This window comes from Metabacillus rhizolycopersici, assembly GCF_020075705.1.
In genome coordinates, this window is sequence record NZ_JAIQUM010000036.1 from 1 (window position 1) to 54401 (window position 54401).

48 protein-coding genes and 1 other annotated feature are annotated in these 54401 nt (G+C 35.5%); of the genes, 36 read left to right on the forward strand and 12 right to left on the reverse strand.

From position 1 onward, the window contains the following. A partial coding sequence (locus tag K9V48_RS15505) for a DUF3900 domain-containing protein (RefSeq protein WP_224139939.1) occupies positions 1–662 on the reverse strand: 662 nt, incomplete at its 3' end. A 189-nt stretch (positions 663–851) separates the two neighbouring features. Here K9V48_RS15505 and K9V48_RS15510 point away from each other — a divergent pair. The 12 genes from K9V48_RS15510 (at position 852) to K9V48_RS15565 (ending at position 14935) form a co-directional block, all read left to right on the forward strand. Continuing rightward, on the forward strand, positions 852–2030 hold the full coding sequence (locus K9V48_RS15510) for an LL-diaminopimelate aminotransferase (protein ID WP_224139940.1): 1179 nt from the start codon (positions 852–854) through the stop codon (positions 2028–2030). A gap of 306 nt (positions 2031–2336) precedes the next feature. Next, positions 2337–2549 carry a heavy-metal-associated domain-containing protein gene (locus K9V48_RS15515; RefSeq protein WP_111614453.1) on the forward strand — a complete coding sequence of 71 codons (213 nt, stop codon included), beginning with the start codon at positions 2337–2339 and terminating at the stop codon, positions 2547–2549. 330 nt (positions 2550–2879) lie between these two features. Beyond that, a complete protein-coding gene (locus K9V48_RS15520) occupies positions 2880–3953 on the forward strand; it encodes a branched-chain amino acid aminotransferase (RefSeq protein ID WP_224139941.1) in 1074 nt (357 codons plus the stop codon). Between the two features lie 411 nt (positions 3954–4364). Continuing rightward, on the forward strand, positions 4365–5306 hold the full coding sequence (locus tag K9V48_RS15525; protein WP_224139942.1) for a VanW family protein: 942 nt from the start codon (positions 4365–4367) through the stop codon (positions 5304–5306). Between the two features lie 124 nt (positions 5307–5430). Beyond that, entirely contained in the window at positions 5431–6156 is a 726-nt protein-coding gene (locus K9V48_RS15530) for a YqcI/YcgG family protein (protein WP_224139943.1), read from the forward strand. A gap of 111 nt (positions 6157–6267) precedes the next feature. After that, positions 6268–7089, forward strand: coding sequence for a Cof-type HAD-IIB family hydrolase (locus K9V48_RS15535; RefSeq protein ID WP_224139944.1), 822 nt, complete (start codon positions 6268–6270; stop codon positions 7087–7089). Positions 7090–8096: 1007 nt separating this feature from the next. After that, the gene (locus K9V48_RS15540; protein ID WP_224139945.1) at positions 8097–9428 is read left to right on the forward strand and encodes a 5'-deoxyadenosine deaminase; all 1332 of its coding nucleotides are present in this window, start codon (positions 8097–8099) and stop codon (positions 9426–9428) included. A gap of 66 nt (positions 9429–9494) precedes the next feature. Further along, on the forward strand, positions 9495–10508 hold the full coding sequence (locus K9V48_RS15545) for an XdhC family protein (protein WP_224139946.1): 1014 nt from the start codon (positions 9495–9497) through the stop codon (positions 10506–10508). Continuing rightward, a complete protein-coding gene (locus tag K9V48_RS15550) occupies positions 10505–11137 on the forward strand; it encodes a nucleotidyltransferase family protein (RefSeq protein WP_224139947.1) in 633 nt (210 codons plus the stop codon). Before K9V48_RS15545 ends, K9V48_RS15550 begins: the two co-directional genes overlap by 4 nt. Positions 11138–11234: 97 nt before the next feature. Continuing rightward, positions 11235–12134: an FAD binding domain-containing protein gene (locus tag K9V48_RS15555; protein ID WP_224139948.1), complete on the forward strand. Its 900-nt coding sequence runs from the start codon at positions 11235–11237 to the stop codon at positions 12132–12134. Beyond that, positions 12131–14419, forward strand: a complete 2289-nt coding sequence (gene pucD / locus K9V48_RS15560; RefSeq protein WP_224139949.1) for a xanthine dehydrogenase subunit D — start codon at positions 12131–12133, stop codon at positions 14417–14419. Before K9V48_RS15555 ends, pucD begins: the two co-directional genes overlap by 4 nt. After that, a complete protein-coding gene (locus tag K9V48_RS15565; protein WP_224139950.1) occupies positions 14420–14935 on the forward strand; it encodes a (2Fe-2S)-binding protein in 516 nt (171 codons plus the stop codon). Positions 14936–14947: 12 nt separating this feature from the next. On the opposite strand, the gene K9V48_RS15570 is transcribed toward K9V48_RS15565, so the two are convergent. Continuing rightward, positions 14948–16612, reverse strand: coding sequence for a PucR family transcriptional regulator (locus K9V48_RS15570; RefSeq protein ID WP_224139951.1), 1665 nt, complete (start codon positions 16610–16612; stop codon positions 14948–14950). Positions 16613–16828: 216 nt separating this feature from the next. Between K9V48_RS15570 and uraD the strand changes: the two genes are divergently transcribed. The 6 genes from uraD to K9V48_RS15595 all read left to right on the forward strand — a co-directional run bounded on the left by uraD (position 16829) and on the right by K9V48_RS15595 (position 22598). After that, positions 16829–17338: a 2-oxo-4-hydroxy-4-carboxy-5-ureidoimidazoline decarboxylase gene (gene uraD, locus K9V48_RS29435; RefSeq protein ID WP_308012587.1), complete on the forward strand. Its 510-nt coding sequence runs from the start codon at positions 16829–16831 to the stop codon at positions 17336–17338. Position 17339: 1 nt separating this feature from the next. Continuing rightward, a complete protein-coding gene (gene pucL / locus K9V48_RS15575) occupies positions 17340–18311 on the forward strand; it encodes a factor-independent urate hydroxylase (RefSeq protein ID WP_308012588.1) in 972 nt (323 codons plus the stop codon). After that, positions 18308–18652: a hydroxyisourate hydrolase gene (uraH, locus tag K9V48_RS15580; protein ID WP_224139952.1), complete on the forward strand. Its 345-nt coding sequence runs from the start codon at positions 18308–18310 to the stop codon at positions 18650–18652. The genes pucL and uraH overlap by 4 nt, the downstream gene beginning before the upstream one ends. Positions 18653–18693: 41 nt before the next feature. Further along, positions 18694–20022, forward strand: a complete 1329-nt coding sequence (gene allB, locus K9V48_RS15585; RefSeq protein ID WP_224139953.1) for an allantoinase AllB — start codon at positions 18694–18696, stop codon at positions 20020–20022. A gap of 84 nt (positions 20023–20106) precedes the next feature. After that, the gene (locus K9V48_RS15590; RefSeq protein ID WP_224139954.1) at positions 20107–21339 is read left to right on the forward strand and encodes an allantoate amidohydrolase; all 1233 of its coding nucleotides are present in this window, start codon (positions 20107–20109) and stop codon (positions 21337–21339) included. Positions 21340–21344: 5 nt separating this feature from the next. Then, positions 21345–22598, forward strand: coding sequence for an ArgE/DapE family deacylase (locus K9V48_RS15595; RefSeq protein WP_224139955.1), 1254 nt, complete (start codon positions 21345–21347; stop codon positions 22596–22598). 480 nt (positions 22599–23078) lie between these two features. Here the strand turns inward: K9V48_RS15595 and K9V48_RS15600 are convergent, their stop codons facing one another. The 3 genes from K9V48_RS15600 to K9V48_RS15610 are packed head-to-tail and all read right to left on the reverse strand — an operon-like array spanning position 23079 to position 24096. Continuing rightward, the gene (locus K9V48_RS15600; protein WP_224139956.1) at positions 23079–23369 is read right to left on the reverse strand and encodes a hypothetical protein; all 291 of its coding nucleotides are present in this window, start codon (positions 23367–23369) and stop codon (positions 23079–23081) included. Between the two features lie 9 nt (positions 23370–23378). Further along, on the reverse strand, positions 23379–23936 hold the full coding sequence (locus tag K9V48_RS15605) for an MFS transporter (protein ID WP_224139957.1): 558 nt from the start codon (positions 23934–23936) through the stop codon (positions 23379–23381). Next, positions 23899–24096: a hypothetical protein gene (locus K9V48_RS15610; protein ID WP_224139958.1), complete on the reverse strand. Its 198-nt coding sequence runs from the start codon at positions 24094–24096 to the stop codon at positions 23899–23901. Before K9V48_RS15610 ends, K9V48_RS15605 begins: the two co-directional genes overlap by 38 nt. Before the next feature lie 367 nt (positions 24097–24463). Here K9V48_RS15610 and K9V48_RS15615 point away from each other — a divergent pair, with 367 nt between their 5' ends. The 5 genes from K9V48_RS15615 (at position 24464) to K9V48_RS15635 (ending at position 32564) form a co-directional block, all read left to right on the forward strand. Then, a complete protein-coding gene (locus tag K9V48_RS15615) occupies positions 24464–25255 on the forward strand; it encodes an HAD family hydrolase (RefSeq protein WP_224139959.1) in 792 nt (263 codons plus the stop codon). Positions 25256–25455: 200 nt separating this feature from the next. After that, entirely contained in the window at positions 25456–27690 is a 2235-nt protein-coding gene (locus K9V48_RS15620) for an AAA domain-containing protein (protein ID WP_224139960.1), read from the forward strand. A gap of 315 nt (positions 27691–28005) precedes the next feature. Then, positions 28006–28299, forward strand: a complete 294-nt coding sequence (locus K9V48_RS15625) for an ArsR/SmtB family transcription factor (protein WP_224139978.1) — start codon at positions 28006–28008, stop codon at positions 28297–28299. A gap of 23 nt (positions 28300–28322) precedes the next feature. Beyond that, entirely contained in the window at positions 28323–30389 is a 2067-nt protein-coding gene (locus K9V48_RS15630; RefSeq protein ID WP_224139961.1) for a heavy metal translocating P-type ATPase, read from the forward strand. A gap of 978 nt (positions 30390–31367) precedes the next feature. Continuing rightward, positions 31368–32564, forward strand: a complete 1197-nt coding sequence (locus K9V48_RS15635) for an acetyl-CoA C-acetyltransferase (protein ID WP_224139962.1) — start codon at positions 31368–31370, stop codon at positions 32562–32564. A 249-nt stretch (positions 32565–32813) separates the two neighbouring features. Here the strand turns inward: K9V48_RS15635 and fabG are convergent, their stop codons facing one another. The 3 genes from fabG to phaQ form a co-directional block, all read right to left on the reverse strand. Then, entirely contained in the window at positions 32814–33548 is a 735-nt protein-coding gene (gene fabG / locus K9V48_RS15640; protein WP_224139963.1) for a 3-oxoacyl-ACP reductase FabG, read from the reverse strand. Between the two features lie 159 nt (positions 33549–33707). Beyond that, positions 33708–34244, reverse strand: a complete 537-nt coding sequence (gene phaP, locus K9V48_RS15645; protein ID WP_224139964.1) for a polyhydroxyalkanoic acid inclusion protein PhaP — start codon at positions 34242–34244, stop codon at positions 33708–33710. 81 nt (positions 34245–34325) lie between these two features. Further along, positions 34326–34748 carry a poly-beta-hydroxybutyrate-responsive repressor gene (phaQ, locus tag K9V48_RS15650; protein ID WP_224139965.1) on the reverse strand — a complete coding sequence of 141 codons (423 nt, stop codon included), beginning with the start codon at positions 34746–34748 and terminating at the stop codon, positions 34326–34328. A 175-nt stretch (positions 34749–34923) separates the two neighbouring features. Here phaQ and K9V48_RS15655 point away from each other — a divergent pair, with 175 nt between their 5' ends. The 3 genes from K9V48_RS15655 (at position 34924) to phaC (ending at position 37354) form a co-directional block, all read left to right on the forward strand. Continuing rightward, a complete protein-coding gene (locus K9V48_RS15655) occupies positions 34924–35382 on the forward strand; it encodes a polyhydroxyalkanoic acid synthase subunit PhaR (protein ID WP_224139966.1) in 459 nt (152 codons plus the stop codon). Between the two features lie 68 nt (positions 35383–35450). Beyond that, the gene (gene phbB / locus K9V48_RS15660; RefSeq protein ID WP_224139967.1) at positions 35451–36194 is read left to right on the forward strand and encodes an acetoacetyl-CoA reductase; all 744 of its coding nucleotides are present in this window, start codon (positions 35451–35453) and stop codon (positions 36192–36194) included. Positions 36195–36310: 116 nt separating this feature from the next. After that, a complete protein-coding gene (gene phaC, locus K9V48_RS15665) occupies positions 36311–37354 on the forward strand; it encodes a class III poly(R)-hydroxyalkanoic acid synthase subunit PhaC (RefSeq protein ID WP_410429604.1) in 1044 nt (347 codons plus the stop codon). A 146-nt stretch (positions 37355–37500) separates the two neighbouring features. On the opposite strand, the gene K9V48_RS15670 is transcribed toward phaC, so the two are convergent. After that, a complete protein-coding gene (locus K9V48_RS15670) occupies positions 37501–38232 on the reverse strand; it encodes an alpha/beta fold hydrolase (protein ID WP_224139968.1) in 732 nt (243 codons plus the stop codon). A gap of 507 nt (positions 38233–38739) precedes the next feature. On the opposite strand from K9V48_RS15670, the gene K9V48_RS15675 reads away from it, so the two are divergent. The 4 genes from K9V48_RS15675 to K9V48_RS15690 all read left to right on the forward strand — a co-directional run bounded on the left by K9V48_RS15675 (position 38740) and on the right by K9V48_RS15690 (position 43596). Then, positions 38740–39204: a hypothetical protein gene (locus K9V48_RS15675; RefSeq protein WP_224139969.1), complete on the forward strand. Its 465-nt coding sequence runs from the start codon at positions 38740–38742 to the stop codon at positions 39202–39204. A 690-nt stretch (positions 39205–39894) separates the two neighbouring features. Beyond that, positions 39895–41487 (forward strand): malate synthase A, encoded by a 1593-nt coding sequence (gene aceB / locus K9V48_RS15680; RefSeq protein ID WP_224139970.1) that lies wholly within the window; start codon positions 39895–39897, stop codon positions 41485–41487. 59 nt (positions 41488–41546) lie between these two features. After that, complete coding sequence (gene aceA / locus K9V48_RS15685; protein WP_224139971.1) at positions 41547–42833, forward strand: isocitrate lyase; 1287 nt, start codon at positions 41547–41549, stop codon at positions 42831–42833. 151 nt (positions 42834–42984) lie between these two features. Further along, complete coding sequence (locus K9V48_RS15690) at positions 42985–43596, forward strand: RraA family protein (protein ID WP_224139972.1); 612 nt, start codon at positions 42985–42987, stop codon at positions 43594–43596. 104 nt (positions 43597–43700) lie between these two features. On the opposite strand, the gene yhfH is transcribed toward K9V48_RS15690, so the two are convergent. Continuing rightward, a complete protein-coding gene (gene yhfH / locus K9V48_RS15695; protein WP_224139973.1) occupies positions 43701–43838 on the reverse strand; it encodes a protein YhfH in 138 nt (45 codons plus the stop codon). Positions 43839–44479: 641 nt separating this feature from the next. Here yhfH and K9V48_RS29100 point away from each other — a divergent pair. Then, entirely contained in the window at positions 44480–44608 is a 129-nt protein-coding gene (locus K9V48_RS29100) for a hypothetical protein (protein ID WP_263432849.1), read from the forward strand. A gap of 392 nt (positions 44609–45000) precedes the next feature. On the opposite strand, the gene K9V48_RS15700 is transcribed toward K9V48_RS29100, so the two are convergent. Then, positions 45001–46011 carry a hypothetical protein gene (locus K9V48_RS15700; protein ID WP_224139974.1) on the reverse strand — a complete coding sequence of 337 codons (1011 nt, stop codon included), beginning with the start codon at positions 46009–46011 and terminating at the stop codon, positions 45001–45003. Positions 46012–46262: 251 nt separating this feature from the next. Between K9V48_RS15700 and K9V48_RS15705 the strand changes: the two genes are divergently transcribed. The 3 genes from K9V48_RS15705 to K9V48_RS15715 all read left to right on the forward strand — a co-directional run bounded on the left by K9V48_RS15705 (position 46263) and on the right by K9V48_RS15715 (position 49887). After that, on the forward strand, positions 46263–46517 hold the full coding sequence (locus tag K9V48_RS15705; protein ID WP_224139975.1) for a hypothetical protein: 255 nt from the start codon (positions 46263–46265) through the stop codon (positions 46515–46517). Between the two features lie 429 nt (positions 46518–46946). Continuing rightward, positions 46947–47597 (forward strand): peptidylprolyl isomerase, encoded by a 651-nt coding sequence (locus K9V48_RS15710; RefSeq protein ID WP_308012589.1) that lies wholly within the window; start codon positions 46947–46949, stop codon positions 47595–47597. A gap of 126 nt (positions 47598–47723) precedes the next feature. Further along, positions 47724–47981, forward strand: a binding site (T-box leader). A gap of 229 nt (positions 47982–48210) precedes the next feature. Further along, a complete protein-coding gene (locus K9V48_RS15715; protein ID WP_224139976.1) occupies positions 48211–49887 on the forward strand; it encodes a 2-isopropylmalate synthase in 1677 nt (558 codons plus the stop codon). Between the two features lie 137 nt (positions 49888–50024). On the opposite strand, the gene K9V48_RS15720 is transcribed toward K9V48_RS15715, so the two are convergent. Next, positions 50025–50303: a hypothetical protein gene (locus K9V48_RS15720; protein ID WP_224139981.1), complete on the reverse strand. Its 279-nt coding sequence runs from the start codon at positions 50301–50303 to the stop codon at positions 50025–50027. A gap of 660 nt (positions 50304–50963) precedes the next feature. Here K9V48_RS15720 and ltaS point away from each other — a divergent pair. Beyond that, on the forward strand, positions 50964–52913 hold the full coding sequence (gene ltaS / locus K9V48_RS15725) for a lipoteichoic acid synthase (RefSeq protein WP_224139977.1): 1950 nt from the start codon (positions 50964–50966) through the stop codon (positions 52911–52913). 267 nt (positions 52914–53180) lie between these two features. After that, the gene (locus tag K9V48_RS15730; protein WP_224139982.1) at positions 53181–54158 is read left to right on the forward strand and encodes a ring-cleaving dioxygenase; all 978 of its coding nucleotides are present in this window, start codon (positions 53181–53183) and stop codon (positions 54156–54158) included. Positions 54159–54401: the final 243 nt, after the last annotated feature.

Sequence of the window (54401 nt, forward strand, 5' to 3'; positions counted from 1 at the left end):
AATATCTCAGGCATCGATTCTCCGTATTCGACAAACTTTAAGAAATCCTCAAAGTAGCGAGCATGTGAGGATTGGTGGATTTTTAATTCGCCTGTTTCCACCATTCCTTCTTCAGGCATGTAGGGGTACTGGATTGATTTCATATTTTTCGTTGTGATTGCATTCTCGACTTTTCGAATGAGTGTTGATTCATCAGCTATTGAAGCAACCTTAGGTTCAAAGTCACATTTCATGATAAATAAAAATTTGTGATCAAAGTATTTTCTTGGGACAGCTGCTGCCACTAAGAAGGCACCGCCACGTACTGCGCTCGTGTCAAGGTATGCACGGACGAATTGTTCACTCATTTCAATGAATTCTTCCTTTGTAGGTGCAATTAAAGCACGATGGAACTGATTATAGTTTGGGTTGGAATCTAATTCATGACCTGGTTCAACGATAAAATGGCCAAGCTTTGTTGGCACTTGTTCAGATTTTGGATGTTTTTCAACTTTCCGTTTTACAATTTTCTTTAATTCACCATCAAGGAAATCTTTTAATTCACTGTTTTCATATTCTTCTTCATTTAACGTTTGAAAATGTTTGTAATGCTTAGTAGAATCTTCTTCTTTTCCTTCGACGTGAATGACGAAAAAAGATAAAAAGTTTATTTGAAATTCCATATATTCAACACCTAACTTTACAAATGTTCAATCCGTTCATTATAAAGAAACGATAATCATCCGTCAATTTAACTAGAAATAATATTTCGTTCTACCTGGTTAACCACTAAATATGGTAAACTTGTTTTCAGAAAAATAAAATTATTCGAATATACTATATGGTGGTTATGTATTGTGGAGGTAGTTAAGATGAAGATAATATTGTCAAATAGAATGGATGCTTTTCAGCCGTCGATTTTTAGTGAACTAGCGCAATATAAAAAGAAAAAGCTTGCTGAAGGTTACCCAATTATTGATTTAAGCATTGGAAGTCCAGATTTAGCACCACCTTCTTTTATCACGAAAACATTAGCTGAGGAAGTATTGAAGGACGATCAGTATGGTTACTCACTTACAGGAACGAACCATTTTAATCATGCGGTTTCATCTTTTTATAAAAGAAATTATCATGTTGACTTAGAGAATGATCAAGAGGTGCTATTGCTAATGGGGTCCCAAGATGGACTTGTCCATTTTCCGATGGCTTTTGCCAATCCAGGCGATATCATTCTAGTGCCTGATCCTGGTTATACGGCATATGCAGCTGGAATTGCGATGGCTGGTGCAAAGTCTTATTTTATGCCATTAAAAAAGGAAAATCAATTTTTACCAGATCTTTCGCTTATTCCAGATGAAATCGCTGAAAAGGCAAAGATGATGATCTTGAATTTTCCGGGTAATCCTGTTCCAGCATTAGCTAGTAAAGAGTATTTTGCTCAAGTTGTCCAATTTGCTAAAAAGCATAATATTTTAGTCCTTCATGACTTTGCTTATTCAGAGCTTTATTTTGAGGGGAATAAACCAGTTAGTTTTTTATCGGTAAATGGTGCGAAGGATATCGGTGTTGAAATGTCTTCTTTTTCTAAAAACTATCATATGGCAGGCAGTCGTATTGGCTACTTAGCAGGAAATAAGGAAATTGTTGGGGCGATGAATCAGCTGAAAAGTAATTTAGATTATGGAGTTTTCTTACCAATTCAAAAAGCCGCCATTCGAGCATTAGAAGAAGGGGAGGAATTTTGCAGGAATAGTAGGGCTATTTATCAAGAGAGAAGAGATGTATTAATAAGCGGATTGAAAGAGATTGGCTGGGATATTATGAAGCCTGATGCCGGTATGTTTATATGGGCTGAGATTCCAAAGGGGTGGACATCGCTTGAATTTACATATGCTTTAATCAATGAGGCGAACGTAGTTGTAACACCAGGTCATGCGTTTGGCCCTAATGGTGAAGGGTATGTCAGAATTGCGTTAGTACAAGACGCAAATATACTTAAAGAAGTTATTTCTGCAATTAAGCGGGCAAATATTATTAAAAAGAGAATGTAAGCAATTTTTTAGGTTTCTTAACTATTTTATCCCGCATTAACGGGCAGTAATACCCTACCTCTAAGCTTGAGTGGATCACAAAGAGACGAAGGTGGGGGATAACTGCCTGTAAAAGCCCGATAAGTTTCGCTATCCATCAGTGGGTATAAGGAACCCCCCGCTGATGGAAGTCTCGCTTTATAAAAGTGACTTATCCATTTTTTCTTCCATTATTGTCTATTAGATTCCTTTTAATTGGGGAATATAAAATATGGATTGTTATTCGAGGAATTTTCATGATTTGATAGGATTGGAAGGTGGACTAGGATGAAAACTGTTACGTTTACAATAACAGATGGAAATCACATGTCTTATCGGGACATTGAAGTGTTACTTGCAAAAATGAATGGGGTTGAGCGGGCGTTAATAGATGTGAATGATGGGGACCTAAAGGTTGAATTCAATGAAGATGCGATCGAAACGGTTAAAATAAAACAGGAAATAGAAAGACGAGGATTTCATATAGATATTAAAGAATAATTGAGAACCTTTTACCAATTACAAATCATCAAAGTTTAAGAATCTTGTCAAAATGAATACGAATGGATTGCGATAAATCTCTATATAAAAGATGTGAAAAAGATCAATTTTATTAATTGTTATATAAATATAATAATAATTTTAGGTGATTATATTATTTTTATAGATAATTTCGAATCTTTTGTCGGAAAACAGTTGTTATCCATAGTTGAAAAGATATAAAATAGGTTAATAAAGATTGTAGAATTTTTTTAGTATTATAAAAACTTTCGAAAGCTGTTAAACCGATAATGGCTTCTTTTAAAGAATTTTGAATTGGGAGAGTTAGCTATGACAACAAAAATTGACATTACTTTAAGTGAGACTAAAAAGGAAAAACCCAATGTAGATCAATTAGAATTCGGTAGAGTTTTTACTGATCATATGTTTGTAATGGATTATAGCGCAACAAAAGGATGGTATGATCCCAGAATCGTACCTTATGGACCAATTTCTTTAAGTCCTTCGACGATGGCCTTTCATTATGGGCAAACTGTATTTGAAGGTTTAAAAGCATATCGAACAAAAGATGACAAAGTTCTGTTGTTTAGACCAAATAAGAATATAGAAAGATTGAACTTATCAAATGATCGCCTTTGTATACCGCAAATTGATGAAGAATTAGTAATCGAGGCTTTAAAACAATTAGTTTCAATCGATAAGGAATGGATCCCAACAGCCGAAGGAACATCATTATATATTCGCCCATTTATTATCCCTACTGAATATTACTTAGGGGTTGCGCCATCTAAACATTATCGTTTCATGATTATTCTTTCACCTGTAGGTTCTTATTACAAGGAAGGTATTCATCCAGTTAAAATATTTGTTGAAAATGAATATGTTCGTGCGGTGGCTGGGGGAACAGGTACAGCAAAAACGGGTGGTAACTATGCATCAAGTTTAAAAGCGCAGGATGAAGCGGAAAAAAGAGGTTACTCTCAAGTACTTTGGTTAGATGGATTAGAAAAGAAATATGTTGAAGAAGTTGGTAGCATGAATGTTTTCTTCAAGATTAATGGTGAAGTTGTTACACCAGCTTTAAACGGAAGTATTCTTGAAGGTGTTACAAGAAATTCAATTATTCACCTGTTAAAACATTGGGGAGTACCTGTATCAGAACGAAGATTGTCAATGGAAGACTTATATAAAGCATACAAAGAAGGACAGTTAGAGGAAGCGTTTGGTACTGGGACAGCTGCTGTTATTTCTCCAATTGGTGAATTATTCTATAACGAAGAGCGAATGGTCATTAATAACGGAGAAACAGGAGACATCTCTATGAAGTTATATGATACATTAACTGGAATTCAAACAGGAGCTCTAGAAGACATATTTAATTGGGTTGTTAATGTGAACGAATAATCTCTTTTGCTATTTAAAGGGGGCCATATGATGTGGTCTTCTTTTTTTATGGGGAAAACTAATTTTAAATCATGCTAGAAAAAATGAAACAAAAGTTGATCTTCAAACGTCTTATAAGTAAGTTGAAAAATGAAGCGATTTTCTTCAGTAAACTTGGTTTATTATAATTGGAAGTGTAATAGAATAAGTTAATATAACGAATAAAGTTTATACTAATCGAAGGGAATATTTTACATTTCTTAGGATATTTTATAAAATAAGAAATATATATATTAATTGGTTAGTAAGTTTCGATTGTTTTACACTTTTTTAGTTTAATCTATCTAGATAGTGAGTTTAAAAGTGACGCTGAAGTGTAGTTCTTTATTTTCAGATGAAGAAGAAAATCTTAGTGGGAAATGTGGGGAGAAAATGGTAAAAAAATATGTTACTCCAATTGTATTATTATTTATGGTTGCAGGTTGTAGTTCAAGTATGACAAGTGGTAATCAAAATGAGGAAGCTTTAGCAGTTGGACGTTTGACAACACACGCTTCCAAGCTAGTTGAGAAAGCTGCGGTTAACGTATCGATCGATCTCATTCATCCTACTACGAAAGATGTCGTCAGTTCATTTAAACCGATGCTGACTAAGAATTCTGAGGAATATGCACAAGAGTTGAGCAAACTTGCTGATGATTTAGCAAACCAATTAGACCAACCAATGGTTCCAGTAAAGTTAAATAATGGTCAAATTACAGGCGGGAAGAGTCGAGTTGTACTTGATGAAACTAAGTTAGTTGGTGAGTTAAAGAATGTCCGACCGCTTGCGAAAACACTTGAATTACCACTCCAAGAGAGCGCACCGAATGTTTCACAAGAGGCGATCAAAGGAATCGATGATGTTGTGATAGGTAGTTACAAAACAAATTTTAATCCTACTGTTAAGGGGCGAGTAGAAAATATCGCTATATCTTCAAATGAAATTAATCAAATCGTATTAGGACCCGGGGATCGTTTTTATTTTAATTTAGTTGTTGGAGAACGAACTGTTGAGAGAGGGTATCAAGAAGCGTTAGAAATCGTTAATAAGGAGTTTGTGATGGGGATTGGTGGAGGTATCTGTCAAACATCATCAACTTTATACAATGCTGTAGCAAATGCTGGATTAGAAATCCTAGAAGTGCACTCACACTCTAGATCAGTAGGTTATGTTCCTGCTGGAAAAGATGCAACCGTTTCATGGGGAGGCCCTGATTTTAAATTTATGAATAACAAGGACTATCCAGTCATCATTAAAACAATCGTAGACAGAAACTCTGGTACTCTTGAAGTTCAAGTTTTAGCTTCACAGCAAACGGCAGCTAAAATATAAATACGGGCTGGTAAAAACCTTTATGGGGGTTCTCGTGCCAACCTATTTTTGTCAATTATGCTTACTCGTCGTATCGAAAATAGGATAAGAGGTTTCTCTTATAAAATGTGGAGGATTCATGAATATGAAAAATACGTCTACATATTTATTAGAAAAAGAAGATATGATTAATCCATCTATAGTTCCAAATTGGGTAATTGAAGAATACAACACCTTTCATCGGATCGTGACTAATCAAACATTTCCTTGTTATTTTGGAATGTCGGCTGAAAAGAAAGGTGAATTAAGATATTCGTTCATTACTCATGATGATTGGTCAGCCTTACCTAAGACGATTGAGGCGTTTATTAAGCTATTTGAAGCACCAAAGCTTGTACGTCACGGATTATTTGTATTTGTAGAACCGGAAAAAGAAGAGAAATCAATAACCTACTATCGAGAATACTTTTGGAATATTTTAAAATACCTCCATGAAAATGATCATCAACCATGGCCTGAGAAAATTCCTCAAGATCCTGATCATCATTTATGGGCATTTTCATTTGCAAACGAGCCATTTTTTGTGTTTGGGAATGCGCCAGCGTATAAACAAAGAAAAACACGAGATTTAGGTAACAGTCCTGTTCTTGGTTTTCAGCCAAGAAGGATATTCGAGGGGCTAGAAGGGACATCAAAAGGTGGAATGATGTCTAGGGAAAAAGTAAGAGAGCGTGTTGAAAGATGGGACCAGCTTCCAAAGCATCCGAATATTAGCCACTATGGAGATCCTAAGCATAGAGAATGGAAGCAATATTTTATCGGAGATGATGTAAAGCCGATCGAAGGGAAATGTCCATTTCATCAAAAGTAAGAATGGGGCATTTCAAAAATCTAGCACGAGAAATTTTAGCTTTTCCCCCCCTTTTCCTTTCAGTTTGTAGTAGGATAAAAGATATTACTCAACAAGAAAGGGAAGATCTTAATGTCTTATAAAATGATAGTACTAGATTTAGATGATACTTTACTACGCGATGACCATTCAATCTCTGATCGCACAAAACAAGCGCTTATGGAAGCACAGGAATTGGGTGTAAAGGTTGTTCTTGCCTCAGGCCGTCCTACATATGGAATGAAGCATATTGCTGAAGAACTTTCCTTGGCCAAATATGGAAGTTATATTCTTTCCTTTAATGGTGGGAAAATATTGAACTGCCAAACATATGAAGAAATGTTTAGTAGCACATTGTCCCCTGAAGCTGTTCATCATCTATATGAATTAAGTCGCCGTGAAGGTGTTTATATCCATACGTATGTAGGAGATGAAATTATTACAGAAGAAGAAAATCCATATACAACGATTGAAGCAACTATTACAGGCTTACCAATTCGTGTTGCTGAAACGTTTGTTAATGCAGTAACAGAGCCTGTTGTAAAAGTTTTAATGGTTGATGTACCTGAAAAAATAAAAGAGGTCGAAACGAAATTACAAGCTGAATTAGAGGCAGAATTCAGTGTGATGCGTTCAAAGCCATTCTTTTTGGAGTTCACAGAAAAAGGTGTGACAAAAGGTACGAGCTTAAATCAGTTAATTAAAGCCTGCGGAATTAAGCGGGAAGAGGTCATTGCTATGGGTGATAGCTATAATGATCTAGCCATGATTGAATTCGCTGGTCTCGGGGTTGCGATGGGAAATGCCCCTGATGATATTAAAGAAATTGCTGATTTTGTTACGGATACAAATATGAATGATGGTGTAGCAAAAGTTGTGGAAGAGTTTGTGTTAAATAAAGTAGTATCTGTTTAAAAATAAGAAGTCGATCTTTTAAGGGAACTAAGAGATCGACTTCTTAAAAATTCAATTATTGCTTTTAGTATTCCATCCCAAAGGAAGACTCTCCTTTTTATTTAAAAGAAAACGGCAGTCCTACTCTTCAACAAATCAAGTACGTATACTATCCATTTTCACTGATCTATATGTACGATCAAGAGGGCATCGTCTCCACGATGAAAATCAATAAGTGCTGTGATAACGTGTGATACTCATAGATATGATTGTTATTATCTATTTTTCCTTTTTTAAATTAATATTCTATATCCGCTCCAGTTTAAATGAAAGAGTCCTTTATAGTTACTTCATAATAATCTCCAGAATTACGCCTTAGTATTCTTTGGTGAGTCATCATCAAATGCAAATACCTCATAAATCTGCAAATCTCCCTGTTTGCTAAATGCACATATAATTCAAAAAACTACATTCGTCCCCTAAATTAAAATTTGATCGTAATAATTTAGTTTGGTATTACCTAAATAGTAATCATTTTTATAATTATCTGAAATTAATAAGTTTCCAAACTCTAGATTACAACCACATTTGTTACACCGAATTGGATTAGTTCTAACTTCACCTTCAATTATTCCCTCCTTCGTTTCTTTTCAGTTGCAAATTACTTCTAAAATATTTTGTTAATTTAAATTAAAAGTAGCAGCTGTTTTTATTGACTGTTAATTTTCATTCTGCATTTTACTCTTCTTTTAAGTTAGTCATTTTTTAAGCTGGAAAATAATAAACTAAAAAAAGCAAACAATATGTGATAAGAATTTACTTCAAAAAGAACGTAAGGGAATGTAGTGTTAATATTTCGTATTTACCTATTTTTGTATAAAATAACTAATTTCCATAAGTGAAATTATTGATAATGCACAATGACAAATCCTGATTTTGGTAATAAAATGAATTAAACTAACATTTAATGTTATACTAATTAACATTTAAACAAAGAGATGTTGAGTTGTTTAGAGGGAGCGGGAGTTATGCAAATCCTAATTAAAAATGCAGAAATAATAACAATGAATGAAAAAAACGAGATTTTTAATGGGGACTTACTGATCAAAGCTGATCGTATTGTCGAGATTTCTAAAAATATAGAAGGAATATATCCCGATAAAATCATTGATGCAACAGGTAAAACCGTTATTCCGGGATTAATTCAAAGTCATATCCACCTTTGTCAAACGTTATTTCGAGGTCAAGGTGACGATCTAGAACTTTTAGATTGGTTATCGAAAAAAATATGGCCTCTTGAGGCAGTGCATGACGAGGAATCAATCTATTATTCTGCGATGTTAGGGATTGGTGAACTTATTCAAAGTGGGACAACAGCAATTATTGATATGGAGACAGTTCGTCACACAGAGTATGCATTTCGAGCCATTGCTGAGAGTGGTATCCGTGCTTTAGCAGGTAAGGTGATGATGGACCAAGGGGAGGGTGTTCCTCTTAGTCTTTTAGAAGAAACGAATGAATCGATTCAAGAAAGTGTTGATCTGTTAGAAAAATGGAATAACTACGATAATGGGCGAATCAAATATGCCTTTTCACCAAGATTTGTTATTTCGTGCTCGGAAGATTTACTATCAGAGGTTAGGGATTTATCAAATCACTATCAAGTGATGGTTCATACTCACGCTTCAGAAAATTTGAAGGAAATAGAAATTGTTGAAAACGAACGAGGAATGAGAAATATTGTTTATTTAGATCATATTGGGTTAGCGAATCAGCGCCTTATTTTAGCGCATTGCGTATGGTTGGATGACGAAGAAAAGCGGATTATTCGAGAAAAGGGTGTAAAGGTAAGTCATTGTCCAGGATCCAATTTAAAGCTAGCCTCAGGTATTGCAGAAACACCTGACCTGCTTGATAAAGGAATCTTTCTAAGTCTTGGCGCAGATGGTGCTCCGTGTAACAATAATTTGGATATGTTTAATGAAATGAGATTAACAGCTCTTATTCAAAAACCAGCACATGGCCCAACAGCAATGGACGCGCAGAAAGTTTTCCGCATGGCGACAATCGGCGGAGCAACAGCAATGGGGTTAGAAAACGAGATTGGTAGTTTAGAGGTAGGGAAAAAAGCGGATGTTGTTATTTTGGATTTAAATGATTTCCATACATATCCCTCAATGGATGTGGATCCTATTTCGAGGATCGTCTATTCTGCAACGAGAGGTGATGTTGAAACTACGATCATTGATGGCAAGTTCGTGATGGAAAATCGAATTATGAATACGATTAACAAGTCAATCGTATTAAAAGAATCGAATAAATCGATTAAACGCTTATTGGACAGATTGCCTAAAGGCTAATCAATGATCGTGTAAGATCTTACTAGGGGAGAGTCGTAGTTGAGTGGAAGTGAAAGGGGGAACGACATGCGTACGGACATATATGAAATACTCGATACGGTTTGTGATTCTCCATGCAAAAGTGTTTTAGCTACAATAATTGATGTTCAAGGCTCCGCGTATAAAAAAGAAGGTTCAACGATGCTGTTTCAAAAGGATGGTCAACAAGTAGGGCTTTTAAGTGGAGGGTGCCTAGAGCAAGACTTATTTGCACGAGTAAATGATTTCTTAAATGAGTTGACTTCGATGATTGTCACATACGATCTCTCGGCTGAAGATGATCTATCATGGGGGCAAGGGGTAGGTTGTAATGGCATCATTAAGGTAGTGGTTGAATCTATCACACCAATGTTTCGAGAAGACTTAAGAAAGGTAAGGAATCTTGTTAATAGAGGTGTTGATGTAACCCATATAAAGAAAATCTCGACAAAAGACAAAGTAATAGGTTACCTTTTTTGTACTGAAGAAGGTGGATTTTTTGGTCAATGGAAAGGTGATTTGCCTGCTAATCATCAATTAGAGGAAAAAACACTCCTATTACAAAGTGATCAAGAGGTGAGTTTGTTTAAGCAAACGATTGTGGCAAGACCAAGACTTATAATTTATGGAGCTGGAGCGGATGCGATTCCTCTAGCAAACCTAGCACATCATACAGGATTTCAAGTGATTGTGGCTGATTGGAGACCAGCCTATTGTAATGAAAAACATTTTCCATATGCTTATAAAACGTATATTGCATCACCTAACGAATTTGTTCAATCCTTTTCCTTCTCTCCTTCAGATTCCACTATAATAATGACTCATAATTATGAAAAAGACAATCAACTCATTCAATCGCTACTTGCCAAGAAAATAAGTTATTTGGGACTTTTAGGCTCTAAAGCCCGGGCTGAAAAGCTTTTAAAAGGTGTTAGTATTCCTGAATGGTTTCATTTTCCTGTTGGGTTATCGATCGGAGCAGAAGGGCCACAAGAGATCGCAGTAAGTATTATTGCTGAGCTTATTCAAAATAAAACTAGGAGGGTGGCTTTTGTTAGATGAAGGAAATAATTGGAATCTATCTTGCTGCAGGTAAAAGTAGGCGCATGGGTAAATGTAAATTATCTTTACCATTAGCTGTAAAACCTCTTGGCACGATTGCTTTAAAAGAGATTATGCAATCAAATATTGATCATTTGTTAGTTGTGACAAATGATATCCGTGCTGATTGGCTTAATTCTGCTGATGTTCTTCGTGCTTATTTAAATAAATGGGAAAATATCGTTTGTTTGCAGGCTCATTTAGGGCAATCTTATTCTCTTCGCACAGGTATACGCCGTGCAGAGCAATTGGGTGCTAAGTCAGTAATTGTTTTTCTAGCCGATCAGCCGTTTGTGACATCTAAAATGATTAACCTTGTAATAAATGAAGCAAGGAATGATCATGTTTATGTAGCATCCTCTGATGGTAAAGTATTAAAGCCACCGATTTTATTTAACGAAAAAGCGTTCGATGAACTCATGATAATTAATGGTGATCAAGGGGCTCGGAGTTTGTTAAGAAAGGGTACTTTTTCAGGAACAAGCATCCAAATGAGTCCGGATTATCTTTTTGATATTGATACAGTAGAAGAGTATGAATATGCCAAAACTTACTATTTGGGAAATATAAATCATTTCTTGAGCTTATAGCTAAATGTTCTCCTTATGTATACCCTCTCCTCATATCTATTCTTTTGAAATAATAAAAAGGTGCTTACCAATTTTTTAATGAAATTAGGTGATAACAGTGAACGATAAGGTACCTACCATGTCAAAATCTGATATTTTAGTTGAACAACCACATCAAATCCAAGATGCAATGATGATGAAACAAAACTCAGAAGGGGTTTTTATAGCTGGAGGAACTCTGATCCAACTTAATTGGGAAGCAGGCCAACCACTTTCGCCAAAATTAATAAACTTAGAATCTATTAGGGGATTAAAAGATGTAGAGCTTGTGGAATGTGATGGTCATGCGTTTCTTGAAATTGGCACACTGACGACAATTGCTGAATGTATTGATAACCTGATGATTATTGAAAATGCTCCATTACTAGTTGAGGCCTGTAGAAAAATTGCGGCACCAGCAGTGCGGAATCGAGCAACTCTAGGTGGGAATGTTGCGAGTGGTGTCGGTGATTCGATACCTGCTCTTTTGTCTTTAGATGCTGAATTGACTATTAGAATTCAAGACAAGACAAAAAACGTAAAATTGTGGGAGTGGCTTCAATTCCAAAAAGAAACACCACAAACTGACTTTCTAATAATGAAAATAAAAATTCCATGTAAAATGAAGGGAGAGCAGTCCTTCTTTAGGAAGGTAGGGAGAAGAGAAGCTTTTACACCAGCTTTAGTGACGATTAGTGCACAATGGAAGAAAATTAGTACAGATGAGTTGGAGTATATTCGGATTGCAGTCGGTGGGGGGAATAACAATCCGAGCAGACTAATCATAGTTGAAAAAATAATAGAAACTAACCGTTGCAATGAAGAGTTATTAAAATCCCTTTACCTAGAAATTCTCGATGAATTTGTTTCATACTCTGATCCTTTTATCAGTGAATCGTATCGGCGACAGGTTGCGGCAAACTTACTTATTGCTGAATTAATGGAAATCTTTGCGGGAAGGGAGGGTGAAGAACTATGAAATTGATAAGAGAAAATTTCCAAGGGAAATGGAAGGTCCGCCCTGATGGATATGAAAAGGTAACAGGATCTTTGAAATATTTAACAGATTATACTTTTCCAGATATGCTTTATGGGAAAGTTTTGCGGAGTTCTTATCCGCATGCTAACATCCGGTCAATTTCAACAGTTAAAGCAGAACAAATAGAAGGAGTTAGCGCTGTTGTTACTTATAAGGACGTGCCTGGCATGAATCGTTTTGGATTGATTTTTCCAGATCAGCCGGTTTTGTGTGAAGATGTTGTCCGGTATGTAGGAGATGCAGTGGCAGCTGTAGCGGCTGAAAGTGAAGAAATCGCGGAAAAGGCGATTATGCTGATTGAGGTTGAGTATGAAGCGCTTACAGTAATTGATGATCCTGAAAAAGCATTGAGGCATTCTGCGGTTAAATTGCATCCAGGAGGTAATATTCTCCACCGTGCAGGCTACATGAGTAGTGAAAATGTCATGCGTGAAATTGAAGATTGTCCATATATTGTGGAGGAAATATACGAGACGCCAAGACAAATGCATGCATACATGGAAACGGAGGGGGGGGTGGTCGTTCCTGAAAAGGATGGGAAAATGACCGTCTATGCTGCAACACAACATGGTTTTAAGGATCGAATGCAACTAGCAAGGATATTGGACATGCCAGAATATAAGATCCGCGTCATTTCAAGTCCAATCGGAGGTTCATTCGGTGGGAAGGATGAGTTAAATATCCAACCATATGCGGCATTGTTAGCCTTAAAGTCGAATAAACCAGTAAAGTTTCATAATAAGCGAAGTGAATCTGTCAGAGCGGGACTAAAACGGCATCCGATGAAAGTAAAAATGATTACAGGTGCAGATGAAAACGGTAAGTTAATTGGACATTTTGTGAGAATTACGGCTGACACAGGAGCGTATGCCACGCTAGGGCCAGCTGTATTGGATTTTGCAGTCGAGCATTCTACAGGTCCTTATAGGATACCGCATGTTGATATTGAAGGAATTTCAGTGTTTACCAATAATGGCGTTTCTGGCGAATATAGAGGTTTTGGAGGTAATCAAGTAACCTTTGCGCTCGAATCCCAGATTGATCGACTGGCAGTAAAGATGAACATGGACCCTATGTCATTGCGTGAGCTGAATATAAGAAATGCGGATGATTTGGGGCCGCTTGGTCAACGGATTGTTGCTAATGATGGAGCGAAAAAAGTTCTTAATATGATTAAGTCCTCACCAATTTTAACAACTCCTCTGAAAAAACAAGATCATTGGTGTTTGAGGGGGAGAGGTGCGGCGATCACAATGCACGGTGGTGGACTTGGGTTTGGAAGGCCTGATCCATCTGGTGCGCGTCTTTCGTTGACAAAAGAGGGGAAGATTGAGATAGCTTTTGGTTTTGAAGAATTTGGTCAAGGATTACTTGCCTCTATCGAAATCATGATGACAGATATGCTAGGTTGTGCTAAGGAAGACATAAAAATCGTTATTGGAGATACCGAACTAGTTCCTGCGTCGGGCTCCTCGACTGCATCTCGTTCAACAAATATGATTTGGAAAGGGATTAACAAGTTAAAGGAACCCTGGAGGAACAAACTTTTAGCTGCTGCTTCAACTGTTGTGGGCGTTCCAACAGAGAATTTAATACTTGGGAAAAACGGAATTTGGGGAAAAGATGGAAAGAACAATTTAGTAATCTCTTACAAAGAACTGGTAAATTACTTGCAACATGATCTTCCTGTTTGTTCGACACAATTTCATTTTCCGACAACGCCTGATGCAATTGTAGGTGGGCATTATTTACACACATATGCAGCAGTTGCGGCTGAGGTTGAGATTGATCGATTAACAGGTCGAATTAAGGTGACAAAGCTTGATCACGCTGTTGCAGCAGGTCCTGTAGTCAACCCATTAGGGTATTTAGGGCAAATAGAGGGTGGTGCCATTATGGGTCTTGGTTTTACTATTTTCGAAGATTCGCTAATGGAAAACGCTCGTTATCATACAGAGAATTTCGATTCATACTTAATTCCAACAATCAAAGATATTCCGCTTACGACAAATGTTGATGTTGATGAATCTTTGTTTGAAAATGATTCGTTTGGTCCGAGAGGTGTTGGTGAAATTGGTACGGTTGCTGTTGCACCAGCAATTACTGCTGCTATCCATAATGCTTGTGGGATATGGGTAAAGAAGCTTCCTGTTTCTTCTGAAGAACTATTGAATGCTTTGCAAACAACTCTATTTTCTTTCCATCGACAGACAGGAGGTAGTTAAATGACTCTTGAGGAACTGGAATATAAACAAGGTAAAGAAAATGCAGAAAATAAAATTAAACTAAATGTTACGATAAACGGGCAGTTGCTAAGTTTATCTGTACCTCCTACTTATCGATTGGTGGATCTTTTACGCAAAGAACTAGGCTTAACAGGAACAAAGATTTCATGTGAAATCGGTCGGTGTGGTGCATGTTCCGTATTAATGAACGGAACCCTTGTGAATGCATGTTTAGTTATGGCTTATCAGATAAATGGCACGGTTATTGAAACGATTGAACATGTCGCGCAAGAAAGTCTCCACCCGATTCAACAAGCGTTTCTAGAGGAAGGAGCCTTACAATGTGGTTATTGTACTCCGGGTATGGTCATTGCGTTAAAATCTCTGCTGGATATAAACAAACAGCCGACAGAAGAGGAAGTGCTTGACTATCTAACTGGAAATCTATGTAGATGCACAGGTTACAATGGGATTCTTCGAGCGGTTCAACGGTATAAAGACGGGTTAAAACCTTAGAGTGATTTGCTACTAAGGTTTTATCTTTTCGAGGAGAAACGAACGAATTAACAAAGCGATCCGCAGTCTTAACGTTTCATCAGCGTCTTTAAAAGAAATAGTTAATAATTCCTCGCATTTTTCAAGGCGATAAATAACAGTATTTCGGTGGACAAATAACTGTTTAGCTGTTTCGGCTATTTGACAGTGATTTTCGATAAAAACGGAAATGGTTTGAACTAAAACGAGTAAATCTTTGTTCGTTGTATAAGCTAGTTCCTTAAGGGTGCTTTCGTAAAATTCTGTTAAAATATTTAAAGGGATCATTTGTAATAATTCAGCGATATCTTTCGTATGATATGTTTGAATGAATTTGTTCTTCCTGAGCTGATACCCTGTCTCTATCGCTTCCAGTGCCTGTTGGTATCCTTTCTTTATACTGCGAATATTCCTAAAATTACTACTTACACCAAAAGAAACAGATAAATTTAATTGCTCATGTAGTTCTTTCTGAATCGAACGTATTAATTTCGTTAGTTGGAAGTCGGTTTGCTTCTTCTCTTTGTCTACTGAAATTAATAGAACGAATACATCTTTCATGATAAAAATGCTAATGTCTATTAGTCTCTTTGAAAATTTAGCTTTTAATTGCTCATAAATCGTGAATTTAAAGATTTCTTCTTGAAATGAGTTATAAAAAGTGAAGGATTGAACTTGATTTTCATTCTTTTCGTCAATTTTACAAGCGATCACATTGTATAAATGATTTTGATTTAGTCCATATCGCTCACCTCGCTTGACGATTTCTACTTCTGGTATGTCTCCATCTAATAAAGCTGTAAAAAAATTATTTTTAAAATGTAGATTTTTTTCTGATAATGCATGTTGTTTCAGTAAGTCAAAGGAAATGACATTTGCTACTTGTTCCACAGATAGTAGCGTGTGTTCATCAAGTGGAAAACCAAAACCAATAATAATGAGATAACTTTTCTTAAAATAAGTATCGATCGAAAAAAAATGAACTAACTTTCCTTTTAGGGAAGTTGGATTGTATATAGAAAAGCAATGGGGTTGATGTTTCATTAACGTATGATTTTCTTCTAAATCTTTGACAATATTCTCTAAGAGTTTTTTCATTTCATTGCTATGAAAGTGGTGTGTTTTAACTAATACATTATTTAAATGATCGATAAGTAGGATCGGTTTTTCAAGAATGGTGGAAAGATGATCAATTATTTTTGGTAATTTTTCGCCTTTATGTACAAGTTTCGTAAATTCCCTTTGCGTATTGATAGCGAACTGAAGTTCCTTTGCTCGCTTTTTTAGTATATGGCTCAGTGATTCGTTTACGATTTTTCCTAATGAATGTTCAATAGGTAGCTCAATTAACGGAAGATTCTCCTCATTTGCTATATTAATAACTTCTGAGGGAATCGTTTGAATAAATCGTCTAGTTTTTATGCCAAGTCCAGAGCAATCGTTCTTTGCCATATATTTTATGAGTTTGACCATTTCGGTAGGATTGTCGCGAATAAAGTATGCTGTCGTGACTAATAATTCGTTTGGTTTTAAAAAATGAATGATATCAGGAGTATCCATCATATTTACGGTTTGTACACTCCGCCCAACACCGTTTTTACCAGCTACAAGTTTAGCGTTTGTGAATATAGGTATTTGTAATAACTCATTCATTTTCATCGAAAATCCCCCATTTTATAAAAGATGTAAGAAAAAGTAACGATAGAAGTGGCTGATAAAACGAAGTTACATGAATTTTAGTCAATATAACTAATGAAATTGTGAAAAATTAGTGATGATGCCCAATGAAGAAATGATGAAAATTATTTATTATGTAAATAAATATAACACAATATGTTAAGTTAATTAACAGAAAATTAAGAATGGAGTGATTATTTGGTTACAATACAGGATGCGAACGAATTATCGCGCGAAGAGTTTGTTGCTAAACTTGGATGGATCTTTGAACATACTCCCTGGATTGCAGACAAAGTATGGACGCTACGACCATTTCCTTCCATACAACTCCTTCATCAATCAATGGTGAAACTTGTGGAGAAATCCTCAAAGCAAGAAAAACTTGCATTAATTCAAGCACATCCCGATTTAGGGACAAAAATGAAAATAACCACTTCCTCTAAAATGGAACAACATCAAGCTGGTTTAGATCAGCTTTCTTCAAAAGAATACGAGCGTTATATTGCGCTAAATAATAAATATATTAAGAAATTTGGTTTTCCATTTGTCTTAGCAGTACGTGGTCATAATAAAGATTCTATTTATGATGCGATGAAAAGAAGAGTTAAAAATAAAGAAGATCAAGAATTCGAAACAGCTCTGAAGGAAATTTATAAAATATCATTCTTTCGATTAAAAGAAATTGTTACAAATGAAAGGAGCTACTAAGATGGAAAATCGAACAATGTATTACGGTAAAGGTGATGTATTTGTTTATCGTACAAATGTTAAACCGCTAACTGGTTTAAGAAAAATACCTGAGTCAAATGTAACAGAAATAAATAACATCATATTCGGTTGGAACATAAAGGTTGAGGTATCTGGTCAACAATTATTCTCCTCATTTTCAGAGGGTAACAATGAGTTAGTTGTTGCGACTGACTCAATGAAAAACTTTATTCACAAACATCTAGCTTATTTCAACGGTAGAACAATCGAAGGTTTTTTAGCTTTTGTTGCAGATCGATTTCTGGAAACATATCCTCAGATGGACACGATTAAGTTAATTGGTGAAGAAATACCTTTTCTAGCAACAAAGGCACTAAAAAATGGGAGTCCACTAGAAAGTAACATTGTTTTCAATCATTCGAGAAATGAGCAATCAGTTGCGACATTATTTGCAAAGAAAAATGAAAACGATAGCTTAGAAATCTTAAACCATAGCAGTGGAATTCAAGATTTACAGTTAATAAAAATTAATGGGAATTCATTTGCTGGTTTTATCCGTGATGAATATACAACACTCCAAGAGGACTATAATCGACCACTTTTCATATATCTTACTATTAGCTGGAATTATGAAAATTTCAAAGATTCAACAGGCGAAACACCAGCTCTTTATGTATGTAGTGAACAAGTCAAGGATATTGTGACAACTGTTTTTCATAAACTCGATACGCTGTCTATTCAGCACCTCATTTATCAAATAGGTTTAAATATTTTAGTGCGATTTCCCCAGCTTACTGAGGTTACATTTCAATCGCAAAATCGCACATGGGAAACTGTAGTTGACACAATTCCTGATTCTGATGGGAAGGTTTACACAGAACCTAGACCGCCATATGGATTTCAAGGCTTTAGGCTTACTAGAGATGACCTTAATCAGGAAAATAGCGTAGATGAGGAGATTACGCAACTATGACGATTAGCTTAAGCACTCATGTACTCGATTTAAATAGTGGAGTGCCTGCTGAAGGTGTGAAAATTGAGTTCTGGAAAATCGATGAAACGAACATGTATTTAGTAACAAAATTTATCACGAATCAGGATGGGAGAATTACACCACAAATCATTGAACAAGCAGGAGAGTATCAGTTGCTTTTCTATATCGGAGATTATTTTAAATCGAAAACCATTCATTTATCTAAACCAATGTTTTTAAACAAAGTACCAATTCAGTTTGGTATCGAAATTAGTAACCGCAATTATCATATACCATTGCTTATCTCACCGTGGGGCTATCAAACGTATCGGGGTAGCTAAACTAGGTGCTTTTCTTAAATAGATAAAAAAGGGCTGATGTTATGGCGGAATTTGATGTAATCCTGCGTAATGGGTATATCGTTACAGAAAAAGGAGTTTCAAAAGGTGATATTGCTATTAAAGGAGGGAAAATCGCAGCGATTTCATGTATTGATCAACTTAAAGGCACTGCAGCTGATGAAATCGATGTGACAGATCAATATATCTTACCAGGTTTGATTGATACTCATGTTCATTTCAATGAACCTGGACGCACGGATTGGGAGGGTTTTGAAACCGGAAGTAAAGCACTTGCCGCTGGTGGTGTTACGACATTTTTTGATATGCCCTTAAATAGTCATCCAGCCACAATTAATAAGGACGCATTTGATCTGAAATTTTCAAGAGGATTAGAAAAATCATTGGTTAATTTCTATCTCTGGGGAGGATTAGTACCTAGTAATATTAATCATTTACAAGAACTCTCAGAATGTGGCGCAATTGGTTTTAAGGCCTTTATGTCAGATAGTGGGATCGCCGATTTCAAAGCGTGTGATGATGTGCATCTATTACAAGGAATGGAAAAAATAAGTGAACTTCAATCTCTTTTAGCAGTGCACGCTGAAAGTCAACAGATTACAGAACATTTGACAAATACACTAATTAGAAGAGGGGACACTTCAGCAAAATCTTTTAGTCAATCACGACCGATTTTATCAGAAATCGAGGCAGTCCAGCGAATTCTGACGTATGCAAAATTGACTAATTGTAAAATTCATATTGTCCATGTTACGAGTAGTGAAGTGATTTCTCAAATAACGGCTGCGAAAAAACAAGGTGTAGATGTTACAGTCGAAACTTGTCCACATTACTTGTCACTAACAACTGCAGACTTAGCAGAAAAAGGGGTGATCGCCAAATGTGCTCCGCCATTACGTCAAGCAAAAGAGGTAGAAATGCTCTGGGATGCTTTAAGAAATGGAGAAATTGATATTATCGGCTCGGATCATTCTCCTTCTCCTCCAGAACTAAAAGAAGGGGATTTTTTCACAGCTTGGGGAGGGATTTCAGGAGCGCAGACGACATTAAACATATTGCTTGAGGAAGGGTATTGGAAACGTAACATTTCTCTAGAAACGATTGTTAGATTGACAGCTACAAATCCCGCTAAACGATTTAAGTTATTTCCACAAAAAGGGATACTTGACATAGAAAGTGATGCAGATCTTACCATAATTGACTTAAATGAGTCTTTTGTATTAAAAAAGGAAGATCTATTTTACAAACATCAACAAAGTCCATTTTTAGGGAAAAAGTTTAGAGGAAAGGTTAAATACACGCTTGTAAATGGAAAACTGGTATATTCGTCTTTAAAAGAAAAAATCAGATAAAGTGAAACATCTATCAGTTGGGGCTACTGTCAGTTAATCTACGTTAAATGACTATTTTTCAGTTGGAAGGTGAAAGAGATTTCAATGATTAATGCCCATAGAATTCTAGAGCGGATTGAACTACTTGCTACATGTTCAAAACTATCTAAAGGTGTAACGAGACTTTCTTTTACGAAGGAAAGCATGGATGCTGAAAATCTTGTCATTGATTGGATGCAACAAGCAGGATTGTCAGTTAGAAAAGATGAAATGAATAATATTATTGGACGTTATGAAGGACGTGATCCTGATGCGCCAGTATTAATGATTGGTTCACATTTAGATTCTGTCATTGATGCTGGTAAGTTTGATGGCATACTTGGGGTGATAGCTGCAATAGAGGTTGTTCAAGCGTTGATTAATTCAAAGGTTGTTTCGGAATTTCCAATCGAAGTTATTAGTTTTTGTGATGAAGAAGGAACGAGATTTCACACAACCTTTCTTGGCAGTAAGGCGATAGCAGGCACCCTTAAAGAAGAGGATCTACAAATGCAAGATGATGCAGGAATTTCAATTGCTTCGGCTCTAAATGACGTAGGCATAGATCCCACTAATTTTCGAGCTGCAACACGAAGCAAAAAAGATTTGCTTGGTTATCTTGAACTTCATATTGAACAAGGACCTGTTTTACAAGAAAAACAGCTTCCGTGTGGAATTGTTTCAGGCTTCGCAAGTGCTTCACGTCATATCTTACATGTTGAAGGAAGGGCGGAACATGCAGGAACTGTTCCGCTTACAAGTCGTAAAGATGCCTTGGTAGGAGCAGCAGAAGCAATTTTATTCATTGAAAAAAATGCAAAACGAAATAATGGCTTAATGGCTACTGTTGGAAAGCTTGTTGTCGAACCTGGTGCTAGTAATGTAATCCCTGGTTTTGTAAGTTTTACGCTTGATGTACGAGATATAATTGAGAGTCGTAAACTTCGATTTTTACAAGAAGTGTTCGAGAAAATACAAGAAATTTGTCATGATAGAAAATTGGTTTTTCAATATGAAAGAATACTAGAAATACCTTCTGTTATGTGTTCGAAAAGATATGTAGCCCTTCTAGAAGAGGTGTTTAAAGAAAACGATATTCCAGCTCTTGAAATGATAAGTGGTGCAGGTCATGATGCTATTGCCATGTCTGATATTACGGAGGTAGGAATGATCTTTGTCAGGTGCAAAGATGGAATTAGTCATCATCCTGATGAACATGTATCGCTTGAGGATATAGAAATGGGTACACGGCTATTACTTGAGTCGGTGTTGAAAATAGTCATGAATGAAGGAGTTTGATAACAATGAATCATTCCATTGTTGAAAAAGAAAAGCAGCTTATTCTAAATGAAATAGAGGAGCAAAAATGGGACCTTATCATGTTTTTACAACAATTAGTATCAGTACCTTCGGATAACCCTCCAGGTAACTGTAAAGCGATTGCTGAATTTACGAAGAATAAGCTCGAACAATTGGGCTTTCGTGATTCAAAGCTATACGAAGTTCCTGGGGCAGACGCTAACAGGATTGGAATGGAGTATGCAGCAAATGTTGTTGCTTATGAGGAATTTAATTCTTTAGATGGTCCAGAAATCACTTTAAATTCACACGGTGATGTTGTCCCACCTGGTAGTGGTTGGACAGTAGATCCATATGGGGGTGAAGTGAAAGATAATAGTTTATTTGGTAGAGGGGCTGCTGTCTCAAAATCAGATATTGCAAGCTTTACATATGCAGTCTTAGCATTGCGTAAAGTTTCAGACAAATTAAGGGGGAAGCTCTCACTTGCGTTTACATTTGATGAGGAAACAGGAGGTGAGCTCGGACCGAAATGGCTTTTAGAACATCAATTAATTCAACCTGACCTTGCAATATGTCCGGGATTCTCACATTCGATCATCAATGCCCATAATGGATGTTTACATTTGGAAGTTAAAATAAAAGGAAAACTCGCGCATGCAGCTGAACCATTTCATGGTATTGATGCATTAGAAGCAATGACTGACGTCTTACAAGCTTTGTATACTTATCGAAGAGTACTAGCTCATAAGAAGTCAGCGATCGAGGGGATCGAATCACCAACTATGGTCATTGGATTAATTTCTGGCGGAATCAATACAAATGTTGTCCCCGATAAGTGTACGATTCGAATTGATCGCAGACTAATCCCTGAAGAAGATCCTAAGCTTGTGGAGGATGAAATTCGCAACTTGATCGAACTAAATGTTCAAAGCCACAATGGAATTGAAGTAGAAATATCAAACGTATTGTTAGCGAAAAGCTTTGGACCTGTGGAAAAGAATTCATCACTTATCCAATCTTTTGTGAATAATGCCAAGCTTCTTTATAATGAGGAATTACCTGTCCATGGATCACCGCTTTACACAGATGCAAGACATTTTTACGAAGCGGATATACCAGTTATCCTTTTTGGAGCGGGACCTAAAACATTATTAGAAGCAAATGGACATAGAGCAAATGAACATGTGAAAATTGAAGATTTAGTTAGAGCAACGAAAATTGTTGCACTTAGCTTATATGATTTGTTGAAAAAATAATGGATTAGTATTGATAGCTCTGTCGCAATCATTATTTTTATATGAAGGAAAGGGGACGGAACCTGCTTAACTAATTCATCTTTTCTAAAACAGTTGATAAAAAGACTAGTTCAGGACAGTAAAATGGTGTTGAGCGAACTTATTCCACCCCTAATTGAAGCTGTGCTTGTAGACACACCTAAAATTGTTCCTTCATTTTGGATAGAACGCGGTTATACGCTATAGGAGTTTTATATGAAAGTGACAAACCGTTTATTTGAATTTTTACCAGTTCACTTCTATAGTGAAAAAACAGTAGAATACACGTTAATCACATGCTATTTTGCAAGATATTCACCTCTAAATTCAAAGAACAATTCACATCAAAAATGAGCTTGGAGATCTATCTCCAAGCTCATTTTTGAACGATTCCATCCTTTTGAACAAGCAATTTTAAGTTTTTTACTATAAGGTGAGAAAAAAGAAGGTCTAGTTACTTTACTATTCGATCGAACCTTTGGATGAGATTAAAAAATAAACAAAGAATACAATGCAAATAAATGAGACGAACCCATATCCACCGAAAATATCAAATTTTGATGAAAAATAACCAAATCCTAAACCTGTAATGGTTAGGACTTCATTTAGCCCTAATGAATGAAACGAATCAATTGTTGCTCTCATGGAGGAATTGATTCGATGATGCAAATATCCGGTTGTTATAGGTTCGATTATCCCTGAAAACAAACAAATTAGAAAGATTGTTGCTAATCCCGTATAGTCCTTAATCAATGATACATATTAGAACCCAATTGCAAAAATAGCTGTCACGCCCAAGAGCATCGTTCTGTTTCGGAATCGGTTTTTCATTACATGTGTAAGTAAATTTCCAGGAAGTCTCGTGATCATAATGACTGCTGAAAATAGTCCAAAATATAAAATAGGGATCTCCAGTCTATTTAAATATAGCTGCCAGAACTCATCGATGAAGTTTAATGCTGCACCAGTAACCATTTCAGAAAGCATCACAAGACAAATATCTGGTTGTTTTCTGAAAAAGTGCAAAGAAGCTTTTATATATTCTTTGATCTTGATTGACTTATCGAATTTGTTTTTATCAGATGGCTTAACTAACATTAAAGATACACAGAAAGACACAAGTATACTAACAATAGAAATCCAATAATTCAACTCAAATCCATATTGACTTGCCAAAAGACTCCCACACAATGCTGCTATGATCGTTGCCGTGAAATCCCATACATTCAAGTAACCGAGATACTTTTCAAAAGTCTGCTCCTGACCATTTTGCAATAATGAATCATAAAGCAGTGCATTTTCGTCCCCATTTATCGGCAATGATACCTGTAGGAACTTCAAGTAAAGCAATGGTTATCGCAAAAAGTATTTCTGTATAAACGACCATCTGAATGGTCATGCCTTTTTGTTCCCAGAACAATCTCTCAATGACATAGGCAGGTGTTAGGTTGTAAAAAATCGTATCGCATATATCTTCCATGTTAATTCCTCTCATTTTTAATGGCCACTTAGCAAATCAAAATATGGAGGTGCTCGTGTACGATTTAATTCTAAACCTTAGCAGGGAGGTTTTGCGTATGGTGATATAGAAACAGCTCCTTTGTTTTTATTTATTATTCACCTACTTTTCTTGTTACATCAATTGTAAGTGGAAGGAAATAACTGGTCAATGAGAAGGTTTTTGGGCGAATTTGGAGAGTTACTTGTAAGAGGACCCTATCCATTTTATAATTTAATTAATGGATTTTTTCATGTACTCTTTACTTATTAAGCAAATCTCTGTAATCTATTGAGAGAATAATATGATTTTTTGCAAATGATAGTTTTGAGAATTGGGGGAAATAAAAATGATTAAAGCAATTTTCTTTGATTTAGATGATACATTATTATGGGATCAAAAAAGCGTAAAAGAAGCATTTATTGCAACTTGCCAGCTAGCGCAGGAACAATATGGGATCGATCCAGATAAATTAGAAGAGGCGGTACGTGAAGAAGCTCGAGAACTTTATTCCTCTTATGAAACATATGAATTCACACAAATGATTGGGATCAATCCTTTTGAAGGACTTTGGGGAAATTTCTTGGATGATGAAGAAAATTTTAAAAAGATGAAAGAAATCGTGCCTACCTATCGTAAGGAAGCGTGGACAAGAGGATTAAAAACGTGTGGAATTGATAACCCAGAGTTTGGGGCCAGATTAGCAGAAGAGTTTCCCGCACAAAGACGAAAAAGCCCATTTGTCTATGAAGAATCATTTAGCGTATTGGACAAGTTAAACGATACATATCGGTTATTGTTATTAACAAATGGTTCGCCAGATCTACAAAATACAAAATTAGATATAACGCCAGAGCTTGTTCCATATTTTGAACAAATTATTATTTCAGGCGCATTCGGTAGAGGTAAGCCGGATGCTTCAATTTTTGAACATGCACTTGAAAAAATGAATTTATCAAAAGATGAAGCTATTATGGTGGGTGATAATTTAATGACAGATATCCTTGGAGCTTCTAGGGTTGGAATGAAATCGGTTTGGATTAATCGTCATGATAAAGAACGAAATGAAGTCATACCTGATTATGAAATTACTCATCTTGAAGAACTTTATTCGATTTTAGATGAGCTTAACAAGCAGTAGGTAGCGATTCTAAATAATCTTTTTCATAGCCTGATACTAATTTAATTTGGTATTAGGCTATTTTGATTTAGCAATCCGTATTTTTTCAGTGAATCCTGAAATGCGTAAAATAGATTTTTCATTATTCAAATGGTATAGTATGTGACGGTACCAATGAAAAAACATCACAATGTTTAATCGATTAAGAGGAAGCTGACAACATGAAATCAACAATCTTTTATATAAAAACATGGCAAAAGGCTTTGAGAGCTGAAATCATGCACTTAAAGACATACGGAAGTACGAAATACTCTGTGAAAAACGGGGAAATAATCACGAATAACGATACATTTACCTATTATTTTGACACGGCAGCTATAATTCGTATTCCAATCGGTTCAAGTATAAGAATGGAAGCTGGGACAATCACTGTGAATGGGAAAATTCTCTCTTCAGAGGGGAGAAGTGTGATTGTTTCTCTTGAAGAATCGTTAGGGAACAATTTAAACGAACTGTTTCTACTCCATGATCCGTGGGAGCTATTAGATCAGTTACATGAGCGCTTAGAAGAAATAAAAGAGAGCAAAAGAAAACGGGCACGGATAAAAAGACTAATGAATCCTTCTAATGAAGCGAAACATCCAACTGAAAATATAAAATCTAATGTCCATGAGCTCGTTTTAAGAAGCAAATACAACCCAGTCACTTTTGTGTGGGGGCCACCTGGTACAGGAAAAACCTACACCCTTGGAAGGGTTGCAGCAAATAAATATTTTAAAGGTTATCGTGTCCTTATTCTTTCACAAAGTAATCAAGCTGTAGATGTTTTGATGACTGAAATCTCTCGCTTTGTCGATAAAAAGGGACGTCTTCGTGAAGGAGATTTGTTGCGTTACGGCTCTCAATCTGCAATCGTCTCAGAATCTTCGCTGACAACAACGGAGCTCATTCAAAAAAGACATCCAGACTTAGCAAGTCAAAAATTACGTTTGCAAGAAGAGCGGAAATTAATAAAGCAGGATCTTGGGCGGTCGTTTAGTAAACGCGATTCAGAACATTTGCTTGAAATTGAAGGAAAGCTTGCCAATGTGTTAGAGAAAATCCGCCAAAAGGAAATCCAATTTGTAAAAGATGCCGATATCATCGGAACAACACTATCAAAGGCAGCGAATGATCCAACCATTTATGAAAAAGACTATGACCTTGTCATTGTTGACGAAGCGAGTATGGCATATGTTCCTCAAATTGGTTTTGCAGCATCACTAGGACAGCGATTCATTGTTTGCGGTGATTTTAAACAACTTCCACCAATTGCTGCGGCAAGAAATCTACTTGTTGATGAGTGGTTAAGAGAGGATATTTTCCATAAGGCTGGGGTTGTAGATTGGCTTAACGATGACAAAAAGTTACATCCTCACTTGTTTCTTCTGAAGGAACAAAGACGAATGCATCCTGATATTTCTTCTTTTACGAATCAATATATTTATGATTCACTTGTGGGTGATCATGAAAGTGTAAAAACAGCAAGGAATGCAATTGTTGAACGAGCACCGTTTGCAAACCGTTCTTCCGTTCTTATTGATAGTAGTTATACAGGGAATCACTGTTTACGTGAAAAAACATCAAACTCGAGGTTTAATTTGTGGCAGTTACTCTTGTCATTTCAACTTATTCATGAATCATATATTGCTGGTTCAAAATCCATCGGCTATGTCACTCCCTATCGTGCGCAGGCAGTTTTAATGCAATCCTTATTAACAGACCTCTATTCAACAGAACTTCAAGAATCAGATATCATCTCAGCAACCGTTCATCGTTTTCAGGGAAGTGAGCGCGATGTAATGCTATTCGATACGGTTGATAGCTATCCACAAAATCGCCCAGGAATGTTAATAGTAGGGAAAAATAGTGAACGACTTATTAATGTTGCGATTACAAGAACACGAGGAAAATTTATTCATCTTTGTGACCACCATTTTATCGAGTCCAATGTTTATCGAAATAAGACAATCCGAAAGCTTGTAGATCATCAATTTACCAACAAGCAGGAAGTTTTGCCACATCAAATAGGTACCTGGGTTAAACATCAACATCCAAATTTATTATGGATCCATGCGAAAAAGCTGGATAAAATCAAATTCGATATTCGTCAAGCTAAGGGAACGATTTTTTTAGGTTTACCTGCTGGAAAAGTGATAACAAATGAATGGTTGAACGTATTAAATAATCGAGATGACAAAGTTTCACTTACTATTATATCAACGGTAGAAATCAAACATGTAAAAGTTGATCAAGTTATTCATCAATCTGTATCATTTCCATTCGTTATCATAGATAATAAATATTTATGGCTAGGGTTGCCAGTTGAAGCAACAGTAAACATGAGACCTCCGTATGTGGCAGTTCGTTTATCCTCAAATGTTGTGATCGACTATTTTCTTTCACAAATTATATAGTTTTCTCTATAAAAAATTTTGCCATTTAGGAATTATCCATGCATACTTTGTACTAGTTATAGCGAAGTAGTTGTATAACTAGTATCGCTTACAATGAATTAAAATTAGGTTTTGAAGAAGCATATAGGTGAGGATATTAAGTTTATTCAGCTAATCTTTGAAGGGACCATAGTGATTATTGGCTAAGTTTGACAAAAGCCAATAATTTTTTTATTATTTTGATAGATAATATGAACATATACTCATGTTTTAATATATACTAATTCAAGGGGGTGTTTTTCTGTGGGAGAAGCAGTAGATAATGACAATGAACAAATTGATCAGCTTGATGAAGAAACACTTTTTATCGTATCTCAAACATTTAAAGCGTTAGGTGATCCAACGAGGATCAGAATTTTACACTTATTGTCACAAAATGAGCACTCTGTTAATGATATAGCCGAAAACCTAGAGCTCATGCAATCAACTGTATCGCACCAGCTAAGATTTTTGAAAAATTTACGGTTGGTTAAGTATAGAAGAGAAGGGACAACATTATATTATTCCCCAGATGACGATCATGTAATGAATGTATTGCAGCAAACTATACATCACGCACAACATCATTAAGCTTTTAATTGGAGTGGAGCGAAATGAATGAATTTAAAGTAAAGGGTTTAACGTGTGCAAACTGTACACGAGAACTTCAGGAGGAAATAAATAGACTACCTTCAGGAGAAACAGCATCTTTAAGTTATAATACTGGAAAGCTTCGATTAGAGAATACAGTTGATATGAAGAAAGTGAAGGAGATCTTATCATCAGATGGCGCCTTTATAGAGAGCGATGGAGAAGAAGGACACCAGCATGAGCATCATTCAGTAGTTAATTGGATCGCTCTTTTATCAATTTCTGCTATTTTCTATGTTGCTGGATTTATAACTGAACAATGGGGAAATGAATTTATAGCAATCGGTTTATTTCTTGCAGCGACCGTACTAAGCGGATATCATACGTTTTTAAAAGGCTTGAAAAATTTAGTCAGGCTTAAATTTAATATTGAAACGCTAATGACAATCGCCCTAATTGGTGCGCTTAGTATTGGAGAGTGGAAGGAAGGAGCTCTCGTCGCGATTCTCTTCGGTTTAAATGAATATTTAGAAGGCTTAGGTATGCAAAAGGCGAGAAAATCAATGGAAAAGCTTCTTGAAATTGCTCCTAAAGAGGCAACTCTTCTCGAAAATGGCCAAGAAAGAATTGTAAAGATTACAACATTGGAAGTAAATCAAATTGTCTTAGTACGAGCAGGTGAAAAAATACCTTCAGATGGGATTGTAATTGAAGGGACGAGTTCAATAAATGAATCGGCAATTACTGGTGAATCAATGCCGGTAGAAAAAGCAATTGATGATTCGGTTTTTGGAGGAAGTATAAATAATGAAGGCGTCCTAAAGGTGAAAATAATGAAAGCGTATGAGGACTCATCTTTAGCAAAAATTCTTCATCTTGTGGAAGAAGCGCAGGAAACGAAGACTCCGACAGAATTATTTATTAATAAATTTGCGAAATACTATACACCATTAATTATGATTCTTTCAGCAATCGTGATGATTTTACCACCACTTTTATTTAACGGACATTGGGGAGAGTGGTTTTACCAAGGATTAGCCGTTTTAATCGTAGGCTGCCCATGTGCACTCGTATTATCTTCACCAATTGCGATTGTTTCAGGGATCACAAAAAATGCGCGAAACGGAATCTTAATTAAAGGTGGAGTCTTTTTAGAGCAATTAGGAAAGATAACAACCATTGCTTTCGATAAAACTGGTACGCTAACAAAAGGTGAGCCATATGTAGAAGATATGCAAGTGTACGATCCGACATTCTTACAAATTGCCGCTTCAATTGAGAAAACTTCCTCACATCCAATTGCAAAGGCTGTGCTGCGCAAAGCTGAGGGAGTTAATTTAGAAGAACCAGAAGAAATATCCACAGTATCTGGGAGTGGAATTATCGCCAAGATAAAAGGAGTTACTTATTATTTAGGGAATGAAGCCCACATTAAACATCTTAAACTAAAAGACCGAGTGAAAGATGATATTAAATTCTTTAAAGAATCTGGAATGACAATCGTTATATTAGCGAATGATACCGATATTCTAGGAATAATGGGTATCGCTGATCAAGTTCGTGAGGAAAGTGCATCGGTTATTTCTAATCTGCATAGGGCAGGTATCAATAAAACAATTATGTTAACTGGTGACCATGAAAAAACAGCAGAAAAAGTAGCAAAAGCAGTGGGTCTTACATCTTATTTCGCAAGCTTATTACCAGATGGAAAAGTCAAAAAGGTAAAAGAACTATCAAAAAATGAAAAAGTCGCGATGATTGGGGACGGTATAAACGATGCACCTGCACTAGCGACAGCGGATTTAGGTATTGCAATGGGCAAGGGAACAGATAGTGCAATCGAGACTGCTGATATCGTACTCATGCAAGATCATCTAGGTAAATTACCATCAGCTATTAGATCAGCTAAAAGGGTTAATACAATTATTAAATGTAATATTGTTCTAGCACTTGGATTAAAACTAATTGCTTTACTTTTAACAATTCCAGGTCTATTAACACTATGGATTGCGATTTTATCAGATATGGGAGCAACGATTTTGGTTACGTTAATTAGTCTAATGGTCCTTTATGAGAGAAAAGAAAAGTAGATTGAACGTTTAATTTAGGGAATAATGATTGGCATAGGTTGTTTAATGATGGAAAGAAGCGCATTATTAGGTACATGAGAGAAAAACGTGTTCACCCTTATTTTTCAGAAAAGGAACTTCGAGATTAGGGTTACATTTATATCAAAATATCGCTTTTGTTATAATGGATATTTTTATAACACTAAATATTGCACAAAAATAAAGCAGGCTGTCGGGACTCCCGAGGTAGCCTGCTTTATTTTGGTTTATGAAACTTGTGTATATTTACGGTTATATCTCCCATTAAGTAAATTTGAGATGTGGAATACCAAATTTAACGTAAATAATCTATAGAGGGGAATGAATTATATAGCATAAAAAAGAATTAAAAATTATTTTTTTAAAAAAGTTAACAAAATTAGCGTCATGCTATATGAAGATTTAGTCGAAATATAAAGAGACTTATTTTACCTAATCGACTCAATAAAGGTGTACAAGGAAAAATTAATGGCGAAGAATAGAGAGAAATTAATTTTTTAAGAAAACTATCCCTATACCATTACTACTATATCAATATCTTTCCCTAAAGATGAAAGTTGATAAAGTTAATAGTTACTGTCATTTTTAGACAATAAATTCCGAAATGATTAAAAAAGATTTTCAACATAATTCGTGAATTTCCATTAAAATTCTACATAAATATTTTTTTTCGTTTTATAGTGATTTTATATTTAAATCTTCATTAGTTGATGAGAAAAAGGGGGATGGTATTTTGGGTTACCCCTTATCATTACTGGATTACTTTCTAAAAACACAAGAGCGTAAATCGGTATAGTTCCCTTTATATGTAAAAAAATATTGTTCTAGTCTCTCAAGTATGAAAATATAAGTATCGGATAATTCAGAATTTGTCGAATGATTTGTCGTAAATAGTACAACTTTTTATAGTATTATATTGGAGAATATTCACACTACATAAACCACTTGGGGGAGATACTATTGACACAAAATGAAGTTGTAATCGCGAGTGCTGTAAGAACACCAATCGGAAGTTTTCTTGGAAGTCTAAAAAATGTTTCAGCAACTCAACTAGGGGCAACAGTCATTAAAGAAGCTCTTGAAAGAACTGGTATTAGTCCTAATGAAGTTGATGAAGTTATTATGGGGAATGTTTTGCAAGCAGGACTTGGACAAAACCCGGCACGACAAGCTGCTCTTGCAGCGGGTCTACCTCAAGAGGTATCATCAATTACAATAAATAAAGTATGTGGATCAGGTCTGAAAGCGGTACATTTAGCAACTCAAGCTATACTTGCAGGGGATGCAGAAGTAATCGTTGCAGGTGGAATGGAAAATATGAGTCAAGCTGCTTACTTGATCAAAGGTGGTCGTGAAGGATTTAAAATGGGAGATCAGAAAATAGTTGATAGCATGATCAGTGATGGATTATGGTGCGCTATGAATGACTATCACATGGGAACTACAGCTGAAAACCTTGCTGAAAAGTATGAAATCTCACGGACAGAACAAGATGAGTTCTCTGCTTGGAGTCAACAAAAGGCTCAAGCTGCAATTGAATCGAATCGTTTTGCTGAAGAAATTGTTCCTGTAGAAGTAGCTGGTCGTAAAGGACAAGTTACTGTAGTTAACCAAGATGAGTTTCCACGATTTGGTACGACAGCTGAAGGTTTAGGTAAATTACGTCCAGCATTTAAAAAGGATGGTTCTGTTACAGCTGGTAATGCATCAGGAATTAACGATGGTGCTGCGGCATTTGTTGTGATGAGTCGTAGAAAAGCAGAAGAATTAGGAATTGAACCATTAGTAACGATCAAAGCAAATACGAGTGCTGGTGTTGATCCGAGTATCATGGGTATTGGACCAGTTCCAGCGGTTAAAAAGGCCCTAGAAAAAGCTTCTTTACCATTAGATGAGATTGATTTAATTGAAGCCAACGAGGCATTTGCAGCTCAAGCAATTTCTGTTGATCGTGAGCTTCATTTTGATAAAGAAAAATTGAATGTAAATGGTGGAGCGATTTCACTTGGTCATCCAATTGGGGCTAGTGGAGCAAGAATTCTTGTTACATTACTTCATGAAATGAAAAAACGAAACGCTCGCTACGGTTTAGCTACGCTATGTATCGGTGGGGGACAAGGTGTCGCTACAATTATAGAAAATTCAGTAACTGAATAATAGAGAATAAAAGCGGAAGGGGCTTGTCGCTTTCGCTGGATGTCGTGTGCTTATCCACAGTACAAGAATTTTATAGTTTCTTGGTAAACGAGAACTAAAAATAAATAAACGAGACTTCATAAATAAGTAGTCTCGTTTATTTATCATTAATTAGCGATCAGTTATTGTGATTACTATTTAAATGCAATTGTCTATAACGTTACAAATCTGTGAGAAGCATCGTAGCTATCGATTATGCTATCGCTTGTTTTATACGACTAGACCACCATCAACACTTAAAATGGCTCCGTTTACATAATTCGCATCATCTGAAGCTAAAAATAGATAGGCAGAGGCAATATCTTCCGGTTTACCGAGTTTTTTTAGTGGAGTCTTGTCTTTCATTATATCAAGTACTTTTTGTGGTACTACAGAGGTCATGCCAGTTTCAATGAAACCAGGGGCAACAGCATTGACCCTAATTCCTTTTGGACCAAATTCTTTTGCCCAACTTTTTGTCAATCCAATGACTCCAGCCTTTGTTGCAGCATAATTGGTTTGGCCAATATTCCCATACAAGCCAACAACAGATGAGGCATTAAGAATCACACCTGATCCTTGTTTTAACATGATAGGGGCGACGGCCTTCGTACACTTAAAAACGCCTGATAGGTTTACTGAGATGACTTTTTCCCAATCCTTTTCATCCATCTTTGTTAGAAATCCATCAATTGTAATTCCGGCGTTGTTAATTAATACATCAATCTTGCCGTGCTTGTCTAAAGTTGATTGGACCATTTTTTCAATCTGTGCACTATCTGTAACATCAACTTTATAAAAGTCTACTTTTTCGTTGCCAAACTCTTCTAGAGTTGCTAGACCAGCGGCATCGTCATAATCACATAAAACGACACTGGCTCCTTCTTGAAGAAATTTTTTAGCCGTTTCCTTGCCAATACCCTGAGCTCCACCGGTAATAATAACTACTTTTTCAGTTAACTTCAAAAGTCCCACCTCTTTTTTTAGGCTAACGTTTCTCAGAAAACAGACAGTAACATTATCAATGAATTGCGACTTTGAACATAGTGAAAAATACAATTTTTTCTAGTACAATTTCATCTTATTCTCTTAGTAGAAAAAAAAGAACAGCGAAAATCCGCTGTCCTATTTAAATAATCCCAAAGCCATTTTTGTATTTGTTTCATATAAATCAACAAACAGTTTTTGTGTTGTTTTAATTTGAACTGAAAGATCTTCACGAATCTTTTCTTGTTGTTCAAATCCGTTTTTCACAGTTTGTTGAAATTGCTCTTGTGATTGGTTGAGTAAATTTAAACCTTCTTTATAAGGTGTTGCAGTTAATTGTTGAACACGGTTGTTAACATCATCAAATTGTGCATTCCATTGCTCATAAGCTTCGCTTGCTGAAGTACCGAAAACTTTTTGAATGTTTTCTTTAATAGATACACGAAGATCTTCAATTAATTTCTTTTGTTCGTCTTCGATTTTAGTTAGATCATTTGCAACTTTTTCCCAAGTTTCTTTTTGAGTTTCTAAAGCTTGAAGTAATAGAGCTTCTACTTCTTTTCGAGAAGTGTAAACCAAGTCCACACTGTTTGACCAATTGTTAAATAGTGAATCACCTACATTAGCTGTTTCTTGATTTTTGTTATTTTGTAATGTTGCAGTTGCAGTTGCCATTTTAAAACCTCCATAAATAATTTTTATTATGATTGCAGGTATACTGCAGAATCACCAATTTGATAGAACTACATAAACTAACTAATCTTTTGAATCATCATTCTGTGTAAAGGATGTAGGCATAAACATATCCATATACATAGTAAAAAAGCGGTTAATAATGGATTGGTATTGTTCAAGTGAATTCGAGCAAGTCTTTAAGTAGGCTTCACCTGCATCTGTTATCGAGTAAATCCTTTTTGCAGGTCCACCTGTTGTTGTATCCCACTCGGACTTTACCAAATCATCCTTTTCTAATTGTCGAAGAGTTCGATAGACATTTCCTTGATCAATAGATGAAAAGCCAAATTGAGTTAACTCTTGAATTAACTTATAACCATGTAAATTCCAATTACGTAGACTTAACAGAAGGACAGGAATCATTAAGTTTTTAGGCATAGATGTCATTACCTTCTCATCTTTTGATTGGGAGTTTTTGGTGGGTTCATTTTTGTTTGTTGTCAAAATTTATCACTCCTTTGTTAAAGTCCCTATGTGTAATTTACACCTAAATGAGGGATTTGTAAATAGAAATTAGAAAAATTAGAAAAAAATAAAAATTTTAAATATTTCCCTTTCATTATTGGTAAATAATTAGTATTATAGAATTGTCAATAATGCACAACTGGGAGGAGAAAAGATGACTAGAGATTATAATATGTTTGAAATGTGGAAAGATTTTTATGACCAATCTAGTAACCTTGTAGATCAAAAAGTAAAAGAAGATTTTCCTTCTCAAGGGATGGGACAGATTTTGGAGATGAATCTTTTATTCAAAAAAATGTTGAATGAAACGTCGGAACGTTATTTAGAGCAAGTGAATATACCTACTCGAAATGATATTGCTAACATTTCATCTTTAATCGTCAACGTGGACTCAAAGGTAGATGATTTAGAAGAATTAGTGGAAGAAACGAAAGAAAATCAAGTAAGCCAGGCGGAACTTAAACGAGAAGTAACGAACTTAAAAAGGGAAATGAAGAGTCTTGATGGTAAGCTTGAACAAATCATTACCCTGTTAAAAGCACCAAAACAAACAAATGCAAATACAAATACAAAAGCAGCTGCAATTGCTGAGAAACCAAAGCAAAACAGCTAATCAATCAGCCTGGTAAATACGTTAATTTATAAACATACTAAAAACTAAGACAAATGGAGTGTATGAAAATGACAGAATTAAACAACAAAGTAGCCATCGTAACAGGTGGAAGCAGAGGTATCGGTGCAGCAATTTCAATGGAATTAGCTAAGAACGGTGTAAAAATCGTAATTAACTATAATAGCAAAAAAGAAGTAGCTGACAAAATGGTAGCAGATATTAAGGAAATCGGTGGAGAAGCTTATGCAGTACAAGCAGATGTTTCAAATAGTAAAGATGCAGAAAATCTTGTGAAAGAAGCAGTTAATCAGTTTGGCAGAGTAGATATTTTGGTTAATAATGCAGGTATTACAAGAGACAGAACGTTTAAAAAACTTAGTGAAGAGGATTGGAGAAAAGTTATTGATGTCAATTTAAATAGTGTTTATAATACGACATCTGTTGCTTTACCACATCTTCTTGAATCAGATGCAGGACGAATCATTAATATTTCGTCTATTATTGGACAAGCTGGTGGTTTTGGACAAACAAACTATGCTGCAGCAAAAGCAGGATTAATTGGTTATACAAAATCACTTGCACTTGAACTCGCTAAAAGTGGTGTAACAGTTAACGCGATTTGCCCAGGATTTATTGGTACTGAGATGGTTGCAGCAATGCCAGAGAATGTTCTTGAAGGAATTGTCTCTAAAGTTCCACAACGTCGTTTAGGAACACCTGAGGAAGTAGCAAGTGGAGTTGTTTTCCTATGTAAAGATGGCGCTTATATTACTGGACAGCAACTAAATATTAACGGTGGACTTTACATGTAAGTGTAATGAACGCATGATCTTCTGTATATACTATACAGACTGTTATAAATATGTAGGGAGTGAGAATTATTAGCATCCTGGGGTCGAAAGAATGGAAGGAACAAGTTACTGATATGATGCCTGAAGATTATCAAAAGTTTTATACACGTGTAGAAAAGGCAACTAAAATTTTAACGTCTGATGCCGAGCCAGAGGTAGGTCCAACTCCAAAAGAAGTCATTTGGACAAAAAACAAAACGAAGTTATATCGGTACGTATCCGATCAACCGAAAAAGCATAAAGTTCCACTTTTATTGGTTTATGCACTGATTAATAAGCCATATATATTGGATTTAACAAAGGGAAGTAGTTTCGTTGAATATTTAGTTAATCGTGGTTTCGATGTATATCTTCTTGACTGGGGAACACCAGGTTTTGAAGATAAAAATATGAAACTAGATGACTATATTATGGATTACATTCCACGTGCAATTCGCAAAATATTGAGAAATTCTCAAGCTGATGAAGTATCGATTCTTGGGTACTGCATGGGTGGAACAATGACGTCCATTTTTGCTGCACTACATCCTGAAATTCCTGTTAAAAACATTGTATTTATGACAAGTCCTTTTGATTTTGAGGATACAGGTTTATACGGAGCAATTACGAATGAGAAATATTTCGATGTCGATAAGGTTGTCGATACGCTTGGGCTTATACCACCGGAAATGATTGATTTTGGGAACAAAATGATAAAGCCAATGTCAAATTTTTATGGACCTTATGTGAGTTTAGTAGATCGCGCAGAAAATGATAGGTTCATAAAAAGTTGGAAATTACTTCAAAAATGGCTGAATGACGGAATCCCATTTCCTGGGGAAGCTTATCGTCAATGGATTAGAGAATTTTATCAGCAAAACAAGCTTATTAAAGGTGAACTAGTTGTTCGCGGCCGTAAAGTTGATCTAAAACAAATTAAGGCTAATGTACTCAATTTATCTGGTGAAACAGATATTATTGCTCAACCACATCAAGTAGAAGCGTTGATGGATGTTATATCTAGTAAAGATAAAAAATACATGAATCTACCTGTGGGACATACGTCTATAACTTTCGGTTCTAAAGCAACAAAAATAACGTATCCAACTGTTTGTGATTGGTTGGAAACGCGTTCAAATTAGTTAAAGCATCAGCTGTCTAACTAAAGTAAATTCATAATGTATTTGAAAAGTGTCCCAAAGTCTAACTTGCGGGACACTTTTTATTTGCAAAGTTTTTTACATAGGCTGTTTTCTCAAACTTTGTTTCTATTGCCATATAGGAGTATTCATGCAGTCGTCATAATAAAATCGTGAAGATGCTTATTGAAAAGGTCCTTTTTTTCGATATTGCTCAAGTGTCCAGTATTTCTAAAGATTGATAATCGTGCATCACGTATGAAAAGCTTCATCAAATAAATGTTTATCGACGGTGTGACTTTATCATGTGTGCTTCCGATTAACAAAACAGGCTTCTTTATGAAAGGTAGGAAGGAATAATAATTGATCCCGATAGGGGCCTTTGCTGATTTTATGTAAGTGTCGCGGATATGAAATGCCTTTCTGGCTTCTTTTTGATAGGAGTTATCATAAAGTGCTGCCTTCACAATTTGATCAATCAGCTTTTGTTGATCTGTTTGTAAGAGTTGATTAGAAAGATGAATAATTCCATTTGCTAGAAAAAACGGGATATATGAAGTGGTATTAGACAAAATTAATCCCCTTACAATCTCAGGACGCTGTTTGTATAGTTCTTGCGCGACAATTCCTCCTAAAGATAATCCACAAATGAAGGCTGACGATATCTTCAGGTATTCTAAAAGATTGATGATATCCAATGCAAAGTTTTTGATTGTAAGATCCTCATTCATGATCGTTTCGCCATGACCTCTTAAATCTGGGATAATTAGCCGATATCTATTTGCTAGCTCATGTTGTGGTATCCAAGCTTCTTTTTTGCTGCCTAGGCCATGTATTAGGACAATTGGAGTTCCTGTCCCTAAATCGTTGTAAGATAACATTATCAACTACCTCTCATAATTAATAATGTTAGTATCAACAAAAATAGAAACATTCAAACGATGGTAGAAAAAGACTCATCAAAATTTGTCTAGATTAGATCGTATTCTTTGGAACATTCTACTTGAGCCTTTTAGATTATTTGTTTCATTTGCGTTATTTTGTATACGATGAATCTCTTAGCTCTCAAAAATGTAGAGCTAGTCATTTTTACCGGGAACCCACTTATTTACCTCATTAAATATGTTTATCATTTTTTCTTGCGGGTTAAATCGCTGATGAAGGATGCGGTCTTTTGTTTATTTATCTAATAAAGAAACATTGATTTTTAATTAAAATTAATTTGGAGAAAAATACAGTTGTTTTTACCTAGATGAATTTAAGGATTTTTAACTGATTTTTATAACAAATAAAGGGATTTGTAGCTTAATGGAGAATTTAATTATAAATATGGAAAATTAGGTAGATGATGTAGAACGGTGTCAATTCAAGGAAAGAAGGTAAGTAATATGAGTGGAGAGTTTTTTGCTAATTATAAAGAGTTTATTCGAATTCCTATAGAAAAACAAAAACATAAGCATAAAGAATTTGATCCACAAGATTATGCTTTACATTATATCCTCACTTTGTCACTTAATGATTCTCTTTTATCAAACTGGGGAGAAGCGAATAAATATGAGATAGAAGTAGATAAAAGTATTGAAAAAGTGTTAGAAGAATTTAATAAAACGCAGAAAGGGCTTTATCACCTTCAATTACTTGAACTTGAAGAGGATCAATTGTATTTTGTTCTATCGTTATCTTGTAAAACGAAAGTTGACAAACAAGTAGCTGAAGAACAAATTGCACATATCATCGAAAAGGTCATATCAAACCCATTTTATGTTGGGCAGTCCTGGTTTCGTTTGATCGGTGATAGAGGGAGAATTGATCGTAAACTTTTTTGTTTTTCATTTATAGAATATAAAATATGAGTTTTTATTATGGTGAAAGTCCTGATATTTCAGATTAGAACATCAATCGACAGAATCATTTCAATTAAGGAAAAATAATGAGTTTTCAACATGAAACAGAGAAATTTGTACATAGGATTCGAGACTTAAGACTTACATTTAAAGCGAATAAATGTAAGTAGTTGTCAAAGGTTCAACCCGCGAAATAAAGGGGTTGAACCTTTTTTACGTACATTTTCCTTGTATGTAGAACAAACTCTGGAATTTCCTACTAAAACACTACCATCAAATCGGAACGAAAGAGCTATTCCTAATGAACTTGTTTTAAAGGTTCTAAAGTAAAATAAGACTGTATATCATCTATGTGTAAAGCATGTATAAAAAGATTCTTATTGCTGATTAACGGGTTTTGAAACCCCAGTTAATGAAAGTATCGCTTCATTGTGCATCGAGTAATTTTCTCGAGGGAATAACCATCTAAGTAACTAACTACTGAGTTCAATCGTTTATACCATATCAACGAAATACTTTCATGTTGTAAGTGCGGAGAAAGGATAAAATGCGGTTCTTAGAATATGGTGAAAATCTTGCTTTTGATAAAAAAGTGGAAAAATTATGAAAAAAGGGATGGTAAAATAATCTGTTCTATAATACAATTATAAATATATAATCTGTAATATAACAAAAATCAATGAGAGGAAGGATGAGAAAATGATTGCAGAAACAAATGGTTTGCAGATTAATGGAGAAATATTACCTGAATATGAAGAAATCCTTACACCCGGGGCACTTAAATTTGTGCAACGCCTTGAACAGCAATTTGGGGAAAGGAGAAAAGAACTTTTAAACAGAAGAAAACGAGTTCAAGAGGAAATAAATCAGGGGAAGCTTCCAAACTTTTTAGAGGAAACGAAACATATTCGTGAAGGGAAATGGACAATCGGTCAACTTCCGAATGATTTGAAGGATCGTAGGGTGGAAATCACTGGACCAGTCGACCGGAAAATGATTATCAATGCGTTAAATTCAGGTGCAAATGTATTCATGGCTGATTTTGAAGATTCGAATTCACCTGTTTGGGGAAATTGTATCGAAGGTCAGATTAATTTACGTGATGCCATCAGAGGGACAATAACATTTGAAAATCCCAATGGCAAAACCTATAAATTAAACGACGAAACTGCTGTACTAAAAGTTAGACCACGAGGCTGGCATCTTGAGGAAAAGCATGTCTTACTTGGTGGTCAACCAATTTCTGCTAGCCTCTTTGATTTTGGGCTTTATTTCTATCATAATGCTAAAGCTTTGATTGAGAAGGGAAGTGGTCCTTATTTCTATCTTCCAAAGATGGAGAACCATTTAGAGGCAAGACTATGGAATGATGTTTTCATTTATGCTCAAAATGACTTGAATATTAGCCAAGGGACGATAAAAGCAACGGTCCTTATCGAAACGATATTAGCAGCATTTGAAATGGATGAGATTTTATATGAATTAAAAGAACACTCTGCTGGCTTAAATTGTGGACGTTGGGATTATATTTTTAGTTTTTTAAAGAAGTTCCGTCATCATAAAAATGTTATTTTTCCTGACCGTTCACAAGTGACAATGACTGTTCCAAATATGCGGGCTTACTCATTACTTGCCATAAAAACATGCCACAATCGTAATGCACCAGCAATCGGAGGAATGGCAGCACAAATTCCAGTAAAAAATGATCCAATTAAAAACGAAGAGGCTTTCGCTAAAGTACGTGCAGATAAAGAGCGTGAAGCGAAGGATGGGCATGATGGTACTTGGGTAGCACACCCTGGTATGGTTCATACAGTAAAAGAAGTATTTGATCTTCATGTACCAACACAAAATCAAATCAATCGTAAACGTGAGGATGTACATGTAACGGCAATGAATTTGCTTGAAGTACCTTTGGGGACAATTACTGAGTCGGGACTGCGGACGAATATTAATGTTGGCATCCAGTATATTGCTTCTTGGTTGAATGGCAGAGGAGCCGCACCTATTCATAACTTGATGGAAGACGCAGCAACAGCAGAAATTTCTCGGGCTCAAGTTTGGCAATGGATTCGTCATCCTAAAGGAATTCTTGATGATGGTAGAAAAGTGACTGAAGCATTATTTCACTCTCTAAAAGCAGAAGAGTTAGAGGCTATCAAAGCAGAAGTGGGAGCGAATGTGTATGAAACAGGAAAATATAAAGAGGCTGATCAGTTGTTTGAAGAACTAATACTAGCAGATGAGTTTGCTGATTTTTTAACGAATCCAGCATATGAAAAATTATCTTAATAGTTAAAGTTTTCTTTTAGGGATCTACTAGAATAATAAATTATTAGGAGGAATGAAGGATGAGAGAGGAAAGAGCGAAACAATTACAACAAAGCTGGGAAAATGATGCAAGATGGAAGGGAATTACTAGAACATATACGGCGGAGGATGTCATTAAATTAAGAGGGTCTCTTGATATTGAACATACACTTGCACGCCGGGGTTCTGAAAAGCTTTGGAATCTACTTAAAACGGAGGATTTTATTAGTGCACTTGGTGCATTAACTGGTAACCAAGCGATGCAACAAGTAAAGGCTGGTCTGAAAGCAATCTATTTAAGCGGCTGGCAAGTTGCAGCTGATGCGAATATTGCAGGGCAAATGTACCCTGATCAAAGCTTATATCCAGCTAACTCAGTACCACAAGTTGTGAAACGAATTAATCAGACATTACAGCGTGCAGATCAAATCGCATACTCTGAAGGAAATAGTGAGATTGATTGGTTTGCTCCAATTGTAGCTGATGCGGAAGCAGGTTTTGGTGGAGCGCTTAATGTATTTGAATTAATGAAGAGTATGATTGAAGCTGGTGCAGCTGGCGTTCATTTTGAAGATCAACTTTCATCTGAGAAAAAATGTGGTCACTTGGGAGGAAAGGTATTACTACCAACACAAACAGCTGTACGTAACTTAACATCTGCTCGTCTTGCAGCAGATGTAATGGGGACCCCAACCATTCTTATTGCTCGTACGGATGCAGACGCGGCAGATCTCATTACAGATAATATTGATCCTGTTGATGAGCCATTTATTACTGGTGAACGTACACCAGAAGGATTTTATCGTACCAAAGCGGGTATAGATCAAGCTATTGCACGTGGTCTTGCATACGCTCCATACGCTGATCTTATTTGGTGCGAAACTTCCGAACCAAATCTTGAAGAAGCTCGTCGATTTGCGGAAGCAATTCATGAGAAATTCCCAGGAAAATTGCTCGCTTATAATTGTTCACCTTCCTTCAACTGGAAAGCAAAATTAAGTGATAAGGAAATCGCAAACTATCAAAAAGAAATTGGTAAACTAGGTTACAAATTCCAATTTGTTACTCTTGCAGGTTTCCATTCATTGAACCATAGTATGTTCGAACTTGCGCTTGGCTATAAAGATCGTGGTATGGCAGCATACTCCGAGCTACAACAAGCTGAATTTTCAAGTGAAAAAGATGGCTATTCAGCAACACGTCATCAACGTGAAGTTGGCACAGGTTACTTTGATGTCGTTGCTCAAGTTGTATCGGGTGGAACTTCTTCTACTACAGCACTTACAGGTTCAACAGAAGAGGAGCAATTTCAAACGTCTAACGATTGAATTAATTAAACAATCGTAATTTGCAGATTTGCACCCCAGGATGAAAAGGTGTCCTAGGGGTGTTTTTCTTCTGAGTCAATCAGGATTTGTTAAGTATAATTGCTAGAGGTGTTATGATACAGCCTTAAATCGAGTGAAATGGAGGAGGAACATGAAGATTGTCGATGAGTTTCATGAAATTCCAACAACTTGTATTTCTGATGCGTTGCAGGGGCTTGAAAACTTACATTCAGCTATCAAACCATTGAAAGAAGAGTACAGAGTAGCAGGCCGTGCATTTACCGTAAAAATGGTGGCCGGTGATAATCTTGTCGTATTAAAGGCAATTCGTGAAGCACAGCCCGGTGATGTACTGGTCATTGATGCAAAAGGGGAGAAAAATCGGGCCGTTGCAGGCGATTTCGTTCTCGGTATGGCGCAAACTTTAGGGATTACTGGTGTCATAGTAGATGGGGTTATCCGTGACATCATAGGAACAAAAGAATTGAATTATCCAATCTTTTGTAAGGGTTCTACGATTGCAGCAAGTGGTAAAGCTGGCGAGGGAGACATTAATGTTCCCATCTCTTGTGGAGGAGTGACTATTCATCCTGGTGACATAATCGTAGGAGATGCAGATGGAGTCGTAGTTATTCCGCAGGAAAGAGAAGAGGAGATATTGGCAAAATCGCTTGAAAAGGTGGAAAAAGACCGGATTAGATCTGAAATGGTATCAGGAGATAAAAAGAAAATCATAGAGTATTTAGATCGTTCCATATCTTAAAAGTGAAACTTTTTGTTAAAAATGATATGTATCGAATGTGAAATAGAAAATGAGATAATAAATACTAAAAACTGGTTAGCACGTCAACATGCTAACCAGTTTAATTAATCTTCCTTTTTTGAAAGACAGCGATCACATTCCATCAAATAAGATTCAGCTTGCTCTTCAATCGGATCTCCGCAATCTGAACATTGTTTAGGGGGAAGTGTTCGGAAAAAATCCATTGGTTTAGTCGTTAACATGTTTGATTCCTCCAAATCATCATTAAGTAGTCTTCAAGTTGCTCTCCATAACAGGTAAGATCCTAAAAATTTTAAGTGTTTAATGGATCGCAAGACTCATTTTTTATATAGTACAGTTTAATATATTGTATTTTGTTATAGTACAGTATATGCTCTTTATTAAAAAAATGTTTAGATTTTTTGTTGGAATTTCAATCTGGGTTGGTACGAACATAATTTACTTTGCGTGTTCAAAGCTCTTCTACTTAAATTGTATCGGTTCTACATAAAGCGAAATTTACTCTCTGTTTTCAGCGTCTGGCCTGAAGACTTACAATAGGATACTAAATGTCCTTTTTGAATGTAGGAGGCATCAATATTACATACGTAGGAAATTTAGTAATTGTATCCGGTCAGAACTATCTAAAAAGAATGGTGTAAAACGAAGGTAAATGGAAAATGTTAGTTCATTTTCTAATAAGACATCCACATCTTGCAGCAATACAGAGATAAATTGCAAAATTGTAAGAAAATTAAGTGTTTTATCGCTTTCATTATAAATGTTTTCGTTTTCAATCAATATGTTCCCGCTTTCAAGGACGTTGTTAAAAATTAACTGCTATCCCATAATATAAGTATAAATAAGAAAGGGGATAACCAAAATGAAAACAATTATTGAGTTAGTAAAAGCTGAATATAAAATGTACGAGGATGCACTTGAAAGAATCTACGGGAATCGGAAAGTAAATAAAAACGAACAAGGTTACATACATTCAAAAAATAAAAGATAAATACGGAAGGGGATAATCAAAATGAAAACAATTATTGAGTTAGTAAAAGCTGAATATAAAATGTATGAGGATGCACTTGAAAGAATCTATGGAAACCGGAAAAATTAAAAAAATTTGATGTCAAGCAGAATAAAAAATCTATACTAAGGATGATTAGATGATCATAGCCCAACCGCACAAAATCGACAGGATAACCAATTCTAACAGATAAATGTAGAATTGGTTATTTGTATTTTTACCGTTACCGCTAATTATTCGATGGGGTTGTTTTCCTTTTCTTTAACCTACATATTACCCATTAATTGAACACCGATTAATTTTAAACCCCACTCTTACGTTTACTATGAGTTAGGATTGGAGGATTCGACTTGAATAAACTAGCATACTATTATCTATCCTTTATCCCCGATATTTAACGTTATCTCCTCAGTTTCAAAACCAAGCGATGTCGATAAATCGACAACATCAATATTTGTAGTAACATAAGCATATTCGGATAAAATGTCTGGATCAATTTGGTCAAGTGAAAAATGGAGAAAATCAGTTGTTTCATTCAGTGTTATTTCGTAAAGCTCCAATTTTTCAATATCATTAAAATCGTCTAAATTATGAAACGTAAGATTAAGTCGATAAGCTACAAAAGCTTTAGCTGAAATTTTAAATGATAACTTATCATCACTCCAATCTGACAGCTTAGGTGATTGGAGAAAACGGTCCTTATCAATTTTTAATCCACTTCCTTCTTCAAGAAATATATGGAGTTCTTGATTTTCTAATACATTAGGCAGTTGTTGATTTTCATGTTGTGTGCGCATATAGAAGGCTTCATTAGTAAAAACATCCTTTACGTTAAGCTTGTTCGCCGCCCCATATAATAAAACATAATCTTCTGCAAAGATTTCTTGTGGGTAGAATTTATGATTGCTTTCATCATAGTTCCAAAACGCATCCCAGCGTAGTTTGCTTCCATTTAATCCACGAATAGATTCCCAATCTGAGAAGGGGAAGTGATGGGACGGGAAATAATGATAAGCAAAATGATGTCCATATTCATGTGATAGCGTTTGACGGTATGCTGCTGGATCTGTGTACTTATCACCCTGATACAGCATAATGCTATTTGATGAAGCATGATAACTGCCTTTCGTTAATGAAGTAGCGTGAGAATGACCAATTACATTCACCTTCTGCAAAAGTTTAATTTCCTTCCCATGTTTATTTTTAATGAGCTCTTGGTATAAAGCCATAAGATCTTTTTCATCCCACTCCTTGGAATAGCTAAAAAAGTGTATCCCTTCTGGAGATTGATACGTAGCAAAATACTCCCCATTATAACTAGAATCAAAGCTTAAAAGAAATGGAAATAATAATAAGATAATGAAATACGTTCGTATTTTTGGCATAGATGTCACATCCTTGTGATTATTTTAGCATGGATGTTGATGAAGGTAATTGGTATCATTTGTTTGTTGGTTTACAGGTTGTTAGTGTTATAGTTTTGAAGGAGGTTTAAGAAAAAGGGGAGAATTATCAAAAAAATGTAAAAATTCCCCGAAAAGTAAGGATAAAAAAAAGTGTTAAAACATCGTCTTTTCGTGTATTATATAAATAATCAGAAAATACAGAAAATTAATTAAAATGTGAGGTGCTCTAAATGAACATTGATAACATGGCTTGTGAAAATCGTCTTGAAACAAATCCTTATGTACACTATTTACAAGAGGGAGATCTTCTTTGCAAATCAAAAAATGAACTCATTTTGAAGCATCTCCACGAGTTACCACATGATTTTATGGAAATGACATTATTTGATGTAGAGGGAACTGGGGATATCTATACTTTTTCACACATTAGTGATTTTGAAGGTGGAGGTATCCAATTAAAAGTAGCCGTCTACAAAAAAAGGTAAGAACAAAAGCGCAAGCGCCTTGATCAGTCCCGACAGGCATAAGACGCGTATGAATAGAAGGCGTACTTGGCCTTCAATTCATGCATGGCTAGACCTTAGAGGGGCTAGGCGCTGGAGCTGGATGTCGTGCGCTTATCCACAGTACAAGAATTTTATTGTTTCCTGTAACATAAAAATCATTTAGGGCCTGACTTCTAAAATCAAGAAGTCAGGCTATTTCTATTTCTCTATTCGTTTTCATACAACGGATGTTCAAGTATACTTATGACAGTAAGATTAATTCAAGCTATTTTGGACAATAGCGGTTCACTCCGTATTGTTTTTGAAAAATGTGGAATAATCTTCAAATAGATAACGGTGGGTTGAATTATTAGTTGCAAAGAAAATGAATGGATTAATTATGCAATTTCAACAAGAAGGGAGTTTATAATGAAACAAAGGTATCAACTCATGCAAGTATTGTTCATTTCTGTAATTCTCATCATGGTTGGGGGTTGTGGTACATCTGGAGAAGGTAAATTGAATGAACCGCAATCAACTAAAAATGCACAAGTTATTGAAGAAAATCCGATCGTGACGATTACGATGGAAAACAATGATGAAATTAAAGTTGAATTGTATCCGAATATTGCCCCAAATACGGTAAATAATTTTATTTCACTAGTAGAATCTGGTTTTTATGATGGATTGACTTTTCACAGGGTCATACCTGGATTCATGATTCAAGGCGGCGATCCTGAAGGAACTGGAACTGGTGGTCCTGACTACGAGATTAAAGGTGAATTCTCATCAAATGGTTTCGAAAATGATGTAAAGCATGAGAGAGGTATCATTTCTATGGCTCGTACGCAAGCACCCGACTCAGCAGGGTCACAATTTTTTATCATGGTTGCTGATGCTAACAGCTTGGATGGCGATTATGCTGCTTTTGGAAAAGTAACAGCAGGTATGGATGTTGTTGATAGTATTGTTAGCGTTAAAACGAATAAACAGGACAAACCATTAGAGGATCAAAAAATAAAACAAGTGACAGTTGAGACTTTTGGAATTGATTATCCGGAACCCGAAAAAGTAGAGTAAGTTAGTCGTTCATGCCACAAAAAAAGTAGCGAATTTCATTTCTTGAATGACAATGAAAAAATTAGATTATTATTGCCAGGATTTTCTTGATAAAGACCTGTTTTTTTGTTATAATTTTTTAAATATTAAAATACAATGAAAAGGAATAGTAGGATTTTTAAAACGATCAGAGAGCTGTTGGGTGGTGTGAAGCAGCCGTGGAAAAATCTGAACTCGCCTTGAAGTAGCTCGCTGAAATGTCTTAGAGTAGGTGGAGACGGTGCCTATCCGTTACAGTAGGTGGAAATAAGGTGTTTTTATACCTATATTTTCCTTGAGTGCATACCGTATTGGTATGAATAAGAGTGGTACCGCGTAAGATGTCAATAGTCTTTCGTCTCTATAGTTATAGAGACGAAAGGCTTTTTTTATTGTAACTAAAAATAATTTACCCTGTTCTTAACGGGCACTAAAGTCTCTTCACGAAGATTCAAGAGATGTAAAGAAATAGAAGCGGGCGTACGACCCATAAAAAAATCCATAAGTATCGCTAACCATCAGTGGGTGATAAAGAATACTCACACTAAAAAAGACTGGTTTTAACATCATATTAAACTTGAAAGGTGTCGTTAAAATGAAAAATTTCGATAAATATACGAGAGGGTATTTTATGCCCCCTGTTAGAAGTATGAAATGGGCTGAAAAAGAATACATTACTGAAGCACCAACGTGGTGTAGTGTTGATCTTCGTGATGGAAACCAAGCTTTGGTTGTACCAATGAATTTAGAAGAGAAGTTAGAGTATTTTCAGTTATTAGTAAAAATCGGATTTAAAGAAATAGAAGTTGGTTTTCCTGCTGCATCAGAAACAGAATATACTTTCTTACGCACATTAATTGAAGAAGATTTGATTCCTGATGACGTTACGATACAAGTGTTGACGCAATCGAGAGAACATATTATCAAAAAAACATTTGAATCACTTAAAGGTGCTAAACAAGCGGTGGTCCATTTATATAATTCAACCTCAGTTGCACAACGAGAGCAGGTATTCAGAAAATCAAAAGAAGAGATTATTGATATTGCAGTATCAGGTGCAAAGCTTCTTAAAAAATATGCTGCTGAAACTCCTGGAAATTTTCAATTTCAGTATTCACCAGAAAGCTTTACTGGTACAGAATTAGAATTTGCACTTGACATATGTAACCAGGTGCTTGATGTATGGCAACCAACGCCTGAGAACAAAGTGATTATTAATTTACCAGCTACAGTCTCGCTTTCCATGCCTCACGTTTATGCAAGTCAAATTGAATACATGAGCGATCACATGAATTATCGGGAGAATGTGATCCTCTCACTACACCCTCACAATGACAGAGGAAGCGGTGTTGCAGATGCGGAATTGGGAATTCTTGCTGGTGGGCAAAGAGTGGAAGGAACGCTGTTTGGTAATGGAGAAAGAACAGGAAATGTCGATATTGTCACGCTTGCTTTGAACATGTTTTCACATGGAGTAGATCCTAAGCTTGATTTTACGAATATTTTAGACATCATATCAGTCTATGAGCGCATGACAAAAATGAAGGTCAATGAAAGACAGCCTTATGGCGGTAAGCTCGTATTTGCTGCATTTTCTGGTTCTCACCAGGATGCAATCGCTAAGGGTATGAGATGGCGCGAGGAAAATGAATGTCAACATTGGACTGTCCCATATTTGATGATTGACCCTAAGGATATTGGCAGAGAGTATGAAGGTGATGTCATCCGCATTAATAGTCAATCTGGTAAAGGTGGAATAGGATATGTACTTGAACAACAATATGGTTATGATCTTCCTGCAAAAATGCGTGAGAGTTTCGGGTACATTGTTAAAAACATATCAGACCAACAGCACAAAGAACTTATGAGTGATGAGATCTATACTATTTTTTATGATGAATATGTGAATATTAAATCTCCACTTGAATTTGTCAAATATCACTTTATACAGCATGATGATTTCAGAACGTTGATTACCATCAAAGTGAATAATGAGGTTCATGAATTTGAAGGTGAAGGAAACGGTAGACTCGATGCCATTAGCAATGCGCTTCAAACAAATTTAGGTATTAAATTTTCAAAATTAGCCTATAAAGAACACGCTCAGGAAATAGGCTCAGAATCTAACGCAGTATCCTATGTCGGAATAACCGGAGTAGATGGTACTGAGTATTGGGGATGTGGAATTGACGTCGATATTATGACCTCATCTGTAAAAGCTCTGTTTAGTGCAGTTAACAAAATGATAGGTATAGTTCAGCTAATAAAATGATGAGTAAGTAAATCGCGAATTGAAGTTTCAAGGAAGGCACTTATTAATTATAGTGAAGATAAACCCTCGTTTTTTGTTTGAAACGGGGGTTTTTATGATCGTGAAGTAGGTTTTTATCAGGTAACCAAATTCCTTGATTATTGATATTTTTGTCTAAAAGATGTAATCGTTGTTTTTAAAGAAGCATATGAACCGATTGCTGCATATCCATAAAACCATCCCATAAATAGTCCTGCAATAAGGTTATGAGGATGGCTAATAAAGATAGAAATAAATAAACCAATCACAAGTGCAAGTGTCGGAATAAATTTTTTAGGTACTTTTAAAAATATTTTGATCAATTGGGTAACCACAAGAACTATGGGTACACCAATGACAGCATCCCAAAAATTTGTATGGATCGTGGGAAAGTGAATGATATATTCCTCCAATCTTCTTACCGGTAATAGATGATTGATAATTCTCCGACGTATCTTTTAGTTGCTTCTTAAATCCTGAGGTGAAGGTTCTACTATTAAATCAATTTGAATTTTGATGAATTGTATTGTATTATATGAACATATTTCAAAAAACTTTGTAGTTAAAAAGAATGTGAAGAATTCGTCATTCCTTACATTCACTTCATATTTATTGTTTCTAAACGTGCGGTTACCATTCCCACTTCAAGATTTTTTGGAGAAGAATATGTGAGGTATAAATTAACTAGCAATTATTAAGGCTAATCTTTACTTTGTGAACGAATGTTGGAAGGTCCAGATGGTAGATGGTAACTTCATCATTCCATTATTAAGTTTAGGTCAAATTAATAAATATTATTCATCGAAGTGATCATGAATAATACAAAAGAATGATAGAATCCATTTTATTTTTCATTAGTATCTAAATCTAATTCATTTTTTCCTAGCAGTCTCAGATGGTGAAAGCTAAGATTGTTCATCACTTGTTAATTGTTGGGAGAAATGTAAAAATATAAGTTTGACATTCTATAAAACAATACGCTAATATAACTGTCTGTTGAACCAATTACCTTTTCTTGAAGATTAATATTGAGTACATTCGAAATATGAGGTGAAACAATGAAATCAAAATCTTTTTCTTGGATAAACAATCATTTGAACTTTTTTATGATAGCTATCCTTTTACTATGGATTAAAACGTATGTAGCATACAATTTAGAGTTTAGTTTAGGAATTGAAAATTCGATGCAAAAATTTCTTTTGTTTTTAAATCCTGCTAGCTCGATTATCTTATTTTTAGGACTAGCCCTTTTCTTTAAGGGGAAAAAGGCTTTTAAATGGATGATAATTATCGATTTTCTTCTATCATTCTACTTATATGCAAATATTGTATATTATCGATTTTACACGGACTTTATTACACTTCCAACACTTACACAAACAAGTAATGTTGGTGATTTAGGACAGAGTATTTTAGCATTGATAAGTCCAAATGATATTTTGTATTTTGTTGATACGATTATCTTATTTCTATTAGTTGTTACCAAAGTGATAAAACCAACTACAGTTAAAGTGAAAATGCGTTCTCGAGTGATAATACTTACTGCTGCAGTCGCCCTTTTTGCGGTGAATTTAGGATTATCAGAAATGGATCGACCACAGTTATTAAAAAGAACATTTGACCGAAACTATATTGTGAAATATTTAGGTATGTATAATTTTGCTATCTATGATGCAATCCAAAGTACAGGTGCTTCAGCACAACGTGCAATGGCAGATACCGACGATATTACAGAGGTTACGAACTATACAAACGCAATGTATGCTGAACCTAATCCTAAGTACTTTGGAGCGGCGGAAGGAAAAAACGTCATCTATATTCATTTAGAATCAATACAGAACTTTATTATTGATTACAAACTGAATGGAGAAGAAGTGACACCGTTCCTTAATTCGTTATCAAAAGATCAAAATACTTTTTATTTTGATAATTTTTTCCATCAGACTGGACAGGGTAAAACTGCTGATGCAGAATTTATGCTTGAAAACTCATTGTTTGGATTACCGCAAGGAGCAGCCTTTTCTACAAAAGGTCGTAACACATACCAAGCACAGCCTGCGATACTAGGTCAACTTGGATACACTTCTGCGGTGTTCCATGGCAATACTCGATCTTTTTGGAACCGCGATGAGATTTATAAATCATTTGGTTTTGATAAGTTCTTTGATTTAACTCATTATACAGCAGAAGAAAATGAAGTCGTAAATTATGGTTTATTGGATAAGCCATTTTTCAAACAGTCAATGCCAATGCTTGAATCTTTAAGTCAACCATTTTACGCTAAATTTATAACAGTTACGAATCACTTTCCATTTCCACTTGCTCAGGAGTTAGCAACGATTGAACCACATACGACAGGTGATACTTCAGTGGATAATTATTTTCAGACTGTTAGATATGCAGATGAAGCATTGAAAGAATTCTTTGACTATCTGAAAGAATCTGGTTTGTATGATAACACAATGATTGTAATGTATGGGGATCATTATGGTATTTCGGAAAGCCATAAAAAAGCAATGTCTACAGTATTAGGAACTGAAGTTGGGGATTTTGAAAATGCACAATTACAAAGAGTTCCATTATTTATTCATATTCCAGGGGTAGAAGGCGGCAATATGCATCAGTATGGTGGTCAAATTGATTTATTACCAACTGTACTTCATTTACTTGGAGTAGATACAAAAGGGTATGTTCAGTTGGGGTCAGATTTATTTTCTAAAGATCATCAAACAATCGTCCCATTCCGTAATGGTGACTTTGTAACTGACAAAGTAACTGCTTTGAATGGAAAATATTACGATACAGCCACAGGAGAACAGCTTGAGGCTAACGAAGAAATAAAACAAAACGAAAAAATTGTACAAATGAAGCTAAAAATGTCAGATAAAATTGTTAACCAAGATTTATTGCGATTCTATACTCCTGAAGGATTTGAGCCAGTTGACCCTTCAGATTACGATTATACAAATCGCTCAGCTTCAAGTAATGAGGATCAAAATACTAAATAGTAATTTACTGAGCTGCTAAGAGGGAAGATTCTCTTAGCAGCTTTTTGACGTAGAGATTAGGGATGTTAAAAGCTCAAATACCAAAAGGTTATTCGGTTGAGTCGCAAAGTGTCTATGAAAAAATGTGAAATTTCAAATGTTGACAATTTCATAATATGTAGTTTATAATTTATCTTTAATTCGAGAATATTTCATATGAGATAAATTAAAACAATCAGCTTTTCATTAATGAATAAACATCAATTGTAAATGAAGGAGTCGATGATGATAATGGTAAAACCACTTTTAGGAATCCATCATGTATCAGCTTTAACAGCAAATGCGAAAGAAAACTTTCATTTTTATACAAAGATATTAGGATTAAGATTAGTGAAGAAAACAGTAAATCAGGATGATACATCTGTTTATCATCTGTTTTATGCAGATGAGAGGGGAAATCCAGGTACAGATTTAACCTTTTTTGAAATTCCTCATGCGGGAAAAACATATCCTGGAACAAATAGTATAACAGCGACATCTTTACGTGTAAGAGACAATAAGGCCTTACAGTATTGGAAAAATCGCTTTAATCAATTTCATGTCGATCATGATGAGATAAGTCTTGAAAGTGGGCGTTCAACTTTATCATTTCGTGATGCAGAAGGTCAGCGCTTGATCCTAGTCTCAGATGAAGGAAACGAAGGTGTATCAGGGGGGAAACCTTGGGATCGAAGTCCTGTATCACCAGAAAATGGTGTGATTGGTTTAGGTCCAGTACATTTGACGGTATCACGTCCAGAACGAACAATTAAGGTTTTGACAGATGTAATGGGCTTTCGTGAAAAAACAGGCTATACAAAAGAGAAGGATAACAAATTAGTCCGTGTCTTTGAAACAGGTGAAGGTGGAACGGGAGCAGAAGTACATGTAATAGAAGAAGATAAAGTAGGCCGTGAGAGACCTGGTCGTGGCAGTGTTCATCATGTCGCATTTCGCGTGGAAGATGAAGAAGAATTAACCAAATGGGTCGAGCTATTAAATACTAAACATTTACCAAATTCAGGTTTTGTTGAACGCTATTATTTCAAGTCTTTATATTTTAGAGAGCCAAATGGTATTTTATTTGAGCTTGCTACGGATGGACCTGGGTTTGAAGGAGATGAAGATTTCGAGCACTTGGGAGAAAAGCTCGCTTTACCACCATATTTTGAGCAACAACGGCAAGAAATTGAAGCACGATTAATTCCATTAAATACGAAGGAATAAGTAGTAATTAGATGCCATTAATATTTTAGTAATGATTGAATAAATCGTCAAGGCTTAGAATTGACAAACCATCATTATGGAATTTCAACATGGTGAGAAAAACGCTTAGGGAAATTTCGAGGCCACTGAAAAACTTACGTTTTTTATTCTTTTAATTTCTTTTCAATACAAAAAGGCAAGTTGCTGTCTGCTTTTTAGACGGCAAATTGCCTTTTTCCTTTTCTTTCTTATTCTTTTTCACTA

Excerpts from the sequence above, each read along its gene's own strand:
- K9V48_RS15515 (WP_111614453.1), top strand. The coding sequence starts at position 2,337 with ATGAAAACTGTTACGTTTACAATAACAGATGGAAATCACATGTCTTAT.
- K9V48_RS15710 (WP_308012589.1), top strand. The coding sequence starts at position 46,947 with ATGAAACAAAGGTATCAACTCATGCAAGTATTGTTCATTTCTGTAATT.
- K9V48_RS15530 (WP_224139943.1), top strand. The coding sequence starts at position 5,431 with ATGAAAAATACGTCTACATATTTATTAGAAAAAGAAGATATGATTAAT.
- K9V48_RS15510 (WP_224139940.1), top strand. The coding sequence starts at position 852 with ATGAAGATAATATTGTCAAATAGAATGGATGCTTTTCAGCCGTCGATT.
- K9V48_RS29100 (WP_263432849.1), top strand. The coding sequence starts at position 44,480 with ATGAAAACAATTATTGAGTTAGTAAAAGCTGAATATAAAATGTACGAG.
- K9V48_RS15520 (WP_224139941.1), top strand. The coding sequence starts at position 2,880 with ATGACAACAAAAATTGACATTACTTTAAGTGAGACTAAAAAGGAAAAA.
- K9V48_RS15620 (WP_224139960.1), top strand. The coding sequence starts at position 25,456 with ATGAAATCAACAATCTTTTATATAAAAACATGGCAAAAGGCTTTGAGA.
- K9V48_RS15595 (WP_224139955.1), top strand. The coding sequence starts at position 21,345 with ATGAATCATTCCATTGTTGAAAAAGAAAAGCAGCTTATTCTAAATGAA.
- phaC (WP_410429604.1), top strand. The coding sequence starts at position 36,311 with ATGCCTGAAGATTATCAAAAGTTTTATACACGTGTAGAAAAGGCAACT.
- uraH (WP_224139952.1), top strand. The coding sequence starts at position 18,308 with ATGACGATTAGCTTAAGCACTCATGTACTCGATTTAAATAGTGGAGTG.
- K9V48_RS15570 (WP_224139951.1), bottom strand. The coding sequence starts at position 16,612 with ATGAAAATGAATGAGTTATTACAAATACCTATATTCACAAACGCTAAA.
- K9V48_RS15705 (WP_224139975.1), top strand. The coding sequence starts at position 46,263 with ATGAACATTGATAACATGGCTTGTGAAAATCGTCTTGAAACAAATCCT.
- pucD (WP_224139949.1), top strand. The coding sequence starts at position 12,131 with ATGAAATTGATAAGAGAAAATTTCCAAGGGAAATGGAAGGTCCGCCCT.
- K9V48_RS15590 (WP_224139954.1), top strand. The coding sequence starts at position 20,107 with ATGATTAATGCCCATAGAATTCTAGAGCGGATTGAACTACTTGCTACA.
- yhfH (WP_224139973.1), bottom strand. The coding sequence starts at position 43,838 with ATGTTAACGACTAAACCAATGGATTTTTTCCGAACACTTCCCCCTAAA.
- K9V48_RS15565 (WP_224139950.1), top strand. The coding sequence starts at position 14,420 with ATGACTCTTGAGGAACTGGAATATAAACAAGGTAAAGAAAATGCAGAA.
- phaP (WP_224139964.1), bottom strand. The coding sequence starts at position 34,244 with ATGGCAACTGCAACTGCAACATTACAAAATAACAAAAATCAAGAAACA.
- K9V48_RS15550 (WP_224139947.1), top strand. The coding sequence starts at position 10,505 with ATGAAGGAAATAATTGGAATCTATCTTGCTGCAGGTAAAAGTAGGCGC.
- phbB (WP_224139967.1), top strand. The coding sequence starts at position 35,451 with ATGACAGAATTAAACAACAAAGTAGCCATCGTAACAGGTGGAAGCAGA.
- K9V48_RS15535 (WP_224139944.1), top strand. The coding sequence starts at position 6,268 with ATGTCTTATAAAATGATAGTACTAGATTTAGATGATACTTTACTACGC.
- K9V48_RS15700 (WP_224139974.1), bottom strand. The coding sequence starts at position 46,011 with ATGCCAAAAATACGAACGTATTTCATTATCTTATTATTATTTCCATTT.
- K9V48_RS15525 (WP_224139942.1), top strand. The coding sequence starts at position 4,365 with ATGGTAAAAAAATATGTTACTCCAATTGTATTATTATTTATGGTTGCA.
- K9V48_RS15610 (WP_224139958.1), bottom strand. The coding sequence starts at position 24,096 with ATGGAAGATATATGCGATACGATTTTTTACAACCTAACACCTGCCTAT.
- K9V48_RS15670 (WP_224139968.1), bottom strand. The coding sequence starts at position 38,232 with ATGTTATCTTACAACGATTTAGGGACAGGAACTCCAATTGTCCTAATA.
- K9V48_RS15655 (WP_224139966.1), top strand. The coding sequence starts at position 34,924 with ATGACTAGAGATTATAATATGTTTGAAATGTGGAAAGATTTTTATGAC.
- K9V48_RS15715 (WP_224139976.1), top strand. The coding sequence starts at position 48,211 with ATGAAAAATTTCGATAAATATACGAGAGGGTATTTTATGCCCCCTGTT.
- allB (WP_224139953.1), top strand. The coding sequence starts at position 18,694 with ATGGCGGAATTTGATGTAATCCTGCGTAATGGGTATATCGTTACAGAA.
- K9V48_RS15540 (WP_224139945.1), top strand. The coding sequence starts at position 8,097 with ATGCAAATCCTAATTAAAAATGCAGAAATAATAACAATGAATGAAAAA.
- aceA (WP_224139971.1), top strand. The coding sequence starts at position 41,547 with ATGAGAGAGGAAAGAGCGAAACAATTACAACAAAGCTGGGAAAATGAT.
- K9V48_RS15545 (WP_224139946.1), top strand. The coding sequence starts at position 9,495 with ATGCGTACGGACATATATGAAATACTCGATACGGTTTGTGATTCTCCA.
- pucL (WP_308012588.1), top strand. The coding sequence starts at position 17,340 with ATGGAAAATCGAACAATGTATTACGGTAAAGGTGATGTATTTGTTTAT.
- K9V48_RS15615 (WP_224139959.1), top strand. The coding sequence starts at position 24,464 with ATGATTAAAGCAATTTTCTTTGATTTAGATGATACATTATTATGGGAT.
- ltaS (WP_224139977.1), top strand. The coding sequence starts at position 50,964 with ATGAAATCAAAATCTTTTTCTTGGATAAACAATCATTTGAACTTTTTT.
- K9V48_RS15690 (WP_224139972.1), top strand. The coding sequence starts at position 42,985 with ATGAAGATTGTCGATGAGTTTCATGAAATTCCAACAACTTGTATTTCT.
- K9V48_RS15630 (WP_224139961.1), top strand. The coding sequence starts at position 28,323 with ATGAATGAATTTAAAGTAAAGGGTTTAACGTGTGCAAACTGTACACGA.
- K9V48_RS15675 (WP_224139969.1), top strand. The coding sequence starts at position 38,740 with ATGAGTGGAGAGTTTTTTGCTAATTATAAAGAGTTTATTCGAATTCCT.
- aceB (WP_224139970.1), top strand. The coding sequence starts at position 39,895 with ATGATTGCAGAAACAAATGGTTTGCAGATTAATGGAGAAATATTACCT.